The sequence below is a fragment of the Mongoliitalea sp. genome (assembly GCF_054166905.1).
The window spans coordinates 56,550-114,220 of the sequence record NZ_JBSZCK010000033.1 but is presented as its reverse complement, the minus strand read 5'-3'; the positions used below and the strand labels follow the sequence as shown (position 1 = coordinate 114,220).

General features: G+C 39.7%; 55 protein-coding genes (2 of these 55 cut by a window edge). 21 read left to right on the top strand and 34 right to left on the bottom strand.

The window, feature by feature from the left end; genetic code table 11:
- The 3 genes from ACXIUD_RS12435 to ACXIUD_RS12425 all read left to right on the top strand — a co-directional run.
- A protein-coding gene (locus ACXIUD_RS12435; RefSeq protein ID WP_458052970.1) for a hemin-degrading factor crosses the window boundary here: on the top strand, positions 1-800 show its 3' portion. The gene continues 247 nt to the left of window position 1, outside the view; only the last 800 of its 1,047 coding nucleotides appear in the window; its start codon lies off the left edge, out of view; the stop codon is at positions 798-800.
- Positions 801-887: 87 nt separating this feature from the next.
- Complete coding sequence (locus ACXIUD_RS12430; protein ID WP_458052969.1) at positions 888-3,152, top strand: TonB-dependent receptor; 2,265 nt, start codon at positions 888-890, stop codon at positions 3,150-3,152.
- An 8-nt stretch (positions 3,153-3,160) separates the two neighbouring features.
- Positions 3,161-4,216 carry an HmuY family protein gene (locus tag ACXIUD_RS12425; protein ID WP_458052968.1) on the top strand — a complete coding sequence of 352 codons (1,056 nt, stop codon included), beginning with the start codon at positions 3,161-3,163 and terminating at the stop codon, positions 4,214-4,216.
- A gap of 60 nt (positions 4,217-4,276) precedes the next feature.
- Here the strand turns inward: ACXIUD_RS12425 and ACXIUD_RS12420 are convergent, their stop codons facing one another.
- The gene (locus ACXIUD_RS12420; RefSeq protein WP_458052967.1) at positions 4,277-4,783 is read right to left on the bottom strand and encodes a C40 family peptidase; all 507 of its coding nucleotides are present in this window, start codon (positions 4,781-4,783) and stop codon (positions 4,277-4,279) included.
- 81 nt (positions 4,784-4,864) lie between these two features.
- Here ACXIUD_RS12420 and ACXIUD_RS12415 point away from each other — a divergent pair, with 81 nt between their 5' ends.
- Both ACXIUD_RS12415 and ACXIUD_RS12410 read left to right on the top strand, forming a co-directional pair.
- On the top strand, positions 4,865-5,824 hold the full coding sequence (locus ACXIUD_RS12415; RefSeq protein WP_458052966.1) for a tetratricopeptide repeat protein: 960 nt from the start codon (positions 4,865-4,867) through the stop codon (positions 5,822-5,824).
- Complete coding sequence (locus ACXIUD_RS12410) at positions 5,825-6,067, top strand: hypothetical protein (RefSeq protein WP_458052965.1); 243 nt, start codon at positions 5,825-5,827, stop codon at positions 6,065-6,067.
- Here the strand turns inward: ACXIUD_RS12410 and coaE are convergent.
- The 7 genes from coaE to ACXIUD_RS12375 all read right to left on the bottom strand — a co-directional run bounded on the left by coaE (position 6,051) and on the right by ACXIUD_RS12375 (position 11,263).
- Positions 6,051-6,674: a dephospho-CoA kinase gene (gene coaE / locus ACXIUD_RS12405; protein ID WP_458052964.1), complete on the bottom strand. Its 624-nt coding sequence runs from the start codon at positions 6,672-6,674 to the stop codon at positions 6,051-6,053. The genes ACXIUD_RS12410 and coaE overlap by 17 nt on opposite strands.
- Positions 6,664-7,632 (bottom strand): YbbR-like domain-containing protein, encoded by a 969-nt coding sequence (locus tag ACXIUD_RS12400; RefSeq protein ID WP_458052963.1) that lies wholly within the window; start codon positions 7,630-7,632, stop codon positions 6,664-6,666. The genes coaE and ACXIUD_RS12400 overlap by 11 nt, the downstream gene beginning before the upstream one ends.
- A gap of 7 nt (positions 7,633-7,639) precedes the next feature.
- Positions 7,640-7,954, bottom strand: a complete 315-nt coding sequence (gene yajC / locus ACXIUD_RS12395) for a preprotein translocase subunit YajC (protein ID WP_189586211.1) — start codon at positions 7,952-7,954, stop codon at positions 7,640-7,642.
- Between the two features lie 3 nt (positions 7,955-7,957).
- Positions 7,958-8,512 (bottom strand): DUF1573 domain-containing protein, encoded by a 555-nt coding sequence (locus ACXIUD_RS12390; protein ID WP_458052962.1) that lies wholly within the window; start codon positions 8,510-8,512, stop codon positions 7,958-7,960.
- Between the two features lie 14 nt (positions 8,513-8,526).
- Complete coding sequence (locus ACXIUD_RS12385; protein ID WP_189586217.1) at positions 8,527-8,832, bottom strand: YtxH domain-containing protein; 306 nt, start codon at positions 8,830-8,832, stop codon at positions 8,527-8,529.
- 10 nt (positions 8,833-8,842) lie between these two features.
- The gene (nusB, locus tag ACXIUD_RS12380) at positions 8,843-10,027 is read right to left on the bottom strand and encodes a transcription antitermination factor NusB (protein ID WP_458052961.1); all 1,185 of its coding nucleotides are present in this window, start codon (positions 10,025-10,027) and stop codon (positions 8,843-8,845) included.
- A gap of 135 nt (positions 10,028-10,162) precedes the next feature.
- Positions 10,163-11,263, bottom strand: coding sequence for a Glu/Leu/Phe/Val family dehydrogenase (locus tag ACXIUD_RS12375; protein ID WP_458052960.1), 1,101 nt, complete (start codon positions 11,261-11,263; stop codon positions 10,163-10,165).
- Between the two features lie 146 nt (positions 11,264-11,409).
- Between ACXIUD_RS12375 and ACXIUD_RS12370 the strand changes: the two genes are divergently transcribed.
- Positions 11,410-13,200: an ABC transporter ATP-binding protein gene (locus ACXIUD_RS12370; protein ID WP_458052959.1), complete on the top strand. Its 1,791-nt coding sequence runs from the start codon at positions 11,410-11,412 to the stop codon at positions 13,198-13,200.
- A 119-nt stretch (positions 13,201-13,319) separates the two neighbouring features.
- Here the strand turns inward: ACXIUD_RS12370 and ACXIUD_RS12365 are convergent, their stop codons facing one another.
- Complete coding sequence (locus ACXIUD_RS12365) at positions 13,320-13,982, bottom strand: hypothetical protein (RefSeq protein ID WP_458052958.1); 663 nt, start codon at positions 13,980-13,982, stop codon at positions 13,320-13,322.
- Positions 13,983-14,002: 20 nt separating this feature from the next.
- Here ACXIUD_RS12365 and ACXIUD_RS12360 point away from each other — a divergent pair, with 20 nt between their 5' ends.
- The gene (locus ACXIUD_RS12360) at positions 14,003-14,317 is read left to right on the top strand and encodes a hypothetical protein (RefSeq protein ID WP_458052957.1); all 315 of its coding nucleotides are present in this window, start codon (positions 14,003-14,005) and stop codon (positions 14,315-14,317) included.
- 36 nt (positions 14,318-14,353) lie between these two features.
- Positions 14,354-16,246, top strand: coding sequence for an ABC-F family ATP-binding cassette domain-containing protein (locus ACXIUD_RS12355; RefSeq protein ID WP_458052956.1), 1,893 nt, complete (start codon positions 14,354-14,356; stop codon positions 16,244-16,246).
- On the opposite strand, the gene ACXIUD_RS12350 is transcribed toward ACXIUD_RS12355, so the two are convergent.
- Entirely contained in the window at positions 16,247-16,963 is a 717-nt protein-coding gene (locus ACXIUD_RS12350) for a DNA alkylation repair protein (RefSeq protein ID WP_458052955.1), read from the bottom strand. It abuts the gene before it with no gap.
- Positions 16,964-17,086: 123 nt separating this feature from the next.
- Entirely contained in the window at positions 17,087-19,525 is a 2,439-nt protein-coding gene (locus ACXIUD_RS12345; RefSeq protein WP_458052954.1) for a TonB-dependent receptor domain-containing protein, read from the bottom strand.
- A 275-nt stretch (positions 19,526-19,800) separates the two neighbouring features.
- Between ACXIUD_RS12345 and ACXIUD_RS12340 the strand changes: the two genes are divergently transcribed.
- The 3 genes from ACXIUD_RS12340 (at position 19,801) to ACXIUD_RS12330 (ending at position 22,848) form a co-directional block, all read left to right on the top strand.
- The gene (locus ACXIUD_RS12340; RefSeq protein ID WP_458052953.1) at positions 19,801-21,843 is read left to right on the top strand and encodes an ATP-binding protein; all 2,043 of its coding nucleotides are present in this window, start codon (positions 19,801-19,803) and stop codon (positions 21,841-21,843) included.
- The gene (locus ACXIUD_RS12335) at positions 21,840-22,466 is read left to right on the top strand and encodes a response regulator (RefSeq protein ID WP_458052952.1); all 627 of its coding nucleotides are present in this window, start codon (positions 21,840-21,842) and stop codon (positions 22,464-22,466) included. The genes ACXIUD_RS12340 and ACXIUD_RS12335 overlap by 4 nt, the downstream gene beginning before the upstream one ends.
- Positions 22,467-22,566: 100 nt before the next feature.
- Positions 22,567-22,848: a hypothetical protein gene (locus ACXIUD_RS12330; protein WP_458052951.1), complete on the top strand. Its 282-nt coding sequence runs from the start codon at positions 22,567-22,569 to the stop codon at positions 22,846-22,848.
- Between the two features lie 29 nt (positions 22,849-22,877).
- Here ACXIUD_RS12330 and ACXIUD_RS12325 read toward each other — a convergent pair whose 3' ends face one another.
- The 17 genes from ACXIUD_RS12325 to xerD all read right to left on the bottom strand — a co-directional run bounded on the left by ACXIUD_RS12325 (position 22,878) and on the right by xerD (position 40,856).
- Positions 22,878-23,744 (bottom strand): nucleoside phosphorylase, encoded by an 867-nt coding sequence (locus ACXIUD_RS12325; RefSeq protein WP_458052950.1) that lies wholly within the window; start codon positions 23,742-23,744, stop codon positions 22,878-22,880.
- Positions 23,737-24,720, bottom strand: coding sequence for an oxygen-dependent tRNA uridine(34) hydroxylase TrhO (gene trhO / locus ACXIUD_RS12320; RefSeq protein ID WP_458052949.1), 984 nt, complete (start codon positions 24,718-24,720; stop codon positions 23,737-23,739). The genes ACXIUD_RS12325 and trhO overlap by 8 nt, the downstream gene beginning before the upstream one ends.
- 50 nt (positions 24,721-24,770) lie before the next feature.
- Positions 24,771-25,409 carry an acetyltransferase gene (locus ACXIUD_RS12315; RefSeq protein WP_458052948.1) on the bottom strand — a complete coding sequence of 213 codons (639 nt, stop codon included), beginning with the start codon at positions 25,407-25,409 and terminating at the stop codon, positions 24,771-24,773.
- Positions 25,410-25,438: 29 nt separating this feature from the next.
- Complete coding sequence (locus tag ACXIUD_RS12310) at positions 25,439-26,779, bottom strand: DUF2851 family protein (protein WP_458052947.1); 1,341 nt, start codon at positions 26,777-26,779, stop codon at positions 25,439-25,441.
- A gap of 190 nt (positions 26,780-26,969) precedes the next feature.
- Entirely contained in the window at positions 26,970-27,785 is an 816-nt protein-coding gene (gene pyrF, locus ACXIUD_RS12305; protein ID WP_458052946.1) for an orotidine-5'-phosphate decarboxylase, read from the bottom strand.
- 815 nt (positions 27,786-28,600) lie between these two features.
- Complete coding sequence (locus ACXIUD_RS12300; RefSeq protein ID WP_458052945.1) at positions 28,601-29,260, bottom strand: LolA family protein; 660 nt, start codon at positions 29,258-29,260, stop codon at positions 28,601-28,603.
- Positions 29,261-29,288: 28 nt separating this feature from the next.
- Positions 29,289-31,787 (bottom strand): DNA translocase FtsK 4TM domain-containing protein, encoded by a 2,499-nt coding sequence (locus ACXIUD_RS12295; RefSeq protein ID WP_458052944.1) that lies wholly within the window; start codon positions 31,785-31,787, stop codon positions 29,289-29,291.
- Positions 31,788-31,834: 47 nt separating this feature from the next.
- Positions 31,835-32,884 (bottom strand): quinone-dependent dihydroorotate dehydrogenase, encoded by a 1,050-nt coding sequence (locus tag ACXIUD_RS12290; RefSeq protein ID WP_458052943.1) that lies wholly within the window; start codon positions 32,882-32,884, stop codon positions 31,835-31,837.
- 193 nt (positions 32,885-33,077) lie between these two features.
- A complete protein-coding gene (locus tag ACXIUD_RS12285) occupies positions 33,078-33,731 on the bottom strand; it encodes a hypothetical protein (protein ID WP_458052942.1) in 654 nt (217 codons plus the stop codon).
- Positions 33,732-33,886: 155 nt separating this feature from the next.
- Positions 33,887-34,681 carry a hypothetical protein gene (locus ACXIUD_RS12280; protein ID WP_458052941.1) on the bottom strand — a complete coding sequence of 265 codons (795 nt, stop codon included), beginning with the start codon at positions 34,679-34,681 and terminating at the stop codon, positions 33,887-33,889.
- Entirely contained in the window at positions 34,681-35,871 is a 1,191-nt protein-coding gene (locus ACXIUD_RS12275; RefSeq protein ID WP_458052940.1) for a hypothetical protein, read from the bottom strand. The genes ACXIUD_RS12280 and ACXIUD_RS12275 overlap by 1 nt, the downstream gene beginning before the upstream one ends.
- Positions 35,872-36,281: 410 nt before the next feature.
- Entirely contained in the window at positions 36,282-37,172 is an 891-nt protein-coding gene (locus ACXIUD_RS12270) for a hypothetical protein (protein WP_458052939.1), read from the bottom strand.
- Between the two features lie 184 nt (positions 37,173-37,356).
- Complete coding sequence (locus ACXIUD_RS12265) at positions 37,357-37,524, bottom strand: hypothetical protein (protein WP_458052938.1); 168 nt, start codon at positions 37,522-37,524, stop codon at positions 37,357-37,359.
- A 149-nt stretch (positions 37,525-37,673) separates the two neighbouring features.
- Positions 37,674-38,144, bottom strand: a complete 471-nt coding sequence (locus ACXIUD_RS12260; protein WP_458052937.1) for a hypothetical protein — start codon at positions 38,142-38,144, stop codon at positions 37,674-37,676.
- Positions 38,145-38,322: 178 nt separating this feature from the next.
- Complete coding sequence (locus ACXIUD_RS12255; protein WP_458052936.1) at positions 38,323-38,850, bottom strand: hypothetical protein; 528 nt, start codon at positions 38,848-38,850, stop codon at positions 38,323-38,325.
- A gap of 353 nt (positions 38,851-39,203) precedes the next feature.
- Positions 39,204-39,725 (bottom strand): hypothetical protein, encoded by a 522-nt coding sequence (locus tag ACXIUD_RS12250; RefSeq protein WP_458052935.1) that lies wholly within the window; start codon positions 39,723-39,725, stop codon positions 39,204-39,206.
- Positions 39,726-39,950: 225 nt separating this feature from the next.
- Entirely contained in the window at positions 39,951-40,856 is a 906-nt protein-coding gene (xerD, locus tag ACXIUD_RS12245) for a site-specific tyrosine recombinase XerD (RefSeq protein WP_458052934.1), read from the bottom strand.
- Between the two features lie 369 nt (positions 40,857-41,225).
- On the opposite strand from xerD, the gene aroQ reads away from it, so the two are divergent.
- The gene (gene aroQ, locus ACXIUD_RS12240) at positions 41,226-41,648 is read left to right on the top strand and encodes a type II 3-dehydroquinate dehydratase (protein WP_458052933.1); all 423 of its coding nucleotides are present in this window, start codon (positions 41,226-41,228) and stop codon (positions 41,646-41,648) included.
- A complete protein-coding gene (locus ACXIUD_RS12235; protein WP_458052932.1) occupies positions 41,645-42,703 on the top strand; it encodes an aminotransferase class V-fold PLP-dependent enzyme in 1,059 nt (352 codons plus the stop codon). Before aroQ ends, ACXIUD_RS12235 begins: the two co-directional genes overlap by 4 nt.
- Positions 42,704-42,890: 187 nt before the next feature.
- Here the strand turns inward: ACXIUD_RS12235 and ACXIUD_RS12230 are convergent, their stop codons facing one another.
- The gene (locus tag ACXIUD_RS12230; protein ID WP_458052931.1) at positions 42,891-44,084 is read right to left on the bottom strand and encodes an ATP-binding protein; all 1,194 of its coding nucleotides are present in this window, start codon (positions 44,082-44,084) and stop codon (positions 42,891-42,893) included.
- A gap of 234 nt (positions 44,085-44,318) precedes the next feature.
- On the opposite strand from ACXIUD_RS12230, the gene rnhA reads away from it, so the two are divergent.
- The 5 genes from rnhA to ACXIUD_RS12205 all read left to right on the top strand — a co-directional run bounded on the left by rnhA (position 44,319) and on the right by ACXIUD_RS12205 (position 50,564).
- The gene (gene rnhA, locus ACXIUD_RS12225; protein WP_458052930.1) at positions 44,319-44,777 is read left to right on the top strand and encodes a ribonuclease HI; all 459 of its coding nucleotides are present in this window, start codon (positions 44,319-44,321) and stop codon (positions 44,775-44,777) included.
- An 11-nt stretch (positions 44,778-44,788) separates the two neighbouring features.
- Entirely contained in the window at positions 44,789-45,508 is a 720-nt protein-coding gene (locus ACXIUD_RS12220) for a tRNA1(Val) (adenine(37)-N6)-methyltransferase (protein ID WP_458052929.1), read from the top strand.
- 92 nt (positions 45,509-45,600) lie between these two features.
- Entirely contained in the window at positions 45,601-47,070 is a 1,470-nt protein-coding gene (locus ACXIUD_RS12215) for an IPT/TIG domain-containing protein (RefSeq protein WP_458052928.1), read from the top strand.
- Positions 47,071-47,082: 12 nt separating this feature from the next.
- Positions 47,083-49,491 (top strand): TonB-dependent receptor, encoded by a 2,409-nt coding sequence (locus tag ACXIUD_RS12210; protein ID WP_458052927.1) that lies wholly within the window; start codon positions 47,083-47,085, stop codon positions 49,489-49,491.
- A 5-nt stretch (positions 49,492-49,496) separates the two neighbouring features.
- Positions 49,497-50,564 (top strand): DUF4249 domain-containing protein, encoded by a 1,068-nt coding sequence (locus ACXIUD_RS12205; protein WP_458052926.1) that lies wholly within the window; start codon positions 49,497-49,499, stop codon positions 50,562-50,564.
- A 19-nt stretch (positions 50,565-50,583) separates the two neighbouring features.
- On the opposite strand, the gene ACXIUD_RS12200 is transcribed toward ACXIUD_RS12205, so the two are convergent.
- The gene (locus ACXIUD_RS12200; RefSeq protein ID WP_458052925.1) at positions 50,584-51,915 is read right to left on the bottom strand and encodes a saccharopine dehydrogenase C-terminal domain-containing protein; all 1,332 of its coding nucleotides are present in this window, start codon (positions 51,913-51,915) and stop codon (positions 50,584-50,586) included.
- A 129-nt stretch (positions 51,916-52,044) separates the two neighbouring features.
- Here ACXIUD_RS12200 and ACXIUD_RS12195 point away from each other — a divergent pair, with 129 nt between their 5' ends.
- The 3 genes from ACXIUD_RS12195 to ACXIUD_RS12185 are packed head-to-tail and all read left to right on the top strand — an operon-like array spanning position 52,045 to position 53,695.
- A complete protein-coding gene (locus tag ACXIUD_RS12195; RefSeq protein ID WP_458052924.1) occupies positions 52,045-52,527 on the top strand; it encodes a cytidine deaminase in 483 nt (160 codons plus the stop codon).
- The gene (locus ACXIUD_RS12190; RefSeq protein ID WP_458052923.1) at positions 52,527-53,192 is read left to right on the top strand and encodes an alpha/beta hydrolase; all 666 of its coding nucleotides are present in this window, start codon (positions 52,527-52,529) and stop codon (positions 53,190-53,192) included. Before ACXIUD_RS12195 ends, ACXIUD_RS12190 begins: the two co-directional genes overlap by 1 nt.
- 56 nt (positions 53,193-53,248) lie before the next feature.
- The gene (locus ACXIUD_RS12185) at positions 53,249-53,695 is read left to right on the top strand and encodes a UPF0158 family protein (RefSeq protein WP_458052922.1); all 447 of its coding nucleotides are present in this window, start codon (positions 53,249-53,251) and stop codon (positions 53,693-53,695) included.
- Positions 53,696-53,730: 35 nt separating this feature from the next.
- On the opposite strand, the gene ACXIUD_RS12180 is transcribed toward ACXIUD_RS12185, so the two are convergent.
- The 4 genes in view from ACXIUD_RS12180 to dnaJ are tightly spaced (at most 60 nt apart) and all read right to left on the bottom strand, a layout consistent with a single transcriptional unit that may run on beyond the window.
- Positions 53,731-55,041: an ABC transporter permease gene (locus ACXIUD_RS12180; protein WP_458052921.1), complete on the bottom strand. Its 1,311-nt coding sequence runs from the start codon at positions 55,039-55,041 to the stop codon at positions 53,731-53,733.
- Positions 55,034-55,933 (bottom strand): ABC transporter ATP-binding protein, encoded by a 900-nt coding sequence (locus ACXIUD_RS12175; RefSeq protein WP_458052920.1) that lies wholly within the window; start codon positions 55,931-55,933, stop codon positions 55,034-55,036. The genes ACXIUD_RS12180 and ACXIUD_RS12175 overlap by 8 nt, the downstream gene beginning before the upstream one ends.
- 36 nt (positions 55,934-55,969) lie before the next feature.
- Complete coding sequence (locus tag ACXIUD_RS12170; protein WP_458052919.1) at positions 55,970-56,875, bottom strand: DUF4097 family beta strand repeat-containing protein; 906 nt, start codon at positions 56,873-56,875, stop codon at positions 55,970-55,972.
- A 60-nt stretch (positions 56,876-56,935) separates the two neighbouring features.
- Positions 56,936-57,671 carry the 3' portion of a molecular chaperone DnaJ gene (dnaJ, locus tag ACXIUD_RS12165; protein WP_458052918.1) on the bottom strand. Its footprint extends 371 nt past the window's final position, so 736 of the gene's 1,107 nt are visible here — the last part of the coding sequence; its start codon lies beyond the right edge, outside the window — the gene reads right to left on this strand; its stop codon occupies positions 56,936-56,938.

The following is a 57,671-nucleotide window of genomic DNA, read 5'->3' as shown; positions in this document are numbered from 1 at the left end:
TAGAACATAAAGGCACTTTCCAGAAAATTGATATTCAGGGAGAGGCTCCCTATCAGGTGGCTACTGTTATTGGCCCTATTGAGCAACGGGTATTTTTCAGTGGATGGAAATATGGGTTTGCAGTTATCAATGAAAGCCCTCGGGGCACCATGAGAAGCTTCCAGTTTTTTGACAAGGCAGGAGAAGCAGTGATGAAAGTGTACCTGCAGGAAAAAAGTAATTTGGCAGCATTTGATGATATCATACAAGCGTATCAAGCTGCTGAGCAAGAAGAGGAAATTGTCATAGAGGCTTTTTCATCTCCTGAATATGCAGATAGTATTGATTTGGAGGCTTTCACGCATGATTGGGAAAATATGAAGGATACGCATGAATTTTTCGGAATGCTTCGCAAGTACAAAGTTCACAGGTTAAACGCTGTAAAATGGATCAATGATAAATGGGCTTATGAAGTAGATCGCCTATCAGCAAGAAAGATTTTGGAGGTGGCTTCTGCTGAAAAAATGCCTATTATGATCTTCGCTGGTAACAAAGGAAATATTCAAATCCACCAAGGGAAAGTGAGGACTATCCGTCAAATGGGTTCGTGGTTGAATGTGCTAGATCCTGATTTCAATATGCATTTGAATGAAGATCAAATCGACTGTGCTTTTGTTGTTCACAAAAATACGGAAGATGGGCTGGTTTCTTCCTTAGAGCTTTTTGATAAGAAAGGTGAAATGATCGCTCAGTTTTTCGGCTTAAGAAAGCCCGGAATCCCTCAATTACCTGCTTGGAAAAATCTGATTGATAGTTTATAAGCTACTTGGCGGCTTTACCTGGTATTCTAACTTGGCTATTTATTAGACATGAATTGGCGGGTTAGCCCGCCAAAAAATTTTAAAATAATGTGTAGAATTAATCTAAATAAAAGTAAGATAGTGTTTGCGCTTCTATGGTTAATGGTTGGGGTTGTCTTTGCCGACTCTGGTCAACGCATACAGGTAGTAGATGAGCGTGGCAAAAGTGTGCCTTTTGCAGCCATCGTTTGGGGAGAGGGAAAAGGAGTTGTTGCAGATACGGAAGGTTATTTTTCTTTAGATAAAATTACCTCTTCCACTACCGTCAAGATAACTGCTATGGGTTATGCTGATATGGAGGTATTGTTAGATGAGTTAAAGTCATTGAAAAAAGTTGTGCTCCAATCATCTCTCAGTGAGTTGGGGGAAGTAGTCGTCACAGGAAATTTTGGACCACAAAGTGCCCGGCAGTCAACTTACATGGTCAGGACCATTGATCAGCAAATTATCCAAAGTAGAGCTGCCATGAATTTGCAGGAAGTCCTAAATACAGAACTAGGAATTCGTTTCAGTCAAGATAATGCATTGGGAAGTTCCAATTTGGAGATGAACGGACTCTCTGGGCAAAATGTGAAAATTCTCATCGATGGGGTTCCCATGGTTGGTCGCCAAGGGGTCAATAACGAGATCAACCTGAATCAGATTGATGTCAATATGATTGAGCGGATTGAAATTGTAGAGGGGCCGATGTCTGTGATTTATGGAGCAGATGCCCTTGCCGGTGTCATCAATATCATTACCAAAAATGGTCAGGGAGTTAATGCATATTCCATTACAGCGAGAATTCAGGAAGAAACAGCTGGCAACGAGTATAGTCCTTTTGTAGGTCGAGGAACGCACATCCGTTCGATTGGTGGAGCTTGGAGAGCTAGTGAAAATGTGTCTGTACGAGGTGGATTTACACAAAACAATTTTGGCGGATGGAAAGGCGGAGATGAAGGTAGACAACATCGCTGGCTACCTAAAAGTCAAAATTTAGCAAATGCATCGGTGGCCTTTACCAAGGGGGATATCGAGTTGGATTACAGTGTAGATTTTTTGGATGAGACGATCAATTCTTTGGGGCCTGAAAATAGACTGGAAGTCATCGATACTGACTTTATCACTACCCGATGGATGCACCGTGTAAACGGCCGCTGGGAAGTCAAACCAACCTTTCAACTTTCTATGCAGGCTGCCTACACTGATTTTCAACGAGAAACTCAGACTTGGGTAACGAATGTCCGCACCAATGAACGGAACTTATCCAGACAGCAGGGTTCACAGGCTATGCTCAACTATCAGGGATTGACGTTTCGTCTTCTAGGAAATTGGATGCTATCACCGAAACTAACATTGGTGCCAGGGATAGATGTGAATACTGAAAATGGTATTGGAGATAGGATCAGTGAAAATACGGGGATGCAAGATTATGCAGCCTTCTTAACGGGGGAATGGAAGCCAGCTAAATTTCTTCAAATCAGACCTGGATTAAGAAAAGCATATAATTCAGCTTATGAAGCTCCACCTGTTATTCCTTCATTGAATGCAAAGCTTGCATTAAGTTCAAATTGGGATTTCAGGCTGTCTTATGCCAATGGTTTTCGTGCACCTTCCATTCGCGAACTCTATTTTGATTTCTTTGATGCAAGTCATAGTATCCGAGGCAATCCTGATTTGCTAGCAGAGACCTCTGATAGCTATAATTTCTCTCTTAGCCATGAAAAAGCTTTCCAGCAATACACCTTCAAGTTTGCATTCAATGGCTTTTACAATGATGTGCGAAATAGGATTGCATTTACCATAGACCCAGAAGACCCACGGATTACCACCATGTTCAACATTGACAAATTCCGTTCACAGGGCTTAATGGCGAATGCAGGGTTGACTGGGAAGCAGTGGTCAGCTGAGTTAGGAACATCATACATCGGTAGATTTAATCAACTCGCTGTAGAACAGGTTGCATTACCTGCGATGCTTTATTCACCGGAAATCAATGCCAATCTTACTTATACCTTGACTGGCTTACAAACTCAATTGAATCTGTTCTACAAATGGACAGGACCACTTCCAGCTTTCCAGATGCAACTTGATGCAGCAGGTGAATTGAGACCTATGGAGGTAGAATTGGAAGGGTTTCATTGGATGGATTTTACCATCAATCAGCCACTAAAAAATGGGCTTCGAATAAATGCAGGGATTAGAAATGCTTTAAATGTAGTGGATATAGAAAGCACTGCAATGGCTGGCTCTGCTCATGGAGGAGGTCCCATGAGGCCTATGGGCGTGGGTCGCTCCTATTTTCTTGGAATAACATATCAACTATCAAAATAAAAACCACAATGAAAATTAATCAATTACTCATCGTACTAGTAGCCTTTTCATTAGGGCTATTCTCCTGCGAAAATTCAGAATCTCCTGTGTTAGAACCTGATCCAGCAGCGGATGGATTTATAGAAATCAATGGTGGAGGAGCTACTTTTCCTAATATGGCATTTATCAACCTGAGAACAGGTGAGCAAACAACTGTGCAGCGCCAACGATGGGATCTGGCATTTTCCTCGGGCTCAGATTTCAGAGTGCTGATCAATGGTACCACTGGTGCTATGGCCTATGAGACTTCAGCTACCGACCTCAATCAAGTGGGTGAGGCACAGGCAGCAGAACTAAGGTCCACTGGAGGCTTGGATATGACTTTCAGTAATATGGAAGCGATTTTACGTGTGGACAATCCTTCCAATCCCTTGAATCAGCCAATTATTTCACCAGTTAGTGCCGTACAAGCTGACAATAAAGTCTATATCCTCAATAGAGGAAGCATGGGAGCTGATGCGCGGCCTTGGAAGAAAATCCGAATTGTCCAGCAAAATGGAAGATACTTGTTGCAGCATGCAGATTTGAGTGCAACAACATTCAATACCTTGGAAATCCAAAAAGATGCTGACTTTAACTTTGTGTACGTATCCTTTGAGCAAGGAAAAGTGGATGTGGAACCTAAAAAAGGTGATTGGGATTTTGTATGGAATGCTGGGACGTCCACTACACCGTTCCCACAGGCTGTAAACGGAACCTTAGCGTATTTCTTTCAGGATTTGGTGTTTCACAATATTTATGGAGGGGTGACTGCCGTTCAAGTATTGGAATCTGAAATCAGCTACGATAACTTCAATGAGTCTCACTTGTCAGGACTGACCTTGGTGGCAGATAACCGTCTAACGATTGGTTCCAACTGGAGAGGTGGAGGTGGGCCTAATATGGCGCCTACAATTAGAAACGATCGTTTTTATATAGTGAAAGACTCTAGAGGTAATTTCTACAAGGTAAGGTTCCTATCCCTCACGAGAGATGGAGAGCGAGGAAGGCCTTCCTTTGAATATGCCTTGGTCAAAGCAGGATAATCCTTAGATTTTTTTATGGTGTTTAGGCCCTGTCCATTTCCAAAAGAAATGTTCAGGGCTTTATTTTTTCTCATCCAAAATACGTCTTCCGAACAAAAAAGCTTTGGACCAGTAGGGGTTGGCGAGGTTGTCTTCTGTGACTCCTAGACTTGTTGAAGAGTGGATAAATAAGATTCTTCCACGTTGGTTTTCTGTTACAATTCCGGCATGTGACACCTGATTTTTTCTTCTACCCGTTGCAAAAAAGACCAAATCCCCTTTTTGAAGACTTCGTTCATTGACTTTTTTACCCATTTTGCTTTGAGCCTCAGAGGTGCGAGGCATTTGCACTCCGATGCTTGCGTAGGAATGGTAAATCAATGCAGAGCAGTCAATTCCAGAGCGCGTAGTGCCTCCGTACCGGTAGGGTGTACCACGGTAGGATTTGGCAGTGTCTACTACTTTGTTGACATTTTGGGTGTATAATTTTTTGCTAGAACCGCATGAACTAAAAAAAAATAGAAGTAAAATCGCTGATAACCAATAGAAATGTTTGTTTTTGCGATTTTGTTGGGCGATAAAATTCATTTTCAACTCAAATATTTTTACCTTCAATAATACAGAGCAAGTCTTGCTTCTCAAAGTTTTCTAACGCTAAATATAGATGTTATGATTTCCCGATTTTTAGTTCTTCTATTGTTGGTGACTGCCTGTCAGTCTGAATCCAAAAAAGTGAACGTTCAGTTCGATCACATGCATATGCCTGATTTGAAAGTTTTTCAGGGCTTAAGCTTCTTGGGGGATTCTTTGTTTACGCAAGTGGATTCCCTTTCTCAGAAAAGTCAGTTGGAGAAACTTCAACTGGCAGACCAAGCATACGAAGAGGAACAAACCTTGGGAAATCTTATTTGGATTGGAAGGAGGGAGGCGTATTTAGGTAGATATGACCTTGCAATCAAAACTTTTTCAAAAGCGATCAAAGATTTTCCATCAGCATATGAACCTTTGAGGCATCGAGGACATCGGTATATCAGTATCCGAAAATTGGATGAGGCGATTGCTGATTTTGAAAAGGCAGTACGCTTGATGGAAGGTTTGCCTACCCAAATCGAAGAAGATGGACTGCCCAATGCCTTGAACATTCCATTATCTACCGTTCAGTTTAATGTGTGGTACCATTTAGGTCTTGCACATTACCTCAAAGGTGATTTTGAAAAGGCCTTGGCAGCTTATCAGCAATGCATGCAGGTTTCTGATAATGATGATTTGATTGTTGCTACCCTGGATTGGTATTACATGACCTTGGTAAAGTTAGGTAGACTTGAAGAAGCCAAACAGGCGATTACTATAGTTCGCCAGGATATGGAGATTATTGAAAATGATGCCTATTTCCGACGTATTCTCATGTATCAGGGGAAAATCTCACCGAGTGATTTGATGACAACGAATAAAGCTTCCGACGAGCAGCGCTTGCAATATGTCACTCAAGGCTATGGATTGGGGAATCATTATTTAGCCTTGGGGGATACGCTGATGGCAAAAAGTATCTTCCAGCATGTCTTAGAAACGGGATATTGGTCTGCTTTTGGCTATATTGCGTCAGAAATGGAGTTGGCAAAATTAGAATAAATGGAGCGAGAGGAGTTTAACAAGTTACCATTGCATAAGAAAATACAGAAACTGTATACGGAGGGCACCTTTATTGTAGGTATTAGGTACTACTCGCATAAAGTAAACCTGTATTTATTGGAGGATCGGTATGTGGAGGTGTTTTATAATCACAAACTCGATAAAATTGACACCATTGACTTTTTGCCAGAAAAACATAGCCGCATGAAATTTTACCTGGATCAGATCAATCTGAATTTTTAAGCTCAGCTTTGGCCAGAATCTTTTCGTGGATTTTTAATACTTGTGGAATCAGGAGTTTGTTATCTGCATTTTTGATGATAAAATGTGCTAAGTCATTTTTGTGATCATCAGGTAATTGCTTATCAATGATTGCGTGTATCTGTGCTTCTGTACGATGAGGATCTCTTAGTAAAATCCGTGTCATGCGTATAACCAGTGGACTACTGACATTGATGACGAGATCTAGCTCCTTATAAGAACCGGTTTCAAATAAAAGAGCAGCTTCTTTTAAAATGTAGGGGCTGTTTTGTTGACTCACCCAATGCTCAAAATCTTCTCGCACAGCAGGATGTACTAAACTGTTGATGAGAGTTGTTTTTTCAGCGTCATTGAACACTTGATTGGCAAGGAAAACTCGATTAAGCGAGCCATCGGATAGATAAGATTCCTCGCCAAAATTAGCGATTATAGCTCCTTTAAGCTTAGGATCGTGTCCCATCAGCCACTTCGCCCGATCGTCGGCATAATACACTGGGATTCCTAAAATGGTGAAAATTTTAGCAACAGTTGACTTTCCAGAGCCTATGCCACCTGTAATTCCAACCATAAGAGGGGTATTATTTCTCATACTTGATCCGAAGAATATCAGGTTTGATTTGAATATTTTCCAAAAATGAAGGATTAGGAGATAATTGTACTTTTACTGTGCTATCCTCTCGGTTGCGATTGTTGTAATTGATAATAGCCTCAAAATCCATTTCCGATAACTGACTGGTTTTGCGCTCGTCGACTAGATAGGACATCACAATCGTTCCAGGATCATCTTTCAAGGAAGCATTTTTAGGGAAGTTGATCAATTTGGTTTTGATTCGTTTGTTTCCTTCCAACATTTGAAACACGTCAAAGCGGATATGCACACTTTCCTCATCCAATTCTAAAAAATCTTTTGTTTCGGCTGGTAGCTCCAAAGGTAAAATCTTATTGTAATTGCTTGAAAGCTTAGCTTCCGTAATAGGCACTAGGATCTCTCCGTTGAGAGCCTGTAAGATGGATGTAGGGCCTTTGACGGATACTATGGATGGATCGATTTCGATGCTGCTTGCTAGACGGTAGTTTTTGGCCAAACTCAAATTGCTTGTATCTGCTACAATCTTGATTTTACGCGTAACAATCTTGTCAATTTTGAATTTGACAGTATCGGTCACCATAGAAATCAAGGTAGTAGGACTGATATTTTCAGCAAGACTCCTGCGGATATCAGCGGTCAATAAGTAGTCTTTGGTGGAGGGATTATTGATTTCAATCAGAAAGGGCGTCTCATTGAATTTGAAATACTTGCGGAGTAAATCCCAACCGTTGCCATTGACTTCGATTGTGACACGGGATGGTAACTTTTCCACCGCCATAAACTCTGTTTCATCAAAAATTATTTCAATGGGATAATCCACAACGGTATTGTAGTTATCCTTATTGAGGGCGTTTAAAACCCAAAAGGTGGCAGCTGCCAAAAAGCAGGCAGCTGCCACCTTGAGATTTCTCACCTTTTCAGGGGTGAGCTTTGGTAAGAATCGGTTGATTTTTGCCAAGGTTGATTTATTTAGTTCCTGTTGCTTTTTTGGAGAAATCAGCAGAAATCGCAGTCTTTTCAACCTTCAATTTCATTCCTTTATCCAACTCAAGGATAACAGTTTCTCCTTCCAAAGCAGATACTTTAGCATGAATTCCACCGATAGTGACCACATTGTCGCCCTTTTTGATGGAATCGATAAAGTTTTTGGTTTCTTTTTGTTTTTTCTGTTGCGGTCGGATCATGAAGAAATACATGATCAAAATGATGGAGCCAAATAAGAATACTTGGCCCATAATTTCACCACCCATTGCCTGGGCAAGAATCCAATTGATTGTCATAAATTAATCTCTTTTTACAGGACCGGCAGCAACTGGGCTGGCAGATAGTTTAGGTGTCACATTTCCTCTCATGCTCAATCTTGTCACATTTGGTGTAGTATTGGCCTGAATAGTTACTGTTGGTGCTTGAGCACCGGTTTTGGCAGTTGAGTTGAATACAACTTTCACAAAACCTTCTTCACCTGGTTTAACAGGAGTTTTAGTCCAGTCAGGGCTTGTACAACCACATGATGCCGTGATATTAGAAATCACCAAAGGCGCCTGACCTTCGTTGGTGAATTTGAAGATTTTTTCAATCACTTTACCTTCGTCAATTGTACCGAAATTGTAATCAGTCTCTTCAAATTTAAACTGACCTAAGCTTGAAGGATCTGTGGGTGTACTATTGGATACATTGGTTGGAGTAGCTACTGGCTGTGCTGCTTCCAATCTCGCTAATTTTTGCTCTAATTCGGCAATTTTAGCAGCTTGCTCTCCATTGCTCTCCGACTTGCTATCACAAGCAAACACCATCAAAGCTGCTCCCAGCATCAAAGCTGATACTTTTAAGTATTTCATAATCATTAAGGGTTTTAATTTGTTGCTTCTTTATTGATTTGCTCTATCAGTTTATTGACATCGCTTAATAAGTTCTCTGCTTTATTTTTCGCATCTGAAATTACGCGGTTACCTTCAGATTTTGCTTCGTTGAAAGGCATGTTTTTGCCTTCTTTCAAATCTGCAACCAACCTTTCTAATTCTTCTTTGTATTTCGAAAGTTGGTAAGAAAGTTTATCCCGTGTGTTTTTTCCGCTATCAGGAGCGAATAAAATGCCCAATGCAGCTCCGATTCCGGCGCCTGCTATGAAGGCTATCCATGCATTTGAATTTTTGCTCATGTTGTTCTGTCTATTTGTTGTCCAAGAGTCCTCTACCACTTTTACGGATCAAACCCTTATCGGTTAATTCTTTTGATAAAACATCCAACAAGCCGTTGACAAATTGCTTACTCTTTGGCGTGCTGTACGTTTTAGAAATGTCGATGTACTCGTTGATGCTTACTTTGACAGGGATACTTGGGAAATTTTGCATTTCGGTCAAAGCCATGGATAAGATGATTTTATCCGTTTGGGCAATTCTTTCGATATCCCAATTCTCCGTCTTTTTGGCGATCATTTCTCTATTTCGATCGTCATTTTGGATGGTCAAGTTAAAGATATTTTGGAAGAATTCCTTGTCTTCCTCCCAATTCAGGGCAATTTCCGGAAGTACTTCTCCCGTTTCATCCAAATGAGATTTTACATTTTTCAACACTTTGGATGCCAAACTGCGTACCACGGACTTATTTTCAGTCCAATTCATATCTTTTTCTGAGAAAAAGTTGAGAATCACATCGTTTTGGAAGATAACCTTCTTAAGAATGTCATCTGTAATCTCGAAATCTTGTTCTGCAGTCGGCGCAGAGAGTCCTACATATGCCTTATATTCTTCCAAAGGCCTGATGTAATCACGGAACCACTCTTTGATTTCAAGTTCCAATTCTTCCAGATCTACTTGATTACGAGTGCAGGCTGCTTCAAATTCTTTGGATTGACGGATTTTATCCAAAACAACATTTTTGGCAAGATTCATTTCACCAACCGTCATGGATACTTTTTCTCCGCTAAATTTTCTTTTGCGTTCGGTTTCTCCGGCTACATGCTCACCAAATGCCAAGATCAACTTGATAGCATAAAGGTAGAGCTGAGGCAAACGCTCTGCTGAGGAAACCATGTTTTTGATTAAGAAATCGTAGTCTTTGGTATTCGCCTGTTTGTAAAAGTTCAAGGCGTCTATGACAGCCTGTTTGATTTTTGGCTGGGTAAAATCCCTCATATCGAGGAATTCATTATTCAGGTTGGAGACAAACAGATCAGTTGCGATGGCAGCTTCTTTTTTGAGGAGGCTTTTGTCCTGAACCTCCATACTATTCAAGTCGGGTTGAAAAGCATCTCTGATGAGATCTTTGGCAAGGTTGAAATTGGATGCCTTGCACTGATCATAGGCATATAGGTTTTGGAAAGCCTTGACCCGGAGAATTCTTCTGTTTAACATACCTGATTTTAAAGAACGTAAATATACTCAATTTGTAGGAAGCAAAGGATTTCCGCCTTTAAATCCTAAGATTATCATAGCAAAAACCGCTCTGATTGGTTATGAGTTCCAATAAGAGCGGTTTATTTATATCAATTAGTAGGATAATTTTACTTTACCTACTGCCTCAATTCTATTCCAAGCCATTTCAATAGCAGCCTGCTGAGATGGGATTTGATCAGCTTCTGATTTATTCAAAATAGCCAAACATGTATCGTAGATTTTTTCAGCTTGACCGTAAGCGGTTTCACGTTTGTAGCCTCCTTGAAATTCTGTATACACATTGATCAAACCACCTGCATTGATCAAGAAGTCAGGAGCGAAGACAATTCCTTTTTCTAATAATAATTGACCATGCTTCTCTTCATCCAAAAGCTGATTGTTGGCACCACCGGCAATCACTTGACACTTCAATCTTGAAATGGTGTCGTCGTTGACAGTAGCACCCAGAGCACATGGCGCATAGATATCCATATCGATGTCATAAATCATTGCAGGGTCCACAACTGTTGCACCTGTATCAGCAGCAACTGCTTTCAATCGATCTTCAAAGATATCGGTGATATAGACGATTGCACCTTCTTTTACCAAGTGATTGACCAAGTATTTACCTACTTGACCGATTCCTTGTACTGCTACTTTTTTACCTTCCAATGAGTCTGTGCCATACGCTTTCTTGGCAGCGGCTTTCATTCCTAAGTATGTTCCATAAGCAGTTACAGGAGATGGATCACCACCACCACCTTTGTACTCAGGTAGACCAGTTACGTGTCTAGTTTCCATACGGATAAATTCCATGTCACTGGTTTTGGTATTTACGTCTTCAGCTGTGATGTATTTACCATTCAAGCTCTCAACGAATCTACCAAACCTTCTCATGAAGGCCTCATTTTTTAGCTTTGGATCTCCGATGATCACCGCTTTACCACCACCTAGATTCAATCCAGAAATAGCAGCCTTGAATGTCATACCTCTGGATAATCTCAAAACATCTGTAATTGCTTCAGCCTCGTTGGCATAGTTCCACATACGTGTACCACCCAATGCAGGGCCAAGTACTGTGTTATGAATGCCAATAAGCGCTTTTAAGCCTGTAGGTTCATCATAACATATGACCAACTGCTCATGGCCTAGAGAGGTAATCTGTCCATAAATGGAACCTTCTCTCACTTTTTCCTCGGTTTTAGTTTCTACCATTTGAACTAGGAATTTTTAAATGCGTTATATTTGGGATTGCTGATTGGTAAAACAACTGCACAAAATTATATATTTTCTACAGGCTTTACTAATGCAATTAATAGAGTAATCTAAAACTTATCAAGAGATTTTAAAGTTTTTCTTTCGTGAAACCACTCTGGCGCCTCAATAAATATCTTTACAAATACAAGGGTTACCTCTTGTTAGGAATTTTATTTACTATCATTTCCAATATTTTTGTAATAATCCCTGCTCAATTGGTGAGAATTGCCATAGATTATGTGGTAGAAAGCTTTACCATCTACAAGGTCATCGAGGGCTTGGAATTATCAAATTATGCACGTGCATCTTTTCTTCAATACATCCTAATTTTCGGTGTTTTGATCTTGGTAATGGCCTTACTGAGAGGTTTTTTCCTATTCTTAATCCGTCAGACAATCATTATCATGTCCCGATTGATCGAATATGACATGAAAAATGAAATCTTCGATCATTACCAAAAATTACCCTTAAGCTTCTACAGGAGAAATAGCACAGGGGATTTGATGGCCCGTATCACAGAGGATGTCAGCCGTGTGCGGATGTATCTGGGGCCTGCAATTATGTATGGACTAAATTTGCTGATTTTGTTTCCCATGGTAATTGGTTACATGCTTTCAGTAAATGTAGAATTGACTATTTATTCGTTGTTGCCATTACCAATCCTGTCTATCAGCATTTATTTTGTCAATAATCTGATTAATGAGCGCTCTGAAAAAATCCAGCGTAGTCTTTCAAGCTTGAGTACATTTGTTCAGGAAGCTTTTTCCGGGATTCGTGTTTTGAAGGCATTTGTAAGGGAGGATGATTCTTCCAATGAATTTACCAAAGCTTCTGTCGATTATAAAGACAAATCCATCCGATTGACCATAGTGCAGGCCTTATTTTATCCAGTTATATTGGCCTTGATTGGTATTAGTACCATTTTGACGGTATATATAGGTGGTATTCAGGTGATCGAAGGAACAATAGGTTATGGGGTGATTGCAGAATTTATTCTTTATGTCAACATGCTTACATGGCCTGTCACTTCTTTGGGTTGGGTTACCAGTATTGTACAACGAGCGGCTGCTTCCCAAACACGTATCAATGAATTTTTGGATGAGAAAAATGATATTCAAAGTACAGAAAACTTGGAAGTAGCTATCAAAGGAAATGTGGCTTTTGAGGATGTTTCTTTTGTATACCCTAATTCTGGTATACAAGCCTTGAAGCATGTATCGTTTACCATCGATGCAGGCCAATCGTTGGCGATTATCGGGACGACTGGTTCGGGTAAGTCTACCATCGCTAACTTACTCATGCGCATGTATGATGTCAGTGGAGGAAAAATTACCATCGATAATCGTCCGATCCAACAATATGAGTTGGCTTCTCTCCGCAAACAGATTGGATTTGTACCGCAGGATGTGTTTTTATTCAGTGACAGCATCAGTAATAACATCGCTTTTGGAATGGATACCGTGGAACTGCCGCTAGTAGAGCAGGCAGCCAAAGATGCGGATGTCTACAACAATATCATCGATTTTCCGAGTGGCTTCGAAACCAAGTTAGGAGAGCGAGGAATCACACTGTCCGGTGGTCAAAAGCAGCGTGTGTCGATTGCACGTGCGATTGCGAAAGAGCCAAGTATATTATTGTTGGATGATTGTTTGTCAGCAGTAGATACCAAGACAGAGAATTCTATTCTTTCTGCTTTGAAGCGCATCATGCAACAGCGCACGTCCATAATTATTTCTCATCGAGTATCATCTGCCAAGCTTGCAGATAAAATTATCGTGCTAGACGATGGACAGATTGTGGAGCAGGGTACGCATGACTCTCTTGTGGAGCTGAAAGGAGTCTATGCCGAATTATTTGAAAAGCAAACACAGCAACCTGAAACCATTGAAGATTGATGGTGGATGCGGAGGGAACCAAGCAGGTTTTAAGGGGAACTGATCAAGGAAAAACTATTGGTACCTAAGTAAACTTGCTAGGGTTTTTTCATCACCAAATTCAACGTGCATGGTTTTTCTCAATCTCTACCTTTAGCAAAAAGATCAAAACCTATTTTTTTTGGGCTCCCCATGCTAGAAGTATGTTCGATTTTTTGATGATAGCTAATCACCATGATATCCTGAAAAGCTGGCGGGAGTAAGTCATTTTCCAAAGCAGACATCAGCAGTTGTTCGATCAGGCTACGTTTTTTCTCATCAGTGATGGGGTTGTCTTTCAATTCTGGAAAATTGAATACGATCTTACGTTCTCCTTCAAAAAAGAATTTTTTCTCCTTATTGAGCAGTAGTCGACCTACCAAATAGCCAAGATCATCTAAGCGATTGAATAGAATGGTGTCGCTCAAAAAATTGTAAATTAAAATCTGACCAAAATACGTTAATTCTGCATCACTTTTGAGGTATTTAGATTTGCTGAGGTAAGAGTCCTCAGGTAATCTACTGATATTACTTTGCAGAATAAACACTAAAGTATCACCTCCAATTTGGAAGATAAATTCATAATCATTGATTCGTTTGACACCAATCCTTAAATCATCCAAATCAGGGGCCTGGGCTCGTAGTTCTTCTGAGATTTCATGCGCTGTTTGTTCCAGCTCATTGAAGAGATTAACGGTGTGTCTATATATTTCATACTTCAATTTACTGGTAGTTTCGAGCTTCTGTAGTATCTTGTTAATCATTTGGATAAAGTCGATAAATCATGGAACAAAGAAAAACTGGTCTAGAGGAAGTGGAGTCACTTCTCAAAGATATTGGGACTAAAATAGAGGAATTAATCGAAAAAGGCACGGAGTTGGGAGGAGAAGCCAAGGAAGAAATTGAAAAAAAGATTTCCGATCTTCGAGAGAAAAAGACCACTTTGGAAGCTGAATTTGAAAAAGGAAAAGAAAAGTTGGAAAAGCTCTATCAGGAGAAAAAGACGGAGTACGAACCTCAAATCAATGAGTCTTCGGAGCATTTTAAAGAAGGTATCAAACATATTTTGGAAGGAATTAAGACCCTTTTAGGAAAGTAAGGTTCAAATCTTGTACTTCCTGCCTATCTTTGTGGTATGAATTATCTATCAGTTGAAGGCCTGAGTAAATCTTTTGGCGAGCGTAAACTTTTTCAAAAAATATCCTTTGGTATAGACCAAGGTCAAAAAGTAGCACTAGTAGGTGTCAATGGTGCCGGAAAATCCACTTTGATGAAAATCATCATGGGTATTGAAGTCCCTGATGAAGGCAGCATCGCTATCAATCAACAGGTAAAGGTGTCCTATGTGCATCAAAATCCAGTGTTCGAAGGGAGTTTGAGTATTTATCAGACCATCTTTGACGGAAGTAGCAATGAGGTGTTGAAGGTGATTGAGCGCTATCATAAGGCGATGATCGATGCTGAGAATGGCATTGATAATGGGGATGATCTTCAAAAGCTATTCGAATTGATGGATAGTTACCAAGCATGGGATTTTGAGCATCAGATTAAGGAGATTCTAGGTAGATTAGGTCTACATGACACCGATTTGCCTGTGGGTAGTTTGAGTGGGGGACAGCGTAAGCGTGTTGCTTTGGCTAAAGCAATTTTTGAAAAGCCGGATTTACTCTTGCTAGATGAGCCTACAAACCACCTGGATTTAGAGACCATTGAGTGGTTGGAAGATTATTTGTCTAAGGCCAATTTAGCGCTTTTTATGGTGACACACGACCGATATTTTTTGGAAAAGGTGACGAATCAAATTTTGGAATTGGATAATGGTGGTATCTATCGTTACCTAGGTAATTACTCTTATTTCTTAGAAAAGAAAGCGGAGCGAAGAGAAATCGAAGCCACTGAACAGGAGAAAGCCAAGAGTTTGTACAAAAAGGAATTGGACTGGATCCGCAGACAGCCAAAAGCCCGAGGGACGAAAGCCAAGTACCGAGTGGATGCTTTTGAAGAAACCAAAGAAAAGGCTTTCCGCAAAAGAGAGGAGCGTGAGATAGAATTAAATGTGACTACTCAGCGCTTGGGCAATAAAATCATAGAAATTGAGAAGTTGCAAAAGTCTTTTGAATCCAAGACAGTCATTCAGGACTTCAATTATATTTTCAAAAAGGGGGATAAAATTGGAATCGTTGGGCCTAATGGAGCGGGGAAGACTACCTTCCTGAATTTGGTGACTGGATTAGCTCAGCCAGATGCTGGGAAAGTGACTATAGGACAGACGACAGTGATTGGTTACTATCGTCAGGAAGAAGACAGTTTTGACGAGGAAAAACGACTGATCGATATAGTCAAGGACGTAGCAGAAGTCGTGACAGTCGCTGGGGGAAGTACCATAACCATTGCTCAGTTTTTGAATAAATTTGGGTTTCCTCCCAAGCAGCAACATACACCCATTGCTAAGTTGAGTGGAGGAGAACGTAGAAGATTACAGCTCTTGATGGTTTTGATTAAGAGTCCTAACTTCTTGATTTTGGATGAGCCAACGAATGATTTGGATATCATGACGTTGAATATTCTGGAGGAATTTTTGGATGATTTCCCGGGTTGCTTGGTGGTTGTCTCTCACGATCGATACTTTATGGATCGTTTAGTAGATCACTTATTTGTGTTTGAAGGAGATGGGGTGATTTCTGATTTTCCTGGCAACTATACTGATTTCAGAGAGCGGGAGAAAGAACAGAAATCTTCCAAGAAAGAAGCAGAGCCTGTCAAAGAAGTCAAAGCTGAACCAACAGCAGCCCCTAAGCCAAAAGCCGCCAAAGCAAGTTTTAAGGAAAAAAAGGAATTTGAAAGCATTTCTAAAACTTTAGAGCACCTACAGGCGGAAAAGGCAACCTTGGTGGACCGACTATCCGCAGTTACAGGGAATCATGAGGAGGTTTTGGAGATTTCTACCAGAATCAAGGAAATTGAGGAGGAGGCTGAGTTGTTGGAGTTGCGCTGGTTGGAATTGAGTGAATTGGAGGGGATAGATTGATTATATCCTCCCCTCCAGAAAATCCTTTCGCATAGGCTCCTCAAATTTTTCTATGGCATAGCGCAGCATCGTACGAGGCATGCGTGAATAGTACTTAACAAGAAAGCCATAAGCAGCATCAAAATCCCGTTTTCCCACTTCCCGTATCATCCAACCGATGGCTTTGTGCATCAAGTCATGGGGATGATGCATCATTTTCTCAGCTAAGTAAAAAGTATCTTCGAAATCTCCCTTTTTTAAGAAGTAGAAAGTGGTGAGGATACTGATTCTGTTATCCCAAAGGTTAGGACTGTCCGAAAGTGTTTGTAGGACACTTCGATCAGTTTTTTCATGTAACCACCGTCCCAATACATGATGGGCCGAATTGTCCACCAAATCCCAGTTATTGATACCCGCTTTATTGTCCAAATAGACCTGAGCCCATTGTTTGATCTCATCTTCAGAGCTGCTCTTTTGCGTCTTTTGGATGAGGACAAGTGCCCCTGTCATCCGTACTTCGTGGGCAGGATGATTGAGTAATGCAGCTATGTCTTCTGTTGAGCAATCTTTCCAAAATTGCTTGACGATTTTTCGCTGTTCGGGCAATACAATTCCCCAAAAAACATCTCCTTCGGCATACTGCCCGGGACCTGTTTTAAAGAAACGTTGGAGGAAAATCGCTTTTTCCTCGTCTCGGAGTGCGGATAAGGCTTGGATGATTGCTTGTGAGGGTTTCATAAGATTTTATTTGAATAAGAATTAACCTACCCTATAAATGAAATTGTGAACAACAGTACCGAATTGAATTGTCAAATTCCATATCGGTACTACTGTTGACTGTCCAACCGTCCAACTGTTGGCTTAAAAATCCATATCCTCCCCCATATCTCTACCGCCACGCTCGCGATTGCCATTTCTATCTTTGAAACCACCAAAACGGTAGGTGAAAGCAACTGTACCGATTCTTGTCTCTCGGTTAAACATACGGTTCAAATCAAATCGACTGTCATTGGTGGTGATTCTGAATATCCTAGTATCAAAAATATCGGATACATTCACACTGATAGTTCCTTTTTTATTGAGTACATCACGTTTGATCCCCAAATTGATTCCCCATAATGGTTCGATTTGTCCTTGAGGTAGCACAATCGGTCCTCTATAGTCTCCCTGAATCTGCACAGAAAAGAGATTGGGAATAGACATGGTAGAAAGCATGTTCACCGTCCAGCTAAAGTTGGAATTGTTGAATCCTTCACCCAAGTTTGCTCCAAAGATTTCTGAGTAGAAAAAGTTTCCTGTAAGCGCCACATTCCACCAGTTGGTAAACTCAAACTGATTGACCAATTCAAGACCTGTGCTTCTCCGGATATCGGCATTTTCCCGACTTTGGATGGTGATGTTATTATCCAATAAGGTGATGATTCGGGTCTGTACATCGGTACTGTAGCGATGATAAACCGTAGCATTCAAGAGGTAGCTTTTGAATCCCTTCATGTAGCCGACTTCATAGCTATCGGTAAATTCGGGTTGCAATAATGGGTTACCCACATTAAAGTTTAGCTGATCTCTCAAGCTTAAGATTGGTGAAAGTGCCCAAATACCTGGTCGGGAGATTCTTCGGCTATAATTCACGGAAATTTCTTCTTCGTTCCCCAGTTTGTAAGTGGTGAAAATACTTGGGAAAATGTTGAAATAATCATTCACAAAGCGCTCGCCATTGCTGAAAAGATTTCCCTCAGTCTGTGTATACTCCGCCCGGGCACCGATCTGATAGCCAAACTTATTGATTCTGTTTCGGTACATAAAGTAAGAGGCATATACATTTTCATTGAATGAGAAAGTGTCACTCAGCGAGTCAATCTGTGTAGGTTGGAAATTATTACCCAAATCTCCCTGTGAAAAAGCAGTTCCTCGCTCCCAATATCCGAAGGTTCCTTTCAATCCAGTTTCAAACTTTCCATTTTGGCCCACTTTCTTTTCATAATCCAATTGTAGGATGGCTAAGCGGCTCTCTCTAGTCATATCATCCAACTGATTAAGCCCATTTGCTGGAATCATTTCGTTGAGCGAGTTAAAAAAAGTCTGATCTGTACCTGTAAACTGTGTTCTGCTGTCCCAAGCGATAGAAGCAGAAGAGTACAAGCGCTGTCCCAAGCTGTCAATGTTCCAGGTATAGTTCAAACCTGTTTCAAAATTTCTGCCACGCTGCTCCTGTGCTCTATCTCGTACAAAAATAGAATCAATAGCTGAAAACTGATTTAAACTTCGCTGATTGGTTTCTTCAGTTTCGGTACCGTCACTTAGATTACCTTGTGCATAAAAACCCAAAACCATGTTATCCCGCATGTTGTAATCAAAACCGGTACGCATGAAGGCACTTCTTCTTCTGGATAATTCAAAGTCATCCTGATCTAAAAACCTGGACACTCCTGGGATAAAGTTTTCTCGGAATCCTTCTGCTTCTCTGAAAAGTAAACGGTCTTGGGCATTCAAAGAGAAGAAGTAATTAATTTTTTCAGTAGCATAGTTTAAGTTTGTCCCCACTTGATACTTATCTCGGGTACCTACAGAAGCATTCACTTGTCCATTAAATCCTAAATTTTGATTTTGCTTCAGGATGATATTGATGATACCCCCTACCCCGGCAGCATCGTATCTGGAAGAGGGATTGGTAATCAATTCTACTGATTTGATACTATTTGCAGGGAATTGTGCTAAGATACTTTCCATGTCCCCACCTCCTAAATTCGATGGTCGCCCATTGATGAATATCATCACCTCACCGCTGCCTCGCATAGAAATACCCCCTTGTTCATCTACCTGAATGGATGGGAGGGTACTGAGTAGTTCTGCCGCTGTAGCTCCTTCGGCTACAATACTATTTTCCACATTGTAAGTTCGCTTATCAATGTCACTTTCAAAAATAGATGCTACTCCCTCTACCACAACTTCGCTCAAATCTGTAGCTGCGGGCCTTACCCGAATGTTTCCTAAGTTGTATGGATTACGATCTCCAATCTCGAATTTTCTAAAATAGTTTTGATAACCAATGAAATTAACACGTAACAAATACGGACCCTGAGGAAGTTCTAATGAAAAGGTACCGTCAAGCTCACTCACAGCTCCCTTTACAAGACTTGAGTCTTGTGGGGAAAGAATGGCCACATTTGCAAACTCTAATACTTCTGAAGTTTCGGCATTGATGACCCTACCTTTGACAGTCACATCTTGGGCGAGGGTTTGAAAAGTAAAAAGAATAGAAAGTAAGAGACAGCTAACTGTCATGTAAAGAGATTTCATAATTGTTGGTTTAGTTTTTGGCGCAGCGTTTAAATATTCTATGTTAAAAGAAAATCAACATACATGTACTGGTCTGAAATACAATAATTTAATTGTGACGCCACTCTATTAAACGATTCCTAAAGCCTTATGTTTTAAAAATCTCTGTATATACATCAATAGTAATTTTTCAGTCTAAACTGCCTTAAAATTTTGTGAGCGGTCTGAAACTATCTGGCGTTTTTGTGGGTAAATGTGAATGAATATTTTGTTATTTACAGTTAATTATGGCTGATATGAAAATAAGTGTTGTTTTTTGCCTAGTGTATCTATGGTCTTTGTTCTTTTCTGCAGAAGCTTATACTCAAGTGGAAGGGAATTCTCACTTTTGGGAAGAAATTCAACAAGTAAAAACTGAATCGGAGCGCTTTCAGATTTTTAAAAGAGCGCTAACAGATCAGCGGGAAGAAGTGCAAAAGCTTTCCTCAGAAGAGCAGATTAAAGTTTATCGAGAAGGTATTGTCACTGCTAGAGCCTTAGATTCTTTGGAGCTAGCAAGCCGTTGGACAATTGATTTGTTTAATTTTTTTGAAAATAGGCAATATGATTACGAACAGGCCTTAGACCTGATGCTTGATTCAAAAGATTTGGCAGAACGTGTTCCTTCAACCCGACTTGGTGGGAATCTTTATTTGAAATTAGCAGCTGCCTATTACAATTTAGGAAGATTTGACGATGCTATTAATTTTTACACAAAAGCGGAGCAACGCTTTAGCGTACAGGATTCTATTTTCGTTGCCGATGCGATTTTTTTCAGGGCGCAGGCCAAGGATTATAAGGGTATGTTTTTGGCATCATTGAAGGATTATGAATTGGCTAGAATCTATTATGAACAATTGAATGACCCTGAATTTGTAGACTATGTGTTAAATGGGATCTCTATTTTATTTTCAAAATATGGTTTGCGAGAGGAAGCTGAGAAAATCCGCCTCCAATTACTGGAAAGAACAAACAAAGAAACGCATCCACGGGAATGGGCGGTTTTGATGTATAATCGAAGTAATGATTTTAGAAAAGGTGGAGACTACCAAAAGCATTTGGAGATTCTGCGAGAGGTCGAGGAAATCTTACCAGATACCTTTGATGATCCTTCTTTTCAATCTTTGATTTATTTCCAATTTGCAAATTACTATGCGGCCAAAAAAGACTTCGAAAACTATGATAAGTATTTTAAACTAGGGGAGTCTTTACAAGTAGAAAATAATATTCAAAGTGCCTTTGCAGATATGAGTATTTCCAAGGCTAGATTGGTAGGGGCAATAGAACGTGGTCAGCGGGAGCGCTCGCTTCGATTGGCTGAACAGTTTTTGGAATTGATTTACCAAACCGATAATTATGATTATCGCTTGGATGGCTTGGAGCTGTATGCCCAAGCACTGAAGCTTAATGATAAACCTGTGCAAGCATTGAAGGCCTTCGAAGATTATCACGCTTTCAAAGATTCGGTCTTCGCTGTCAATCAAGCAAACTCTTTTGCATACTACCAAACTATCTATGAAACAGAACGGAAGGAGAGAGAATTGCTGAATAAAGCTATTGAAATAGATACCATCACCCGGGAGAATGCTAACAAAATCCGCTTATTAGTGATTGTTGCTTCTCTACTTATTGTAGCGTTTTTTCTATTGTATTTGGTGAATCGATTGAGTAATTTGAAAAAGACCCAACAGATGCAGGCTCAATTTGCGCAGGACCTTTTGCTCTCTCAGGAAGAGGAGCGAAAAAGAATTTCTAAAGATCTACACGATGGATTGGGACAAAGTTTGCTATTGATTAAAAATAAGGTTGCCTTGGAATCGGATAGCTCTACTTCGAATTTGTTGGGTTCTGCAATTGAAGAATTAAGGGGCATTTCACGGTCTCTACATCCCTTTCAATTGGAAGAGCTAGGTTTGACCAAGGCCATTGGGTATTTGATTGATCAGATAGATGAGAGTCAGGATATTTTTATTGATGCCAATTTGGAGGACGTGGATGATTGCTTTCAGCGAGAATCGAGTTTGCACGTCTATCGCATTGTTCAGGAAGTTTTTAATAATATTTTAAAACATTCTCAAGCAGAAGGCGTTCGTTTTAACTTGAAGAAGCAGGCGGAGGCAGTTGTTTTGAGCATAGAAGATAATGGGGTCGGGTTTGATTTTTCAGAGAAATACAATGATTTCAAAAGTTTGGGGCTTAAAACTCTAAAAGAGCGTACAGCAGCTGTTTCAGGTTCCTTGAAAGTGGAGTCAGAAAAGGGAAAAGGAACCAAGTTTACATTTCAATTTCCATGCACATGAGCAAAACCGTCATAGTAGCAGATGATCATCCATTATTACGAAAGGGAGTTGCTTCTTTTTTGGAAGAATATGGATTTATCTTGAAAGGAGAGGCTGCCAATGGAAATGAAGCTCTTGATCTGATCAAAAAATATCAGCCTGATTTGGCAATTGTCGATTTGGAAATGCCATATATGACTGGTTTAGAAGTAGCTAAACAGGTCAAAAAACTAGGCATACCTACTAAAATGATCATTCTGACATTACATAAGGAGCTGTATTTGGTAAAGGATGCTGATAATTTAAACTTATCAGGCTATCTTCTTAAAGAATTCGCCATCGAAGAAATGAAGCGCTGTTTGGATAAGGTGATTGAAGGAGGACAGTATTTTTCAGAAAATTTATTTCCAAAGAATGAGGACGGCCTACTTGCGGTAACAGATGCTAAGATTACGCCCTCAGAAAAAAAGATTTTACGCTTGATTGCAGAGGGATTGGAAACACGGGAAATCGCCGAGAAATTATTTATTTCCGACCGAACAGTAGAGAAACATCGCAGCAATATCATCCAAAAATTGCAATTAGATAAAAAACAAAATACCCTTTTAATCTGGGCTCAAAAAAATAAAGGCATCATTTTTTGATATACGAATGAGGAAAACCTGCATACAAAAATACGTGGTAGTACGTATTGATGAGAGTCCTAGTGTGTTGTAATTTTGGAATAAATAAACACTAGGGACTATGCAGATCACGACTACTTTTGGGACATTTAAGATTATTCAATTGGTTTCTGATAAAGATGAACTATTGATTGTATCAAAATGGGCTTCTTTGGTACACTTGTTCGAGAGCAAGCGAGTTTTCCGACTCAATCAAGATGATCCCAGTTTTGGGGTGTATCTTTGCAAACAAGAGTGTGCAGAAATCTTAACCCAACTGATTAAGAGCTTGGATTACAGGGATTGGGATCAACTCAATTCCGTCCCAAAGGATCGATATTTTTCTGTTAGTAACTTAGCATAAGGGTGATTAAGCAATTAATTGGCGGGGTTTTACTCCGCCAATTTTTTTAAGGTATGTTGAATTAAATTATCTACGATTTCATACGAGTTAGGAGCAAATTCTTGCGTTACTCGGTTAGCCACGATAGCATTCAAACTCAAGACTTCGTGTCCCAATAATCTTCCCATCGCGTAATATCCTGCCGTTTCCATTTCAAAGTTGGTCATCTGAAATCCATCCACATTAATTGCTCCTAACTTCTCAATGATGTCAGGAATGGCAGGCTTCAGGCGAACTTCCCGGCCTTGTGGACCAAAGAAGCCAGGGCAGGTGGCTGTATTGCCAATAATCATTCCCTCACCCAATTTTTCCAATAATCTTCCAGAACCTTGTATACAGTAGGGTAGGAAACTGATGTTAAGGGATTCTTGGATTGCTTTTCCAACTTTCTCCTCCAATTCTGTGTAATGGGTGGTATAAAATGTCATTAACGTATCCAGTCCAACGCCATAAGCCGATGCCAACATGGAGCCAGCTGGGATTTCCTGGCGCATGCTGCCCGAAGTACCGATTCGGATGATGTCCAGAGATGTATGCGTCTGTTTGGGTAGTCGAGTTTCCAAGTCCACATTGACCAAGGCATCCAATTCGGTCATAAAAATCTCGATATTATCCGTCCCCATCCCAGTGCTGATTACCGTGATGCGCTTCCCTTGATAATAACCGGTATGTGTTACAAATTCCCGCTTAGCTATTTCAAACTCTATGGAGTCAAAATACTTGGAAATTTTGGCTACCCGCTCAGGATCGCCTACGGCAATAACAGTTGAAGCCAGGTGCTCTGGCTTCAAGTTGAGATGATAAATACTCCCATCGGGATTAATGATCAATTCAGACTCTGGAATTCGTTTACTCATGAATCAAATTTTTGATTGTTTCTTTAGTTGGCTTCCTGAATAAGCCTTTGTAGGGATTGTACCCATTCGTATTTTTTTGATAGTAGCCAGTACCGTCGTAAGGTCTCTTTTCGGGATGCTCCTGACAGGATGTGCTGCATGCACCTTCCAGTTCCCAACCACATTTTTCGCAGATTGGTAAGTGTGCATTACAACTTGGGTTGGCACAGTTGACCATGCGGTCACAATTGGTGCCACAAACATGGCAAGTAGATACTACTGTAGGGTTTATCTTGTTGATATCTACAGCAATCCTATTGTCAAACACATAGCATTTGCCTTCGAAATCTTCACCTCCTGCTTCCATGCCGTACTTGATGATGCCTCCATGTAGTTGGTACACATCTTCAAAGCCCTGTTCTAATAGAAATGCAGAAGCTTTTTCACACTTAATACCTCCTGTGCAATAAGTCAATACTTTCTTGCCTTTCAAATGCTCCAATTCCTTCACTTTTTCAGGGAAATCACGGAAGTTGTCGATATCCAAGCGTACAGCATTTTTGAAATGTCCCAACTCATGCTCGTAATTGGATCGCACGTCCAAAATCACTACATCCTCCTGATCTTTCAATGCTTTGAACTCCAATGGCTCAAGGTGCTTGCCAGTTTTCACATTCGGGTCAAGGTGTCTGAGGGAGCTGTGAACGATCTCTGGCTTGACGCGAACATGGATTTTTGTAAAGGCATGTTTGTCATGGGCTTCGATCTTGAACTCTGTTTTTGCAAAGCGAGGATCTGCATGAATGTAAGCCATGTACTTTTCACAGTCTTCTTTCAGGCCTGATACGGTACCGTTGAGGCCTTCCGGAGAGATGATAATTCTGCCTCGGATGTTGTTTTCAATGCAGAACAAGTGATGTTCTTCTCTGTATGCATCACAATCTTCGATCGGTGCATAGCAGTAATAGAGTAGGATACTGTAGTTGTTGTTTTCCATAACGTCAGCCCTGTTTCGGCAGGGTGTTAGGTGTATTAATTGATTAAGAATTATTTCTTGATAGGAACAGCGGGGTTCCCAAATACGGTTTCGTTGTCTTTCACATCAGAGATTACCACAGACCCTGCGCCGATTCGAGCATTTTTTCCGATGGTCAATCCAGCTACAATGGTCACGCCACTTCCAACAAAGGCACCTTCTTTTAAAGTGACTCCAGCATTGACAATCGAACCTGCACCCACTTGGACAAAATCTTCCACTTGGCAAGTATGATCAATGATCGCACCGGTATGGAAAATGCAATGACTTCCCACAGTACTTCCAGCGCCAATATTCACTTGGGCATTGACAAAGTTGCCATGGCCGATGCTGGCATCTGTAGAGACATAGGCACGCTCATGAATGGCATTGATCGGCTGCACCTTGCGACGTTCATTCAATAGTTTGACCAAAAATTGTCGGTACTTATTATCATCTACCGCGACAAATGCCTCGCATTTTTTACCGATTAACTTCAAAAAACCATCATCTTCGGGGTGACCCAATACAGGCACTACGTTGATTTCTGTGCCGTGAAGGCTTGCCTCTTCCTCCAAAAAGCCATAGACGATGACTTTATTACTATTGAAGATTTCCAATGCGGGATGAGCAATTCCTTTGGCTCCGAAAATTATTACTGGTTTTTCCATGTTTGCGTAAATCGACTCGCAAAATTAGGTCAATCCCATCTCTTAACCAAATTTCCTTTCTTTTCAGGCTTGCCCATTTTTTGAGGTTTGATGATGTTTTGCCCGATCTTACACTCGAGGCATTTCTTTTGGGAACAGTAGTTGTGGAAAAGCCCCAACATTCCCTGTGAGTCAAATGCATGCTGTACGGGCAAGTTTACCGCCGTGAATTTCCGAAGGATGTAATTGTTTTCGGCGGGGATAGTCTGCAAAAAATCGATGCATTTTTCTTTCCATTCGGGTTCTTGCATGTATTTCCCATAGCTGTACCAGAGAGGAACCACAAAATTGATGGCTAAGTGATAGAGACTTGCTTGGCTGAGTCCTTTGGAGGTGGTTTTTTCAGCTTTTTTACCTAAGCGGTAATGCTCTTGCCAATAGGTAGGAAGCGCAATAGCAAAAATCTTTTTGAAGTTTTGAAAGGTATCCAAGTCATGTAGAACCGCTGAAAAAAGGTTGGGATTTTGCTTCAATACTTGCACCAATTGAGCGAGTCGGATACTTGGGAAATTGCTTGGCCGAACACCCATCATTTTCCATTCCTGAGCGTGACAGGCAAACTTTAGACCGAATTTTTGTTGTTGAAAAAGGAATTCTTGTTGCAAATCTTTGGTATATGTATCTGATGCCTCGTCTTCCAAAAAACCCGCCTGCCCAAACAGAATTGCCTCCAAACTTTTTTGTTGAAAGCTTAAGCGCTGTAAAATCTTATAGGGTACAGCACTCGCTACTTTACCCATGGGAACTGCATTGGTTTTGAAGCCAAAGCATTGAAATAGCCAACGATAGGTAGTTTCCTCCCAATCATTGTTGGTTTGGGCTAGAATATCCAAAATCTGGATGGACTTTTTTTCCAATCGTTCGACCAAGGATTTTTCAATCATGGAAAATTTGAGGATATCCGGGATTTCTGGGAGTTCATCTGCACAAAGCAGTTCCGAAGACTTGGTGATCAGCTGCTCGTAATTTCTCAGCACATCTAAAAATATCCTTCCCTTCAGTTCCAAGGTGGGGATGAGCGTCTGATCTTGGCGCTGAATGTCTTTGTCATGTTCCCAGACTACATGCAAGATGACAGAATTGTAGCGGGAGTCACCTTGATGTTCGTGTTGATTCCATTCGGAAGCATATTTGTGGATTTCCACGTGTCCATGATACTCTAGTTTGCCGATCTTGATATGAGCTTCCAGAAAATCAGGGCCTTCATGAAAATTATGGTAGCCGATTTTTTTGATTTCTATCCGCTCTCCTGTGACAGTCTCTAAACTGTTTTTGTCGAAGTACTGATACTTCCAAATGGTTTGTAAAAAATCCTCGTTGAAGTTGGCCATGGCTTTAGGGGTTATCTGATGATCAGGTTCAGCTTCGACCTAACTTTTCCAAAGTTCTAAACTTTGGAAAAGTTTCCCTTGATACCCGAGCATCCGTTGTTGATACCTAAAAATAACCAAGCCCTCAAAAATAAAGAAGCCTTTGGAAGTGCATACCCCTCCAAAGGCCCAACTTAAGTACTTAATTTCATCAGAGGTATTGATCCAGCAGTTTTTTCATATCTTCCTGTAACTTTTGGGCTTCCATTCGGGCTGTTTTCGCAAAGTTTTCAGAGCTGTCTGCATAGATGATTCCTCTTGAGCTATTGACCAAAAGGCCGCATTGCCTGTTCATGCCATACTTCGCTACTTCCTCCAAACTGCCACCTTGAGCTCCCACTCCAGGAACCAAAAAGAAGTGGTCGGGAGCCAAACTTCTTACCTCTGCGATTTTTTCTCCTCGGGTAGCGCCTACCACATACATCAAGTTGTCAGGGGTACCCCATGTTTGGCTTTTTTCCAATACATGCTGAAAATAAGGTCTGCCATCTGATGATTTCAATGTCTGAAAATCTTGACTACCTTGATTGGATGTCAAGGCTAGTAGAATCACCCATTTGCCTTCAAACTCTAAAAATGGACTCACACTATCTACACCCATGTATGGTGCAACGGTAATCGAATCAAAATCCATGGTATCAAAGAATGCGCGGGCATACAGTGCAGAGGTATTACCGATGTCTCCCCGCTTGGCATCTGCTACAGTAAAGATATTTTTTGGGATATATTCCAGTGTTTTTTGTAAGGACTCCCAACCTTTGGAGCCCAAAGACTCATAAAATGCGATATTGGGCTTGTATGCTACCGCTACAGCTGCCGTTGCATCAATGATCTGCTTGTTGAACTCAAAAATCGGATCAGCTTCTTTGTGGAGGTGTTGGGGGATTTTATGAATGTCTGTATCTAGCCCAACACATAAGAAGGACTCTTTTTGTTGAATTTGCTGGAAAATTTCTTGGCGAGTCATGGGTTACTGGATTTTGTCAAAAGTAAAATAAATTTCTCGCTGATAAAACGGATTTGTCAGATTTGGCGCAGATTGAAATAATAAAGTGCTCGCAGAAAACGCAGAAAACGCTGAAAAATACTTGATGAAAAGGTTAGTATGTTTACTCTAAACCCCTTATTGACTTTTTGGATTTCGTTTTTTAGTTTAGATTTGCCGAGTTGATTTTGCGCAATAGTAACAGGTAGGCGGTTCCCGAAAGGCTTTTGGACCAGGAGGTTGAGTTGTATGTAATACACTCAATATAGGTGAAACATTAATGAAACTTGAAGAGGCTATAGTTGCCCATGCTAATTGTAAAACAGGAGGTTGAAATGCAAGATTATTATTACATATCCATGCTTTGTGTAATATTGTATTACCTAGGTGATTATCTAAAAAATAAAGAATTGTTTACTGATTTGAAAGTGCTCGTATTGGCAATTTTAAATTTGGCTTTTTTGTTAGTTTTTCTAGATATCCTTTTGTTAAATTCTCAAAGTATTTATGAGCGCTGGTGGTTATTGTTACTGGGAGCTATACCTGGTGTTTATTACCAAATATTAAGGTTTAAAAAGAGCAAGCTTCCATTTTTTCAAAAAGCTATCAAAATAGGAGGTATGTACTTGATAATTATTTTCACGTTAATTAAAGTGTTGTAATTTAAGTATCGACCGAAAGTTTGAGTAAAATTAACTTTGTTATATTTCTCTTGGTGACATCTCTCTAAAATCTCCTTTGTGTCCTAGTGCCTTTGTGGCCCTAAAAAACTGCGTCTTTGCGTCTTAGCGTGAACCCTACCTCAAATCAATTATCTCAATCTTCCCATATTTCTGAGGATTGAAAGTGAAGAAGGTGTCAGGAAGGTCAGCGTTGGTATTGACAGACTTAAACTCATAACGGAATCTTCCACCTTGGTCATCCATTATTTCCCAAGCTTTCAAATCCTTTGTACTTTTCTCAACCCACAATAAAACCCGCTGAAAAGGTGCACTGCTACGTTCTGCTGTCAGTTCGATTTCTTGCAATACAACACCATTTTCTGTTTTCTCACCAACCAAGCGGAAATTGTATCCTTTTTGGTACATGGAGTACACCGAAGAAGGTGTCAATTCATCTTCCAGATCTGAGGCATTGTTGATGGTAACTTCTTTGTAAGTACCCGACTCAATGAAATTCCAAATGGTCTTGCCATTGTTGAAAATTTCTTGCTCCGGAAGCTTCAAGTGGTATTTATCACCTTTGATGGCTATTTCCCCTTTTTGGGACTGTCCTTTGGTGTCCCCACTTTCAAAATAGGTGACTTCAAAGCTTGCTTTCAAACCCTTCAAACTTCTGTATTTTTGGCTCATGCCATCCAATACAGCTTTAGCTTTGGGGTCTTTTTGTGCAATAGCTTCATTGGAAAAAGAGATGCAAGTAAATGCTATAAGTAAGGTGAGTAAGAAACTCTTCATGATTCTTGATTTGGCTGGAACTATCCTTTTATAATCCGCTCAATAACCGTTCCAAACTTGTTTCATCCTGAATCAAAACTTCACGGGCTTTGCTGCCTTCGAAAGGTCCTACTACGCCTGCTGCTTCCAGTTGATCCACAATTCTGCCGGCACGGTTGTAGCCAAGTTTGAGTTTGCGTTGGATCAATGACGTACTTCCTTGCTGGTGCAATACAATCAAGCGGGCCGCATCTTCAAATAGGGGGTCTCTATCTGAAAGATCAATATCCCCTAGGTTTCCTTCTCCTTCCTCACCGACAAATTCCGGCAAGAGGTATGCATCCGGGTACCCTTTTTGCTCTCCAATCCAGTCGCAAATGGCATCTACCTCAGGTGTATCCAAGAAAGCACATTGCAATCGGGTCATTTCTGAGCCAGTAGATAACAGCATATCCCCCATACCTATCAGTTGGTCAGCACCTCCGGCATCCAAGATGGTTCGGCTATCGATTTTGGAAGTCACTCGGAATGATAGACGAGCTGGGAAGTTGGCTTTGATGATACCGGTAATGACATTAACGGATGGTCGCTGGGTAGCCACTACCAAGTGAATACCGATCGCTCGCGCCAATTGTGCCAATCGTGCAATTGGAGCCTCGATTTCTTTGCCTGCGGTCATCATCAAATCTGCTAACTCATCAATTACGAGCACGATATAAGGCATAAATCGGTGTCCTTTTTCAGGATTCAATCGTCTGGCTACAAATTTGGCATTGTATTCTTTCAGATTTCTACAGCCTGCATCTTTCAGCAAATCATAGCGCTGATCCATTTCAATACACAAGGAATTGAGCGTGTAGATTACTTTTTTGGTATCGGTAATAATGGCTTCCTCTGCTCCTGGGAGCTTGGCTAAGAAATGACGCTCAATTTTGTTGAATAAGGTCAATTCCACTTTTTTAGGATCTACCAAGACAAATTTGAGTTGGGATGGGTGCTTTTTGTAGACCAAGGAAGCCAAAATCATATTCAACCCAACGGATTTACCTTGTCCAGTAGCACCCGCCATGAGTAAGTGAGGCATTTTCGCTAAGTCCATAACAAAGACCTCGTTGGAGATGGTCTTGCCTAATGCCACCGGCAGGTCTTTATCACTTTTCATGAATTTTTCGGTACCGATAACTGCTCTCGCAGGTACAAGTTCCCTGTTTTTATTAGGCACTTCTATACCGATAGTACCTTTACCTGGAATAGGGGCAATGATCCGGATTCCCAAGGCAGATAAGCTTAACGCGATGTCGTCTTCCAAATTTTTGATTTTGGAGATTTTTATTCCTGCTTCCGGGACAATTTCATACAAGGTGACAGTAGGACCTATAGTGGCCTTGATTTCCTGAATACCGATTTTAAAATTGATGAGGGTATCTACGATTTTGTTTTTATTATCCTCTAATTCTTCACGGGTAACGGTTACTTTTTGAAAGTCATACTCATTCAATAAGTCCAATGTTGGGTATTTGTAATGAGGAAGGTCAAGTGTAGGATCGTAGGGATCTAAATTCTCAACTTGATCTGCTGTCTTTTCTTCACCTTCTTTGACCGCTACAGAAAAGCGCTGTTCTTCAACAGGTTTAGTAGTTGCTGGTTTTTCCTTTTGAGGAGTGCGGGAATCTTCAATATTCAGTACCAGTTGACCAGTGGATGCAGGAGGGTTGCTTGGGGTGGTTTCTGTTCCTTTGATCACCCACGAACTCCCATCATCGCCTAAGCCATCTTCCTGCTCATTGATATCTTCAAGTTCCGGTAAGTCGTCCTCGTCTTCTTCCAATTCCTCATCAGATTCAAAGGGAGACCTTGCTGGCCTTTTATTCTGTGCTAATGCTTCCTCAGAAGCTTTTTCTTTCGCTTCACCCAAGCTTCCGATTTGTTGGATGTTATAAAACAGGATTAAAAAAATCAATAAACAGCCGATGAATAAGATCAAACTTCCCCAGCCGAGTAGATTGTATAACCAAATTCCACTTTCATGGCCAAAGCCACCACTCCATTCACTCAAAAAAGCTAAGGAAGGATTGAGTGTTGCCATGAATCCCAAAAAGGCACCAACCCACACGAGAAAGAACATGCCAAATATCGTGTATCGGGTAAGTGAATACAGCTGCTGACGGAATACCAATTGAATCCCTGCAAGTAGGAGGAAAGGAGGAATGAAAAAGGCTCCAATGCCAAACCAGCGACGGATAAAGATATCAGAAACTCTGGCACCCAATAATCCAAGCCAATTTTTTGCCTGTTCGGTGGTTTTGATTAAGTCATCATCTACCATTGGACCTAACAAACTTTGGTCTGCTTTACCTGAGAAAAGATGTGCCGTAAATGCAAAAAGCAAGAATATCCCTGTAGAGAGGAAGAATATCCCGAAAGATAGGGGAAGTCTTTTGTCTTGAAAGAGGCTTAAGTTCCACTGTCGCTTCGGTTTGGAAGTGCCTTTGGAAGCATTTTCGGATTTTTTTCTAAAAGTATTTGCCTTAGGTTTATCTGAAGCCATTGGTGCCTGCTGAATTATGGGAAATGAAGATAGAGAAAATTTGAGATTTATGGATTAGATTTTTTGAAATGTTCGATCAATCCTTGTTTAATCCGCTTAATCAGGTTTGGTCCCTCATAAATCATGCCTGAGTACACTTGTACCAAGCTTGCTCCAGCTTCGAGTTTTTCGATGGCATCGGCTGCGGAATAAATACCGCCTACACCAATAATCGGGAAGGCTTGCTTGGATTGTGAAGAGAGGTATCGAATGACTTCCGTGCTTCGCTTGCTCAGCACTTTGCCACTTACACCTCCTGCACCGATAGCTTCCACAGTCTTTGCGTCTGTTTGTAACTGGGATCGGTCGATGGTGGTATTGGTAGCAATAACTCCGGCTATCTGTGTTTCCTGCACAATCTCAATGATATCGTCCAATTGCCCATTGGTCAAATCGGGAGCGATTTTGAGCAGGATGGGTTTGGGTTTTTCATAGGTATCGTTAGCTGCCTTGACTGCATGCAACAGGGCTTTCAGAGGTTCTTTTTCCTGCAAATCTCTCAAGTTGGGGGTATTGGGCGAACTCACATTGACCACAAAGTAGTCCACATAGGGGTGGAGGACTTTCAGACAATACAGGTAGTCATTCACGGCCTCTTCGTTGGGAGTGACTTTGTTTTTACCGATGTTGCCTCCGATGATGATGGAGGTCTTACGTGTTCGTAGTCGCTCCACTGCTGCTTCTACCCCTCCATTGTTGAAACCCATGCGATTGATCAGGGCTTCGTCTTGTGGAAGTCTGAATAATCGGGGAAGGGGATTTCCCTCTTGAGGTTTGGGTGTCAATGTTCCGATTTCAATAAATCCAAAACCCAAAAGAGCCATTTCGTCGATCAACTTGGCGTCCTTATCAAAACCAGCCGCAAGTCCTACTGGGTTCTTAAATTTCAAGCCAAACACCTCTCGTTCCAAAAGCGGGTTTTCCAGAACAAAGCTTTTTTCAAGGATTGGCTTCACTACTGGCAGTCCAAAGGTCCGCTTGATCCAATCGAAGGTAAAGTGATGAGCTGCTTCGGGGTCTTTGGTAAAAAGGATGGGTTTGATGAGGGACTTGTACACGTTGCAAGGGGTTGTTGACAGCTGCAAATTTAGGGTTTTTTAATGAAGAAGTACTTAAAAAGGCAGCCCTAGATAGAGCTGCCTTTGAAATTTCCTGATTGGGGTTAGTTGAGAGGGATGTTGAAACTGAATGCTATAGAAAAAATCAAATTGTTTGATTTTTTACAAGTGTATCAAAATTGTAAATAAGAATTTATTTTAGTTTTACCGTGAGGTAAGGGTAAATCATAAAGTCCTCGACTCCACCGACTACGGGTGTAATGTTTGTTCTAGTTTGGACTCCAAAACTTATTAAGTCGCGTTTGATGATTTCGTAACCTATGATGATTGGGATTGTAATTTCCTGCCATTTTCTTGACTCGATAAAGGCAAATTCGTCAAATATGGTTATTTCTTGACGGTTGGAAAGAATGATCCCTAAGCCAGTCCCTAAAATTAAATTCTTGATAGCTCCTTCATGAGTGTATATGAGTGAAATTGTATTGTTGTTATTCTTTAACCTCATATCAAAAATATCCATAATAAAACCTGTGCTTTCACTTGTAAATTCGAAATCATACCAACCTACGTTTTGACTACGCGTAAAATCGAACCCTATCTTGTTCTTTTTATCCAAAGAATAAAAGAAACCCAGTCCACTCATGGTTCCGAGTGCGTTTTTTTGGTACAAATCGAGGGTGAAGTCATTTATTGGACGAATGAAACCATTTGTTTTATTGACAGGTCTACCGTAGTCCACAAAAAAGCTGTGCTGGATGCCTGTATATATTCTAGCTTCAATTTTGCCTTGTTGAGCAAATAGTAGATTGCTAAATAAAATTAGGATGAGTGTATTGATAATTTTCATTGAAAAGAAAGTAAAGTGATAGTTAGTATAGTTGGAGATATTTACCAAGGGCTTAAATGAAATTCCACCAACTTGAATTTGTAGATTAATAAAGGGGAATAGTTTGTACGAACTATTCCCCTAGGAAGACGTCTAATTTTAATTAATTTATACCATTAGTTAATGGGTATTCGGAATCCGATCCAGAGCATTCTTCGTGTCTTTCGCTCATCCATGCCTACATCTACATTATTGATTGGCGTACTGCTACGTGACATAGATAAGCTTCTGTCAATCTGAAAATCAATACTCAAAAGCTTATAATCTAGTCCTATACCCGCAGACCCATTGAGATAAAATCTTTTATAGGAATCTATCAAATCTTGTCTCAGTTCACCAAGCGTATTTTCCAAGTCTCTTTTTAAAGTAGGGTCTATGTTTGGGGTATTGACTCTAGGATTAACAGGACTATTTCCAATAGTCGATGCGAAGGTCGGGACCACTCCTGCATATACCCGAATGTTTTCCAAAAACTCCAATCGATGACCTATGTATAGTGGTATCTCAAAGTTTGTAATCTTGATATCAAGTCGAGACCAAGATGAGGAGTTTTCTCGGACATTTAAAGGGATGGAGAAGAAAAGAGGTTCCTGAGTATAATTTAGACCTGTTTGCAAATAGAAATTCGTAAAGTTTTTTCTTCCAAAAGCCCGTAACATAATCATTCCAAATTGTTGATCATATTCGGCAATCCTCATAGCACCCATCATATCCATATAATTAAAGGGGTAATTTTGAAAATCAAAGGTTCCTGCATTGCGTAAAAACTCCATTGATCCTGCTTCTTTTCCATTGGCATTCCAAATAGAATTCCAAAATCCTCCCTGAAATCCAATTTCATATTTTGGAATTTGAGCGATTGCGCTGCTTGCTAGAAGGAAGCAGCTAATGAGTAAAGATATTTTTTTCATTAATCTGGATAATTATAGCCAACTACTCCGTATGTATAAAACACTTCTCCGTTTTTTCTGTCAAATTTATGAAGCCGAACAGCATTGCCATTATAAGTTCCTCGTGAATCTGCATTGCTCCAATTTTCGAAGAAAAATTGATGGCGACTGTAAATCATTTCACTGATCTCATCTGTTCTAGTTACTTTGAATTTTACTGAGGCATTAAATTGCGGTCCTAATTCTAAAGTTAATCCTTTTTCATCGATTTTTAATTTCGGCGCATACTTAATACCGAAGTCAAAAGTTTTTTCAACATCACTAGTTGTTTTTATAGATTCAAAGACAAATAGTTTTTCAACTTGATTAATCTCCCAATTTTGGTCAACCACCACATTCACTTCAGTCCAAAGTTGATTAGTTGCTCTGAATCTTGAAATATATGTTGAATTTGAATTTACAGCATTTGTTGTTGAAGCGCTATTATTAGATGGAGATGTTTTTACTCTAACTTGATTTTCTCCACCAAATAATCCTCTAAAATTTCTCATCACACGTACATGCCTTAAATAAATTTTATTAACCTGATGACTTCCATTTAAGCGAATTGAACTACAGCATTGGAAGTTTATTTGATTGGGATCAGAAGGGAATGTGTTACCGTCATCTTCAGGTTCATCTATTCCAGCAAAGAAATTTGTTCCAGAGGCAATGTTAAATGCAGTATATTTTCTTGAGGCAGCATCACTTTCTTCCAAATATTCATGATTGTCAAAAATCCATACAGGGTATAAAATAGCATAATCTTCATTTACTAAAACAGTATCTTTAAAAACATAGCCATTATTGAATTTTTCAAATCGTAATCCTTCATTTTCAAATTCATTATCAATTGGATTATATGTCAAAGTAATACTATTGAGATCTTGATTATCGTCTACATATGGCCAGTATATCTTAATACTACTATCATTAATTAAGTCTAAGATGTCACGTTGAGCCTGTGGGGTTACTTTCGAACCAAATTTGGTTCCAAAAGAATATCCTAATGATTTATAAAGCTCAGAATTTGGTTGAATTAATTCATCAACTAATATGATGTGCTGTCCTTCGTATTTTAATAAAGTAGCCTCCTCTATAAGTTCTGGCAATTCATTAAATTCCGTAAGTAACTTAGAAAATAACGACGTAGTTTCTTTGAGTTTATCCACGATTAGGATTTCCTCCGCTGTAAGTTGTTTTTTAGTAAATAAATCAGTCTCTTCTATGAGATTTACCTGAGGGTCTAAAGTCTCTTGACACCCCCCCCTACTAATAAAATAGTACTTGTTGTAATGATCGCTAACGCATAGCGAAAGATGTTCTTTTTCATCTGTTTAGGATTTGTTTGTTTTGGAATAATTTAATACAAATACCTTGCTTAAGGAATCTTAAAAACAATTAGTTAATACCTAAACTCAGTAGACTGATTGCTAAAAAAGAAAATTAAACTCCGTATAGGTTACAACAAATTTAAACTTAATTTTTAAAAATACAAATCATTGAATTTTTATTTGGCTAATTAGTTTAAGTATATGGCTTTGATGAATTATAAATTGTGTTTATTCAACAAGAAACTGTATCAATCAGTACTCATTCGCTTCATCTCTTTTTTACTCAATTCTTTGACAACGACCTCTTGGGGGTGGGATACCTGTATGTCTGCAAGAGGCTGATTGCTGACAAATTCCTGCTTATTGCCCCAAATTTTGACAGGAATCTGAATTTGGGAGATTTCACTTTTCTCTTTGATCAGCCGTCTTTGTACCATCCGTACATGTCTACCACTCTCAAAGTGTTCGCCTGCGGAGCTGGCGAGTATCTGCCCTGGAAGTACGGTGTCGCCAATTTTTACTTGCTCCGAATTTGCTTCCAACACCATCAATCGGGTAAAAGTGCCATCTTCGTGATACAACTCGATGAAGTTGTCTGTGGCATTGAAGTTCAGGTTTTTTCCTGTGAGTTGATTGGACATGTTCATATCGGACACTATCCCTTTTCTTGGGGCGCAGATGTCCGTAGGTGCTTCTAAGTAAATGGCAGTACCTACATAGGTTTTGTTATCAGCTTCCTTATTATACACGTTTTCGAGATGGGTCATGGGTTGGGCGCGCACAACTTGGTCTGCTTTCACAGGAATGAGGTAGATAGGCTCTTCCTTACTTTTGACGAGGTAACTACCCTTATAGAATTTTGTACTGTATCTGTAGGAGGTGCCTTGGCTGGAATCATTTTTCTTGAGTCGTGCCACCACACTTCGACCGGGGTTGGCTATAGCAATTACTGTTTGGCCACCTGTGGAGGATAGATTACTCAGGGTGGTAAAGTCCAATACAGCTGTGTATGGAATGACCTCCGCATTGATTGCATAGATGGTTACATTGCCGTCTTTATCGTTTTCAGACTCAAATTTTAATTGAGCAAATGTGTAGGTCTGCACAAAAAGTAAAAGGATTACAAAAGAAAAACGCATGGTTTTTGATCGGTTTTATTAGGAATTTGTGTAGGTAAGTTTTATGTAAAAGGTGTCGAATGAATGGAGACTTAAGTTTCTTATCATACTGCCCCTATGAGCATACCTTTATCGTTCAAATATATCTTAGTTCGCTTGAAATAAAAATACCCAATTTTGGGTATTTTTTGATGATAGGAGGAGTTTAGAGGATTATTTCTTTTACTTTTTCATCACTCCCGAAAATTATTTCTATACCAGTTGATGCAGCAAATGGAGGCTGATAAAAGTAAAGGGAGTCTGATTGATCAAAGTATGAAATTCCTTTGGAATCAGGAAGACCCATAATTCTAATTACCTCCGATTTATTCATGCCTAATTCAATTTTTTTTGAATTTTTTACATTTTTGTTAGATCTATGAATCTTTGGTAGGTATACAATCAGCAATATCATTAAACCTAAGGAGGTGATAATTAGTAGCTTTTTCATTCGTTGTTTCCAATTCTGATTTTGAAGCATTCTTACTCTTCGGCTCCTGTATGGATGTTGATTTGATAAGCATTGATGGTAAATCCTAAAGTAAACCTGTCAGCATGAAGATATTCGTCTTGAAAGATCATAAAAAACGAGGTCTTTTCTTGAACTGCAAAGTTGGCCCAATCCTGATAACTCAAGTCTTTATCGCAAATAAGCTTCATTTCCGATAATTCCTTCATTGAATAGTGCCTTGTCTGATGCCCTTGAAATGGGAGATGTGCAAGGTATAGAAAGAATGATGGATGGTTAAAATTATCTCTATAAATCCTTATTTCTCCGGCTCTTGCATTCTCAGGAACATTGTATTTACCTTCTTCCTGAAAAAATTTTGTATTGGCTCCGTACCTGTCCACCATTATAATGTACATATCAGAATTCACTGCTGAGCTGTTACGGAATGAGGAATTAAATCCCCATATAATCATCATAGTTAGGATAATAGATAAAATTTTCATTGTGAGCAAGATTTACTCCCTAAGTCTCTAATAAACATTTTTTAACTCAAAATATTTAACAAGATAATTTCTTGGTTTGTAAGATGGTTTTTCTAAGAAAAACTATACCGCGATAGTTTTAGACTAAGGCGGTGTAAGTTTTATTGTTATTCTTTTTCTTTGATGTAAACTTCTTGTTCTAAATAGGACCATTAGCATGGATCTCTACCTCTAGCGCTCGATACTTAAAGTTCAGGATAAATCGGTTATTTGATAAATAGTCCTCCTTAAAAATCAAGTAATATTTTTTTGAGCCTCTATTTTTTTCAAGATTTTCCCAATCATTAAACGTTAGGTCCTCAGCAAATACTAGCGAACTTAGCTGCAATTCGCTTTGACTAACCCAAATTTCTTCATGTCTATAATCAGGATGATTATTTCTTGAAGGGACATGAAAAGCACTTGCAGAAAAGTTTGGTGTATCAAATGTAATAATAGCACCGTATAGAGTTGTTTTGTGTTCGGCATAACTTATTTTGGAATCCGGAATGTTATTTCTAGGGATTACAATAAATATTCTTTCTTTTGGGAGATATTGTTGAGAGTTTATATTAAAAGTAAATAGAAATAAACTCAACATCCATACGAAGAGGTTTTTCATGTTATTTTCAATTGCAGGTTTTTCGCCCCATTTGTGAGAGTCTTTTTGCTTCTTTATATTTCTCATATTCACTTTTCAGTGGTGGCGGCAATTTCATATTTTTCATCAGTTGAAATGCAATGGTACCATCCAGTCCTTCCCAGGCTAAAGATTTATAGAATCTTTTTTAGCAAAAACCCTCCCGATATCCATCATGGGTTGTACGGGAGGGATTGGCTAATTAATAATCATCACCAGAAATAATCAAACTGATGTATACATCCCATAGGATCTGCCATTCATCATTTTTGTCTTTTTCGAAGAATATGGTAAGTTGCTTAAAATCAATTGAAACATAAAACCGTAGCAATAATTGCCTGACTAGCGATTTGACCTCTCTGTTATAAAAGAATAAACTTGATAAATTCAATTCATGAGTTTCAACTTGACTTAAACATTGTAATAATTAATGGCTTTGCTATATGAATGCAATCGAAGGTTTTATTGGTTGGGAATAAGGTTTCAATAATGTCTTCAATCTTATTTACATGCTCTTTATTTGGTCCCCAATATTTAAAAACTGGTACAAGTATGGAACAGTCGTACTGAAATTCGATCTCCATTTCCTTAATTTTGGAGTTAAATTCATCCAAATAGGTTTGGTTGTATCGTCTCAAACTCCTCTCTGTGGTGTTTTCAGAAAATATTATTGAGTCTATAGTTCCATTTTTAACGGTTAGAATTAAGTAGTAGGCTTCAGAAAGCATTTCAATATCCTCCCCTTTTGTAATAGGAGAAAAAGCATGTAATGCGCCCAAATCTCGGGTAAATGTGGCGGTAAAGTCCAACTCTTTATTGAATAGGTTTTGTCCAATAGTTGATAGGTTTTGCCCAATAGTTGAATGTGAGTAACCTATCAAACTTATTATCATAAGAGAGGTTAATATGTGTTTTAATTGCATTTGGTTCCTTTTTTAGCGTTTTTATGATCTGAGTTTATAGTAGCGATGTCATTCTTATTTTGAACTGTTTTCCAGCGATTGGTAAATTGCTTGGTAAAATGAAAATAGTAATTGATTGTATGTAAACTAAAAATAAAATTTTAAACGTTCAGCTAATTTGTGATTTTTGTTAGAAAAAATTAGGTGATCTGATTGGGTGAGCTAAAAGGAACGTTAAAGTTACCGCTATTTCCTCGGCAAAAACTCCTGCAACACCTGCCTTAAATAATCGCGGTCCAAATGGGTATAGATTTCTGTGGTCGTGATGCTTTCGTGACCAAGCATTTCCTGTACGGCACGCAAATCAGCTCCTCCTTCGACTAGGTGCGTGGCAAAGCTGTGTCTGAAAGTATGAGGACTGACGTTTTTTCCCAAACCGATGGCTTCTACCTGCTTTTTGATGATCAAAAATACCATCACTCGGGTGAGTTTTTTGCCACGGCGGTTTAAGAATACGTATTGCTCATGCCCCTTCACATTTGGCATGTGTCCGCGTATTTCTTCCAGATAGATTTGTAAATATTTCAAAGCCTCCTGCCCTACAGGAACCAAGCGCTCTTTGTTTCCTTTGCCTATGATTCTTAAAAAACCCGCATCTGCATACACATGAGAAAGTTTGAGTTCTACCAGTTCGGATACGCGCAGTCCTGAACTGTACAGCATTTCCAACATGGCCCGATTGCGGTGACCTTCCGGACTGCCCAAAGGGATGCTTTCCAAAATGGATTGGATTTCATGAAAGCTGAGGGTGTCGGGTAGTTTTCTCCCCAGTTTAGGGGTTTCAAGTAACTGTGCAGGGTCTTCGGTAATCAGGTCTTCATACATTAGAAATCTGAAAAAGGCTTTGATTCCTGAGACTATCCTTGCTTGGGTAAATGCTGAGATTTCTAAAGCTGCCAAACTAGTAACAAAGCTCCTCAAGTGAGGCAATTGGGTTTGGAGAGGAGGAGTATCGGGAAATTGCTGATCCATAAATCGCTGCAGCTTCTCCATGTCTTGAAGGTAGGCAAGGATAGAATTTTCGCTCAAGGAGCGCTCGAGTTTGAGGTAGTGCTGAAAGCGTTTGGTAAGATTTTCCCAGGAAAGCGCCATTATTAATCGTTGGTGTATGGACTTTCAAAAATTCTCTTAAATGGGTTGATTTTATAGAACAGGCACATAAGGGTCAAAAAGACAACCATAAAAATTATACTATATGACAGTATGGATGTAAGTGATTTTTCATTTCCATCTAAAAAATAGTTGATTAAGCCTACAATCAATGAACTTAATAGACTAGTGAAGAGAAGCTGCTTAAATGTTGTTTTCTGTCTTTTTCTCATGGTCAAAAATTTTTCAAATCCTATCGCACTTTAAATTTGGGATTTTTACTAGGAAAAGCAATGGAAGTTTACGCGATATTTTGGGCAAGCCCCAAATTACTGATACTTTTGAGTATTCAAACCACTAAACCAGATTCCATTGAAAATCATCATCATCAACGGGCCAAATCTCAATCTCCTAGGGAAAAGAGAGCCAGGGATTTATGGCAGTCAATCTTTTGAAATGTTTTTTGAGCAGTTGCAAGAAAAATATTCAGAAATAGACCTTCATTACTACCAATCCAATGTGGAAGGTGAATTGATCAACAAAATCCATGAGGTAGGTTTTTCCTTTGATGGGATTTTATTAAATGCAGGAGGCTATACGCATACCTCTGTCGCAATTTCAGATGCCATTGCTGCTGTCAAGACTCCTACGGTAGAAGTACATATTTCCAATATTTATAAGCGGGAAGAGTTTCGCCATAAAAGCATCATCTCTCAAGCCTGTGTAGGAATGATTTCCGGATTAGGTTTGAAAGGCTACGAATTAGGTCTCCACTATTTTACCACACATCCATGAAACTAACCTTTGCTCCAGGACCATCCAAAGTCTACGATGCCTTGCCTCAATACATGCAGGAAGCTTATCAAGAGGGCATCTTAAGCGCCAATCATCGATCTGCTGGATTTATGAGTCTCTATCAAGAGGTCGAGCAATTGATGCGGGAAAAAATGCATGTGCCAGCAGATTTCAAGTTGTTATTTACTTCTTCCGCTACAGAAAGTTGGGAAATCATCTCTCAATCCATCGTAGAGCGGGGGAGTTTTCATATATACTCGGGTTCTTTTGGCAAAAAGTGGTTTGACTATGCCAAGCATATCATCCCAGCTACCTATGGCTTGAAAATCGACGCCAGTGAGGTGATAGATGTTCCATCATTGGCGATTGACCATGCATTTGACCTGATCGCCGTTACTCAAAATGAAACATCCAATGCAACCCAGGTACGCAAGGAGTATTTGTCCGCTTTAGCGGCCAAGTTTCCTGAGAAATTGATTGCTGTTGATACTACCTCTTCTATGGGGGGAATCGCTTTGCCTTGGGAGTATGGAGATATCTGGTATGCATCCGTACAGAAATGCTTCGGTTTGCCCGCAGGTTTGGGAATTTTATTACTTTCCCCAAGAGCCATCGCCAAAGCCAAGCAAAAAGGAGAGCGTGGTAGGTATAACAGTCTATCCTTTATGCTGGAAAACGCAACTAATTACCAGACGCATTACACGCCAAATGTATTTGGGATATACTTATTGAAAAGAGTCTTAAAGGATATGCCAGAGATACAACTGCTTGATCAGCAAATAAAGGAGCGTATGCGGGCCTTGGAGAATTGCATTGCCCAAACGGCCCATATGCGCATGTTGATCACCAGCGAACAGGCGCGAAGCAGTACAGTCATAGCTGTGACAGCAAAAGAAGAATTTATTACAAACATCAAAAAAGCAGCCGAACAGGTAGGTATGCAGCTGGGTGGAGGCTATGGACCACTCAAAGCAACAAGCTTCCGAATTGCAAATTTCCCAGCGATTACGGATGAAGAGTTTGAGCGATTATTGACCTTTCTCAAAAATTATTAGGCCATGTTTGATATCAAGCAGATTTTCTCTGTTACGCTGATTCTCTTTTCGGTAGAGATGGTTGGGGGGTAAAAATAGTTTACTCAGGCTATTGAGTAAATTTTCAAAAATATAGTTAAATGCCTGTAAATCAAGTGATAATAAAAATATTTTTAAACAAAAAAAGCGCTCAACGTGAGCGCTTTTTTTAAAATAAATCAGTTACATCAAGCTCCAAAAACTCTTGCCAAGGAATCCCGTCTTTGCTAATGACAAACAGTTTATCAGGAGCAAACTTTTCTTTAAAGGCATTCATTCCAGTGAGTTTGCCAGTGAGTCCGGATTTCACTTCTAAACCGATGACTTTTTTTTGATATTCGACAACGAAGTCAACTTCATCATTCCCTTCTTTCCAATAGTAGAGGGATAATTTTTTATTTCGAAAGGTCTGATTCATCAGATGAGCGCCTACCGTAGACTCCACCCATCTTCCCCAAGTAACAGGTTCAGCTCGAAGACTTTCAAAACTTTCATTAGAGATTCCTGACATGATAGCCGTATTGTGTACTTGAAACTTAGGGCTCGAAGCACGCTTGCGCACCATGTTTGGGCTGTATTTTTCAATTCCTCCAAGCAGTCCAGCATCATTTAGTAGCTCTAAATAATTGGCTAAAGTAGTCGTATTTCCTGCCTCGGTGAGTTGTCCCATGATTTTGGTAAAGCTTAAGATTTGGCCCGAATACACCGAACCAAGTTCAAAGAGTCTTTTCATGAGTGCTGGCTTATCGACACGGGTGAGCATGAGGATATCCTTGGAAATGCTTGTTTCCAGCAAGGAGTCTCGAAGATAACTTTTCCAACGGTCTTCGTCTTCTCGTAGTGTGATTGCGCCGGGGTATCCTCCAAACCAGACATATTCTTCTGCTGTTAAGCCAAATGCGGATTTCATTTCGGTCAATGTCCAATGGCCTAAATAGGTTGCTTCAAATCTTCCTGCTAGGGATTCAGTCAAGCCTTGCTGCAGCATCAGTCGTGATGAGCCTAATAGGACCAATCGAATATCCCGTTCTTCCAAACTGTCTTTATCCCATTCTGCTTTGATTTGCTCACTCCAGTTATGGATTTTTTGCACCTCGTCGATGACTAGTAAGAGGGGCTTATCAGCTTGTTGGGATTGCTGAAGTCTCGCGGCTTCCCATTGTTGATTGATCCAAGCATGGTCGCCCGCTGGTACTGCATCAGCCGCTACAAACTTGGAAGGATAATCGAGTTCTTTCATGACCTGTCTCACCAGAGTAGTCTTACCAACTTGGCGTGGGCCATAAATGACTTGAATGAATCTCCGAGGTTCATTGGCTAGTCTACGGTAGAGTATATTTTTATCAGAACGATAGAAGCTCATGTCATTGATTAATAGCTGATTACAAATTTACGTATTTTATTGAGTAAAATTACTCAATACATTGAGTAATTTTTTTAAATGACTCATAAGTAATTGAAAATGAGATAAAAGAGAAAATATTTTTATTAATTTTTTAAGGATATTCTTGCTAATTTCATTCCTTTAATTGTGTGCTTTGGAAATCTCATGACCTTGCCGTAGAATATTTTTCGTTTTAAAATGTTTTCTTTGTGCATGATTTCAATTTTTACAGATGGAGCGGCTAAGGGTAATCCAGGTCCGGGTGGTTATGGAGCGGTTTTGCTGTATAAGCAACACCGCAAAGAACTATCGGGTGGATTCCGTATGACCACCAATAACCGGATGGAGCTTTTGGCTGTCATCAAGGCCTTACAGGAACTGAAGGTGCATGGGATACCGGTGACGATTTATTCGGATAGTAAATATGTGGTAGATGCCATCGAAAAAGGTTGGCTTTGGGCTTGGCAAAAGAAAGGTTTTAAGGATAAGAAAAATCCAGACTTATGGCGCGTGTATATTCCCCTGCACGTCAAGTATAAACCCAAATTTGTCTGGGTGAAAGGGCATGCTGGGAACCCTGAAAATGAGCGCTGTGACCAATTGGCGGTGGAAGCAGCGGTAGGTGCTAATTTACCGGCAGACATTGGGTATGAACAAGCTGCTGACTTTTGATTAGTTTATCTATGCGCAAAAGATATTTTCAGTTTAAGCAGTTTGGAGTGACCCATGAAAAATCTGCCATGAAGGTATCTACTGATGCTGTGGTACTTGGAGCTCTGGCAGGAAGTAAGGATGCATTCGGAAGAATTTTTGAAATAGGACTGGGTACAGGGGTAATTGCTCTTATGCTCGCACAACGTTTTCCTGAAAGTTTGGTTGAAGGAGTTGAAATAGATCAAGATGCCTATGAAGAGGCTCATCAAAATGCTGAGGCCAGTCCATTTGCTAATCGCATACACTTTCAGCACATAGCCATCCAAGAATTTCTTGAGCATGCAGAACCTGCATCAGTTGATTTGCTAGTAAGTAACCCTCCCTATTTCTCAGATCATCTCAAGTCTATAGACTTCAAACGAAACCTTGCGCTGCATACAGATGCCTTGAGTTTTGATGAATTGCTTCAAGCGGCTGCCTTTTTATTGGATACTGCTGGAGAGTTTTGGGTAATTTTACCGGAGAGGCAGATGATGGATTTAATCGAACAATCACAGGCATACGGTTTTTGTCATTTTTCTACCACTGTCTTGAGAGATCGGCACGATAAACCTGTATTGCGATTGATTTGTGGATTTTCAAAAAGTGAAAGAAATTTTTTTCAAAATGAAATTGCTATAAAAAACCATAAAGAAGAATTTAATTCGGATTATGTTCGTTTACTGAAGGATTTTTTGCTGATTTTTTGATCTAATGTGATTTATACGGATTGGGGCTGTTTTAGTTGTTTTTTATAAAAAAATATTCGTTTAATTTTAGCCCTGCATTTAATACAATTGTGATGAAAAAGTACACGTTTGGCTTACTTTCACTCCTGATTTTCATTTTTGGTATTTTTTCCTCCTGTGAAGAAGTAGAAGATTTCACCACCTCTCTAGCTACAGAAGATGTGCTTTACCTTAGTGGTGAACGTGTTCGGTTACTAGGTAGGATATTGACTACCCAAGCAGTCAATGCCTCAGACCATGGGTTTTATATTGCTACCAATGAAAATTTTACGCAACCTTTGATTATTTCTTTGGGCCAGCGTACCAATCCAGGCAGATTTATAGGTGAAACAACAGGATTGCAAGTGGATCAGCAGTATTTTGTCAAGTCATTCCTTTCTTTAGAAGGAGAGATGTTGTTCGGGAATATCATAGAGTTAAACACGCTTACTCCTGCTGCCACCGGATTACAGCCCAATAATGGGAAGTTTGGAGAGGTCATCAATATTTTGGGGAGAAATTTCACCGCTGATACTCGGGTTTTCTTTGGAAATACAGAAGGCCAAGTCGTTGGAATAGATTTTGAGTCTCGTATTCTTGTTAGGATACCAATAGCAGAAGCGCCTGTAGTGAGGATTCGAGTGATCAGTCAAGGAAGGGAAATGCTTGTATCCGAAGTATTTGAATACACCACAGGAACATACAGGAAAATCAGCGATTTTCCAGGTTCTCAGAGGCTTTTTAACAATGTTTTTCTTCAAAATGACAAAGATTTTTATGTGGGTCTTGGAACCGAACGGGGATTAAGTTTTAATTCACAGTTTTGGAAATTCGACGTTTTGGCCCAACAATGGCAACAAGTTCCTTTTGAAGGCACACCACTTCGTTTTGCGTTTAATTCTACGCAGTATTTTGGTTCGGGGTCAGTTCTACTGGATAGGTTTCCTTTTTTCTTGGTGCCTGATTTCTGGAAACTTGAATCGGATGGTTCCTTTACCAGACTTCCTGACCTACCTTTTGTTGAAGCAAATGCTTTAGCCTATGAGTTGGAAGGTCAATTGTATGTGGCGGGTGGAGAAAATGGTTTTGGTCGAGAAACTTATCGGTATAGTCCAGCTACAGGAAACTGGATGAGGGTAAATAATACGCCATTTAGGGTTTCTAGAGCTACCACATCATTTGTTTATGAAGGTAAAATTTACATTTTGAATCCTGATTCTCGTGAATTATTTGCTTACAGCCCAAGTACAGACTCTTGGAACTTTGTGACGAATTATCCAGGACAGCCAGGAGGTACGGGTGGATTTGGAATCGTGGTCGATGGTCGAGCCTATATAGGTATGGAGTTTCGATCCAACCGTATATGGGAGCTTAATTTGAGTACAATGAATTGGGCATTGAAAAATGATTTTCCTGGGATTATTCAGGCCAGTAATGCTGGTGTATTTCTACATGATGGTCTTATTTACTTTCTGAGAAGTGCGGATTTACAGTTGGCAGGCCCTATGGAAATGTGGGAGTTTGACCCTAAAGGATTTAATTGATAAGCAGGTACTATGAAGAAATTTTTACTTTTAATTGGTTCACTCTTCTTATTTGTTCCCTGGATGGTGTTTGGTCAGCAAAAGGCCACCGTTGTGGGAAGAGATATTGGTGAGTTGAAGAATATACGGATCAGCGGTCGTTTGATTGATCAGATATCAGGAGAGCCATTGGTTGGTGCTACGGTAACTATTCGTGAATTGGATAAAACAGAAGTGACCAATACTAACGGAAGCTTTTTTCTGGTTTTAGACCGAGCCGAATATACCCTAGAGTTTCGATATGTAGGGTATGAGACGATCATCTATCCTATAATAGCCGTTGGTGAGGGGCGGATCAGTTTGAGCATGATTCAAGAAGATTTTACGCTTGATGATGTGGTGATTTTTGGGAGGGACCCGGAAAAAAATTTGCGAAGTACGGAAATGGGGGCTATCAGCATTAATATGAATACGCTGAAGGAGCTACCACCTTTCTTGGGTGAAGTGGATATTATCCGGTCTATTGCCACCTTACCAGGTGTATCTCAAGTAGGAGAAGCTTCTTCTGGATTAAACGTCAGAGGTGGAGGTGCAGATCAAAACCTTATCATGTTTGCTGGAGCACCAATTTATAACCCTTCCCACTTATTTGGTTTATTTACTGCTTTCAATCCTGATGTAGTCAATGATTTCACCTTGTACAAAGCGATCATTCCCACAAGGTATGGAGGAAGGGGGTCTTCCATTTTGGATATTACACCGAAATCGGGAAGTTTGGATACTTGGGGTGGAGACATGATGGCCGGGTCAGTATCCGGCAAGCTATCAGTAAATGGGCCTGTAGTAAAGGATAAAATTTCTGCAAAGATTGGGTTTAGGGGATCTTACATCAACTGGTTGCTGAATTCATTAAATAATCCTGACCTGCGGACTAGTCAGGCAAATTTCAATGATGTGAATGGGATTCTATACGGAGAGATCAATGAAAATCATAACATCACCTACAGTTTCTATCGCAGCTATGATGATTTTGCACTGGCCTCAGATACGACTATTTCCTGGACCAATCTCAGTCATTCTATCCGTTATAATGGGAAGCTTTCTGAAAAATTGTTTGTGGATGCTATTGGATTTTATACCCTTTATGATTTCAGTATTTTCAATCGATCTGGGATCAATAATTTTGATTTGAAGTCAGGTATTGAAGACGTAGGTGCTCGGTTGAATTTTACTTATAGTTTAGGAGATAGAAACAAATTATTTTTTGGAGCGGATACCAAAAATATCACCATCAACCCTGGAGAGTTGATTCCAGGAACCAATGAAATTGGGGAAGTCAGCGTTTTGCCTCAGCTTGTACAGCCTGAGTTTGCTAGGGAATCTGGAGTTTATTTTCAACACGATTTTGAGCTTGGGGAGAAATTTGGTTTTTCTTATGGCATACGGTATGATACGTATCAGTATTTTGGTCCTAGGACTGTTCGCTCGTATGCCCCCAATCTTCCGATCAGTTCAGCCAATGTAATTGGGGAACGTACTTATGCAGATGGAGAAGTCATTCAGTCATATAATGGCTTCGGTCCGAGAGCCTCCTTCAGATATTCCATTAATCCCAAAACATCAATCAAAGGAGGATATAATAAAATGTACCAATTTATCCATTTGATATCCAATACCGCTACTATTGCCCCTACGGATGTGTGGAAATTAAGTGATGAATTTATCCGTCCCCAAATAGTCGATCAATACTCTTTGGGACTATACAAAAATTTTAAGGGGAATATTTTTGAAACTTCATTTGAAGTTTATTATAAAGATATCCAAAATGTGGTGGATTATAAAGATGGAGCGCGTTTACTTCTTCAGAACAATCTCGAAACCGAAATTATTCCCGGGACTGGTCAAGCATATGGGGTTGAAATGTATGTTAAAAAGAACCTGGGGAGATTGACCGGTTGGGTAAGTTACACCTATTCTAGAGCATTGAGGAGAGTACTCACTCCATTTGAAGAAGAGATAATCAATGACGGGAATTGGTTTCCTGCCAATTTTGATAAGCCTCATGATCTGACATTGATTGGTAACTATAAATTAGCTTCTAATGTCTCCTTGTCAGGTACATTCTTCTACAGTACGGGAAGACCTGTTTCATTTCCGGAGGCAAAGTTTGATTTTGCAGGCAATTCTTTAGCCTTCTTTAGAGACAGAAACTTACAGAGAATTCCTGATTTTCATCGTCTGGATTTGTCCTTAAACTTTCAATTGAAGGGTAAAGGAAAGTTTTATGAAGGTGATTGGACATTTGCAGTGATGAATGTATATGGTAGGAAAAATCCATTTTCCATATTCTTTGCCGATCAGGCTGGCTCACCTCCTCAGGCATACAGATTGGCTATTTTAGGTGTTCCTTTGCCTACCTTGAGTTATTCCCTTAAATTCTGATCCACATGTTCCAACGGTTTATACTTGTAGCACTTATTTTATTGGTTTCATCTTGTATCGATCCATATCGTATTTCTTTACCTGAAGGACAGCGCTTATTGACTGTTGATGGCTTCATAACGACAGATTTTGGGCCGCATAGGATTACTTTGACACGTTCTGATACTTATGGAAGTGTTTTTGAAGGTTTAATTAGACCTGTTAGCCAAGCTACTGTTGCAGTCCGTGACAGTCAAGGAGAAGTGACGTTTTTGGTGGAAATGGAACCTGGAGTATATGAAACTCCTCGATCTTTTAGGGCAGAAGTAGGCCGTTCCTATATCTTGCAGATTACACTTCAAGACGGGAAAGAATATACTTCTTTGCCGGAGATGGTCAATCCCGTACCCGTTATTGATTCTTTAAGCTATCGATCTGTTCAGGTAGCTACAGATAGTAGAGTGGAGAGTAGGTCAGGGGTACAAATACTTGCTTCTTTTCGGGATCCTGCAGACCAGACCAATTTTTATTATTGGAGGACTACACCTGGAACTTATATCGTGGTAGCTAATCCTGAGCTACATACTTTCCCTCCGGATCATCCTACTAATCCCCGTGGTCCAAATCCAAAGGATTGCTGTGCCACCTGTTTTCTTGTAGATCCTAGTAGAATTACAGGCTTTTCCATTGCTTCTGATGAAGACTTCAATGGCTTATCAAATAGGCTTCCTGTGGCTTTTATTGAGGATAATGGATTGCGTTTTAGACGGACATATAGGGCTGAAATCCAACAATTAGGCATTTCGGCTCAGGCTCATCGGTTTTTAAGACTTGTAGAACAACAGGTCTCTCTTACAGGAAGTGTTTTTGATCAACCTCCTGCCAATATCCGTGGGAATATGATTAGCTTGACTAACCCAGATGAAACCGTTTTAGGTTACTTTATAGCAGCTTCTGTTGATACCAAACAGATTTACATTGAAAACGAGCGCTTACAGTTTCTACAAACACCGAGAATTATACCGGATGATTGCCGTACTGTGCCAGGTGCAGTTGTAGACCCACCAGCCAATTGGAATCCACCAAGAAATTAAGGAGAGAACATAAATTGAATTAATTTAAGAGCTTTTCTTGAAAAATAATTCCATGTTTTTCTAAAGCTTGGAGAATAGGTTGGTAAAGCTCGCTAGTTGTTGGCCGCAAAAGCCCTCTTGTTTGGAAAGCACCATCCATGAATAGATCAACTGCAATCGCAAGTGGTAATCCTACAGTCTTTGCCATAGCAGTGTAGGTTTGATTGATTCCCTGGTTCACCAGACTTGATGTGAGTGTTTGTATTCCTTTTGGTGTTTCAATTTCAAAAATGTGCTGCATGACTATCAAGTCTTTGTCAGACTCCTGTAATACCCATTTAGGCTCTAGGATTGCCTGTAAAATAGCAGCCGGGCTTCCTTGTGTCAGTGGGAGTGCTTCATTTGAAAATAAACCCAAATATGATAGTTTTTCAAAAATCACTTCATCAATCCAAGGAAGGTATGTGGTCAGTTTTTCTTCTACCGATTTTGTTTCATGAAACGGAAGAAAGGAATTGAGGAATGTACGTTTGGTTGGTTTACTGTCTTCGAAGTTGATAGTGAATGAATCATCGGTCATTCCCAGCTGCACAAAAACATTCCATGCTTTGCAAAAGCCTTCCTTTCGCAGGGTGCCTCGTAGAAGGGTAGGGGTTTTTTGAAGGTTGTAGACTTCTCGATAGGCTAGAGAATCTCTATTGGCATATCCCTCAAATGTGCCGTAGTTTTCTATCGTCATTTTCTCAAACCTTTCGAATAATTTATGGTACGGAATGTACTTATACTCATTGTTGTCTAGATATTTTGCAGTTCCTTGACCTGCAAGGATTACATTTCTTGGGTTCCAAGTAAATTTGTATTTCCAAGGATTATCATCTGATTCGGGAGCCATCAGCCCTCCTGTGAAAGATTTAAAACTTTGGATGGTATAACCTTTCTGATGGACGTCATCGATGATTTTCATGGCAGACATATGATCAATTCCTGGATCTAAACCACATTCATTGAGAAAAAATAAGTCTTTTTTCTCTATATCACTTTGCAATTGCCTCAGAGCATCTGATTCGTAGGAAGCAGTAAAAAAGTGTTTGCCAAACTCTAAACAGTCCTCTGCAATGATGGGATGTAAATGAGCAGGAAGCATGGATATGACCAACTCTGATTCTTGAATCAATTTTTTACGCCCCACGATATCATTTAAATCCATACTTTTTGCTAATCCTTTTGGATGTTGCTTGATTTTTTCCTCTGCAAGGGCAAGTGAAAGATCAGCTACGATAATTGTCCGGTTTTTTTGATTGGCAGTCGCCAGCAAATAGTCAATTAGGTAAGTAGCAGATTTTCCGGCTCCAATGATGAGGATCTTTTCCATATACAGCGATTTTATTATTCTGCAAAATGTCAAAAAAGACCGAATGTGAAAAATACAGGCACAACTAAATTAATATATTAACATTTTCTAAGTTTTTTTCGTTAATTCAATCCCATTTAAGTGCGAAGCATGCGAAAAAGAATAGAACAGACCGTGAGTCTGATGGAATTAGATCTTTCAGAGTTGTCATCCGTAGAAAATACATTGATTGAAAAGGCAAAAGAATTGATGGAAAAAGCCTATGCTCCCTATTCAGAGTTTTTTGTAGGTGCATCAGTCTTGCTAGAAAACGGGGAAATATTTTCTGCGAATAATCAGGAAAATGTTTCCTTTCCGGTAGGCGTGTGTGCGGAGCGAGCAGCATTAGCCTATGCGATAGGTAATTTTCCTGATCAAGCGCCTGTGAAGATTGCAATTGTCGCAAAAAAGCAGGGATTGGATAGATTAGCCAATGTAACACCTTGTGGTTCATGTCGACAAACGATCAATGAATATGAACTTAAATTCAAAAAGCCTGTAGAAATTCTAATCCTTACACCTGAAAATACCGTATTAAAGGCCGAGGGAGTTGAGAATTTTCTTCCTTTTAGGTTTAAAGATTTGAATGATTAATGAAAGCAAGTATCCGATATGAGCATCAAGCTCATTACTACACATCCCATTTGGTCAATAGGCGTGAAAAAGATATTTGGATAGTTCTTCATGGATATGGACAATTATCCAGTTTTTTTCTTAAAAAGTTTGAACCAGTTTTTTCAGAGGATATTCTTTTTTTAGCACCAGAAGCAACCAATTACTCCTATTTACAGGGATTTTCTGGCAGGGTTGGGGCCAATTGGATGACGAAGCATGAGCGGGAGGCGGCCATTGCTAACAATAACCGTTACCTTAATGCAGTGCTTCAAATGCAAGTTTTAAAATTTGAAAAGGTGCCTAATATTCATATACTAGGATTTTCACAAGGAGCAGCAACAGCCACACGTTGGGCCGCACAGTTGAGCCTACCCGTGACTTCATTGGTGTTATGGTCAGGTGGTTTTGCACATGATTTGGATTTGAATGCAGCAGGAAACAGGTTGCGCGAAAGCCAGATTTATGTAGTTCAAGGGGCTCAAGATGAATTTATTACTGAAGAATCCAAACAAAAGCAAGCAGAATTGATTTCCACTTTGGGCCTTTCTGTAAACTATAAAAGTTTTGATGGAGGTCATGAGTTGAACATGGAAGTGTTTAAAGAGATACTGCTTTCAAAAGAATGTGAGGGAAGCAGTCGTTAAATGTTTGATATTTAGAAGGACTTACTTAATTTTCCCAAAATTTTATAACCACACTCATGTTAGCGCTTTCAGAAAAAGAAGTGGAGAAGATGGCAGCCTTGCTGCTAAAAGGTATGATATGTTTTTATCAAATTGACAACAAGAAAATTCATTCCATGCCGGATGATGAGGATTATTTTAACTACGATTTGACTCCTGATGAGGAAGATATCTTAGATGAAATTGAAGATAATCCAGATAACTACGCTGAGTTTACCAAAATGGAACCCAATCAGGAGCACATGTTGATGGAAAACTTTGCGGAGCGTATGGTTAAAGAGAAGATATTCCAAGATGAATTAGTCAATGTGCTCTCCAAGCCAAAAGCCAGTACTGGATTTAAATTTTTAATTAATAATTCTGGTAAGTACAAAGGGCTTTGGGAAGAATATCATCTGACACGCTATAAGGATTGGGTAAAAGAGCAAATAGATAGCTACAACTACTCAGAGGAAGAGGAATAATAGAAAAGGGAGCTTTTGAGCTCCCTTCGTCTTTTTTAATGAGAAGAGCGCACCCAGCGCCATAAAGTTTTGTAGTTGACTTTGGTACCGTGTGTTAGGATGCCAATTCGGTAAATTTTTCCTGCAAGCCAAGTGGTACTTAAAAATCCACCAATCAATAAGATCATAGATAAGAGCAGCTCCCACCAAGGCACACCAAAGGAAACACGGCCCATCATGGCAATCGGGGATGTCAGCGGTATAATGGAAAGCCAAAAAGACACCTGACTTTCTGGATCGTTGAGTACAAATACAAAGAGTCCCATGTATGAAATGATTAAGGGAATGGTAATGGGGAAAACGAATTGCTGAGCCTCCGATGGGCTGTCTACAGCTGAACCAATGGCGGCGAATAAAGCTCCGTAGAGTAAGTATCCTGCCAAAAAGTAAAAAGTGAACAAAAGAATGATTGATACAAAATCAATCCCTTGAATGACCTGAATGATTTCTACAAATTCACTGGGGCTCTCAAGTGATTGTCCAGTGTTTTCGAGTTGTAGTTCCATGAGTTCTTGTTGGGGCATTTTTTGACCAAAATAACCGGTTACTACAGATGATAAGCCTGCTATAAGAATTACCCAAATGGAGAATTGGGTGAGTCCCACCGCTCCAATACCAGCTATTTTACCCAGCATTAGTTGAAATGGTTTAAGTGATGAGATTAAAATTTCGACGATGCGACTGGATTTTTCTTCAATGACGCCTTGCATAATTTGATTGCCATACAAAAAGATAAAGAGATATATCAGGATTCCGGTCATAAATCCAATGACATAATTGACCGTGGCACTGCTGATTTTTTCTTCTCCTTTTTTGTCGAAGGTAATGTTTTGAACCGATACTTTGGTGCGGTAACTTTCTAGAATTTTTGGATCAAAACCAGCTTCATACAGCCGTTGCTCCTCAATTCTTCTTTTGAGGCTGGCTTCTACAAAGGAAGTGATACCCATACTTGGGCTTTGCATGGTGTAAAATGTAAAACCTGATGGTTTTGTTAAATCAATTGGCGGGATATGTAATAACCCATAGCGTTCTCCATTTTGAACCATGGCTTTTGCATCATCTAAAGAAGTATTTGAAAATGAAAAAGCGTATTGCTCTGAACTTTCAATGAAAAAAAAGTTGTTTTCGTCTACTACTTCGATGATTCTGAGCGAAGGCTTATCCATATCTTCCAAGGCTATCCAAAAAAATAGGCCTATAATCGCAGGAAATATGAGTGGAGTTAATAAGGTGGCTAAAAGAAAAGATTTTTTTTGTACCCGTGAGAGGTATTCGCGCTGAATGATTAACCAGACTTTATTCATGGCTCAGGGTTTTGACTTGTTGGATAAATATTTGTTCCATAGTAGGAATCAATTTTGAAAATTCTATTACTTCTCCCATGAGCATTACTTTTTGCAAATACTCGTTTGTCTGCAGACCATGTAGGTGAATTTCCAGCGTAAAAATATCTTGATCCAGTTTGATAACTGTACCTTCTGGTAATTGACCGGAAAATGGTTTGATTTTGATTTGATACCTATCTCTCGCAAATGTTTGTTTGACATCTTGTAGCTTTCCTTGTAAAATAACCTCAGACTTATTCAAGAGGGCAATAGTATCACAGAGTAACTCTACAGATTCCATACGATGCGTCGACAGGATGATGCTCATGCCCTTTTCCCGGAGCTCTAGAATTTCATTTTTGATCAGCTCAGCATTCACTGGATCAAAGCCTGAGAAAGGTTCGTCTAAAATCAGCAATTGAGGCTCATGAATGACTGTGGCGATAAACTGAATTTTTTGGGCCATACCTTTCGATAGCTCGTCTATACTTTTATTGCGCCAATGTTGGATGTCAAATTTTTTCAACCAATTATTGACATGAGTTTTGGCATCCTGATCTGATTTTCCTTTCAGTTTTGCAAAAAAGACGAGTTGATCCCATACTTTCATTTTTTTGTACAAACCTCTTTCTTCGGGTAGGTAGCCGATATTAGCAATATGCTTAGGTTGTAAAGGTTCGCCTTGAAAGAATATTTCCCCACGATCTTGCTCAATGATTTGATTGATGATTCGAATTAGGGTGGATTTTCCTGCTCCATTTGGCCCTAAAAGACCAAAAATTCCTTGTTGAGGAATTGATATACTCACGCCATGAAGAGCTGTGGTGTTTGCGTAAGACTTGTGGAGTTGGTGAGTTTCTAGGATATTCAATGCCTTCGGAGGTTTTTCTTTTAAGGCTAAAAATTACTACTTTAAGGTAACAGAACCAACAGAAACATCTAAAGTTAGCTCCATAAGATTGGGTGCATCTTCTCTAAAAGATTTACTCACGTAAGTTTTGTTGCCTATATCTTTCAAATGTTTGGGGACATAGGTACGGCACATGGCAGTAGATTTGATTTTTACAATGTATGGTTGACTTTCATCGGGTAGTGTTAAATTAATTTTTCCAGCCCCCACCACTGCATTTAATTGGGTTCGCTCGTTCATTACTCCCGTAAAATTGAGGTCCATACTACCATAATTGATTTCAAAATTCATCTGCTTTGCATTGAATAGGTTCAATTGTTTAGCATTTAGATTGCCCATATTGATAGTAACAGATAGCGTATCCATTTTGACTGAATTAGCTGTTTTTTTGCTATAATCAAAATTGATGTCAGCACTCGTGGAACGGATTTTACAATTGGATACAGGTATCTGAGACAAATCAATATTCGCAACCCCTACTCCGAAATTTAGGTTAAGATCATATAAAAAGTTGGAGTTTAAGTCAATATTCCATCGGTGCCCAAAATCATCATTGCTGCTTGGGAATAGTTTATAAGAAAGAGATTTGCCAAGACTTTCAGACTCCACATTGCGGTGAATGAGATTGGCGTGCATGGTTTGATTTCGAATTTGGTAGGAAAAAGAAGGTAATATATTGACCTTCGCAAGGTGAGAATGTATATGCAAAGGGTCTGAACCCACCTCTCGTTTGATATTTGAGATACCCTTATATACGTTGAAGTCGAGGACTACCAGATTAAATCCCTGATTTTCTATGATTTTAAAATCCTTAGTAATCTGTGCTTGCAGATCTGAAAGTACGCCGATCAGCAGACCAATTAGTAAGATACTCTTATTCAACATAACTATCAGAAACGGCAATTGGGTGTAAAGGTTTGCTAAATCTAACAAAAAAGCCGGAAATAAATCCGGCTTTTGTTTTTAGAAGAACTCCTTCATTTTGTCGAAGAAACTCTTTTCTGATTTTCCTGGGTCTGGTTTGAAGTTGTCGGAGTTTTTTAATCCCTCTAAGATACTTCTCTCTTCCTTGCTTAACTGCTTTGGTGTCCAGACGTTTACGTGTATTAATTGGTCGCCTCTAGAATATCCATTGAGGTCTTTGATTCCCTTTCCTTTCAAGCGTAGGATTTTACCACTCTGTGTACCTGGCTCAATTTTGATTTTTACTTTTCCATCAATGGTAGGGACTTCAATTTGCTCACCCAATGCTGCATCTACAAAGCTTATATATAAATCATATACTACATTGTTGCCATCTCTTTGAAGTATTTCATCTTCTACCTCTTCAATAACGATTAATAAGTCACCAGGTATTCCACCTGCTGTCTCGTTTCCTTTGCCGGACATACTGAGTTGCATCCCATCAGCTACCCCCGCTGGGATATTGATAGCAATAACTTCTTCTTTTAGAATAAGTCCTCTTGGATCTGCCTCGGCTGGTTTTTTATCTACAATTTGACCATTGCCCCCACAGACATGACAAGGTGATGCAGATACCATTTGGCCAAGCATGGTGTTGACCACCTTTTTGACCTGACCTGTTCCTTGGCAAGTTTGGCATGTTTTAAATGTAACCCCTTCTGCAAGGACCTGTCTTTTTACTTTGATTTTTTTCTCAACCCCGTTGGCAATTTCTTTCAAGTTCAACTTGAGTTTT

Coding starts and splice junctions, on each gene's coding strand:
- ACXIUD_RS12295 (WP_458052944.1), bottom strand. CDS start 31,787: ATGGCTTCAGATAAACCTAAGGCAAATACTTTTAGAAAAAAATCCGAA.
- ACXIUD_RS12430 (WP_458052969.1), top strand. CDS start 888: ATGTGTAGAATTAATCTAAATAAAAGTAAGATAGTGTTTGCGCTTCTA.
- ACXIUD_RS12265 (WP_458052938.1), bottom strand. CDS start 37,524: ATGAATAAATCGGAGGTAATTAGAATTATGGGTCTTCCTGATTCCAAA.
- ACXIUD_RS12285 (WP_458052942.1), bottom strand. CDS start 33,731: ATGAAAATTATCAATACACTCATCCTAATTTTATTTAGCAATCTACTA.
- rnhA (WP_458052930.1), top strand. CDS start 44,319: ATGATTTCAATTTTTACAGATGGAGCGGCTAAGGGTAATCCAGGTCCG.
- ACXIUD_RS12350 (WP_458052955.1), bottom strand. CDS start 16,963: ATGAAACCCTCACAAGCAATCATCCAAGCCTTATCCGCACTCCGAGAC.
- ACXIUD_RS12210 (WP_458052927.1), top strand. CDS start 47,083: ATGAAGAAATTTTTACTTTTAATTGGTTCACTCTTCTTATTTGTTCCC.
- ACXIUD_RS12215 (WP_458052928.1), top strand. CDS start 45,601: ATGAAAAAGTACACGTTTGGCTTACTTTCACTCCTGATTTTCATTTTT.
- trhO (WP_458052949.1), bottom strand. CDS start 24,720: ATGGAAAACAACAACTACAGTATCCTACTCTATTACTGCTATGCACCG.
- ACXIUD_RS12420 (WP_458052967.1), bottom strand. CDS start 4,783: ATGAATTTTATCGCCCAACAAAATCGCAAAAACAAACATTTCTATTGG.
- ACXIUD_RS12250 (WP_458052935.1), bottom strand. CDS start 39,725: ATGCAATTAAAACACATATTAACCTCTCTTATGATAATAAGTTTGATA.
- ACXIUD_RS12355 (WP_458052956.1), top strand. CDS start 14,354: ATGAATTATCTATCAGTTGAAGGCCTGAGTAAATCTTTTGGCGAGCGT.
- ACXIUD_RS12220 (WP_458052929.1), top strand. CDS start 44,789: ATGCGCAAAAGATATTTTCAGTTTAAGCAGTTTGGAGTGACCCATGAA.
- ACXIUD_RS12330 (WP_458052951.1), top strand. CDS start 22,567: ATGCAGATCACGACTACTTTTGGGACATTTAAGATTATTCAATTGGTT.
- ACXIUD_RS12255 (WP_458052936.1), bottom strand. CDS start 38,850: ATGAGAAATATAAAGAAGCAAAAAGACTCTCACAAATGGGGCGAAAAA.
- ACXIUD_RS12270 (WP_458052939.1), bottom strand. CDS start 37,172: ATGCGTTTTTCTTTTGTAATCCTTTTACTTTTTGTGCAGACCTACACA.
- yajC (WP_189586211.1), bottom strand. CDS start 7,954: ATGACAATCAATTGGATTCTTGCCCAGGCAATGGGTGGTGAAATTATG.
- ACXIUD_RS12230 (WP_458052931.1), bottom strand. CDS start 44,084: ATGAGCTTCTATCGTTCTGATAAAAATATACTCTACCGTAGACTAGCC.
- ACXIUD_RS12180 (WP_458052921.1), bottom strand. CDS start 55,041: ATGAATAAAGTCTGGTTAATCATTCAGCGCGAATACCTCTCACGGGTA.
- nusB (WP_458052961.1), bottom strand. CDS start 10,027: ATGTTAAACAGAAGAATTCTCCGGGTCAAGGCTTTCCAAAACCTATAT.
- ACXIUD_RS12315 (WP_458052948.1), bottom strand. CDS start 25,409: ATGGAAAAACCAGTAATAATTTTCGGAGCCAAAGGAATTGCTCATCCC.
- ACXIUD_RS12205 (WP_458052926.1), top strand. CDS start 49,497: ATGTTCCAACGGTTTATACTTGTAGCACTTATTTTATTGGTTTCATCT.
- ACXIUD_RS12280 (WP_458052941.1), bottom strand. CDS start 34,681: ATGAAAAAAATATCTTTACTCATTAGCTGCTTCCTTCTAGCAAGCAGC.
- ACXIUD_RS12425 (WP_458052968.1), top strand. CDS start 3,161: ATGAAAATTAATCAATTACTCATCGTACTAGTAGCCTTTTCATTAGGG.
- xerD (WP_458052934.1), bottom strand. CDS start 40,856: ATGGCGCTTTCCTGGGAAAATCTTACCAAACGCTTTCAGCACTACCTC.
- ACXIUD_RS12375 (WP_458052960.1), bottom strand. CDS start 11,263: ATGGTAGAAACTAAAACCGAGGAAAAAGTGAGAGAAGGTTCCATTTAT.
- ACXIUD_RS12345 (WP_458052954.1), bottom strand. CDS start 19,525: ATGAAATCTCTTTACATGACAGTTAGCTGTCTCTTACTTTCTATTCTT.
- ACXIUD_RS12300 (WP_458052945.1), bottom strand. CDS start 29,260: ATGAAGAGTTTCTTACTCACCTTACTTATAGCATTTACTTGCATCTCT.
- pyrF (WP_458052946.1), bottom strand. CDS start 27,785: ATGACTCGCCAAGAAATTTTCCAGCAAATTCAACAAAAAGAGTCCTTC.
- ACXIUD_RS12310 (WP_458052947.1), bottom strand. CDS start 26,779: ATGGCCAACTTCAACGAGGATTTTTTACAAACCATTTGGAAGTATCAG.
- ACXIUD_RS12195 (WP_458052924.1), top strand. CDS start 52,045: ATGCGAAAAAGAATAGAACAGACCGTGAGTCTGATGGAATTAGATCTT.
- ACXIUD_RS12335 (WP_458052952.1), top strand. CDS start 21,840: ATGAGCAAAACCGTCATAGTAGCAGATGATCATCCATTATTACGAAAG.
- ACXIUD_RS12190 (WP_458052923.1), top strand. CDS start 52,527: ATGAAAGCAAGTATCCGATATGAGCATCAAGCTCATTACTACACATCC.
- ACXIUD_RS12235 (WP_458052932.1), top strand. CDS start 41,645: ATGAAACTAACCTTTGCTCCAGGACCATCCAAAGTCTACGATGCCTTG.
- ACXIUD_RS12340 (WP_458052953.1), top strand. CDS start 19,801: ATGAAAATAAGTGTTGTTTTTTGCCTAGTGTATCTATGGTCTTTGTTC.
- coaE (WP_458052964.1), bottom strand. CDS start 6,674: ATGAGAAATAATACCCCTCTTATGGTTGGAATTACAGGTGGCATAGGC.
- ACXIUD_RS12390 (WP_458052962.1), bottom strand. CDS start 8,512: ATGAAATACTTAAAAGTATCAGCTTTGATGCTGGGAGCAGCTTTGATG.
- ACXIUD_RS12325 (WP_458052950.1), bottom strand. CDS start 23,744: ATGAGTAAACGAATTCCAGAGTCTGAATTGATCATTAATCCCGATGGG.
- ACXIUD_RS12360 (WP_458052957.1), top strand. CDS start 14,003: ATGGAACAAAGAAAAACTGGTCTAGAGGAAGTGGAGTCACTTCTCAAA.
- ACXIUD_RS12260 (WP_458052937.1), bottom strand. CDS start 38,144: ATGAAAATTTTATCTATTATCCTAACTATGATGATTATATGGGGATTT.
- ACXIUD_RS12415 (WP_458052966.1), top strand. CDS start 4,865: ATGATTTCCCGATTTTTAGTTCTTCTATTGTTGGTGACTGCCTGTCAG.
- ACXIUD_RS12385 (WP_189586217.1), bottom strand. CDS start 8,832: ATGAGCAAAAATTCAAATGCATGGATAGCCTTCATAGCAGGCGCCGGA.
- ACXIUD_RS12200 (WP_458052925.1), bottom strand. CDS start 51,915: ATGGAAAAGATCCTCATCATTGGAGCCGGAAAATCTGCTACTTACCTA.
- ACXIUD_RS12185 (WP_458052922.1), top strand. CDS start 53,249: ATGTTAGCGCTTTCAGAAAAAGAAGTGGAGAAGATGGCAGCCTTGCTG.
- ACXIUD_RS12365 (WP_458052958.1), bottom strand. CDS start 13,982: ATGATTAACAAGATACTACAGAAGCTCGAAACTACCAGTAAATTGAAG.
- ACXIUD_RS12410 (WP_458052965.1), top strand. CDS start 5,825: ATGGAGCGAGAGGAGTTTAACAAGTTACCATTGCATAAGAAAATACAG.